This is a genomic window from Paenarthrobacter sp. 4246, from assembly GCF_040546855.1.
Lineage (GTDB): Bacteria > Actinomycetota > Actinomycetes > Actinomycetales > Micrococcaceae > Arthrobacter.
Genome location: NZ_JBEPOP010000002.1, coordinates 287,766 through 344,070, shown reverse-complemented (window position 1 = coordinate 344,070; position 56,305 = coordinate 287,766). Strand labels below are relative to the sequence as shown.

General features: G+C 63.7%; 52 protein-coding genes (2 of these 52 only partly in view). 30 read left to right on the top strand and 22 right to left on the bottom strand.

Features of this window, described 5'->3' with window-relative positions; genetic code table 11:
• From dhaL to ABIE35_RS04310, 6 genes are all read left to right on the top strand, one after another.
• A protein-coding gene (dhaL, locus tag ABIE35_RS04335) for a dihydroxyacetone kinase subunit DhaL (RefSeq protein WP_354512688.1) crosses the window boundary here: on the top strand, positions 1–1,495 show its 3' portion. The gene continues 266 nt to the left of window position 1, outside the view; only the last 1,495 of its 1,761 coding nucleotides appear in the window; its start codon lies beyond the left edge, outside the window; it ends in the stop codon at positions 1,493–1,495.
• Positions 1,492–1,974, top strand: coding sequence for a ribose-5-phosphate isomerase (locus ABIE35_RS04330; protein ID WP_089593994.1), 483 nt, complete (start codon positions 1,492–1,494; stop codon positions 1,972–1,974). The genes dhaL and ABIE35_RS04330 overlap by 4 nt, the downstream gene beginning before the upstream one ends.
• 2 nt (positions 1,975–1,976) lie before the next feature.
• A complete protein-coding gene (locus ABIE35_RS04325) occupies positions 1,977–2,966 on the top strand; it encodes a 3-hydroxyacyl-CoA dehydrogenase family protein (protein WP_354512686.1) in 990 nt (329 codons plus the stop codon).
• Positions 2,967–2,988: 22 nt separating this feature from the next.
• A complete protein-coding gene (locus tag ABIE35_RS04320; protein WP_024819908.1) occupies positions 2,989–3,753 on the top strand; it encodes an SDR family NAD(P)-dependent oxidoreductase in 765 nt (254 codons plus the stop codon).
• A gap of 163 nt (positions 3,754–3,916) precedes the next feature.
• Positions 3,917–5,266: an MFS transporter gene (locus ABIE35_RS04315; RefSeq protein ID WP_354512684.1), complete on the top strand. Its 1,350-nt coding sequence runs from the start codon at positions 3,917–3,919 to the stop codon at positions 5,264–5,266.
• Between the two features lie 3 nt (positions 5,267–5,269).
• The gene (locus ABIE35_RS04310) at positions 5,270–6,079 is read left to right on the top strand and encodes a triose-phosphate isomerase family protein (protein ID WP_502921357.1); all 810 of its coding nucleotides are present in this window, start codon (positions 5,270–5,272) and stop codon (positions 6,077–6,079) included.
• Here the strand turns inward: ABIE35_RS04310 and ABIE35_RS04305 are convergent.
• Positions 6,076–9,636 carry a TM0106 family RecB-like putative nuclease gene (locus ABIE35_RS04305; protein WP_354513022.1) on the bottom strand — a complete coding sequence of 1,187 codons (3,561 nt, stop codon included), beginning with the start codon at positions 9,634–9,636 and terminating at the stop codon, positions 6,076–6,078. The genes ABIE35_RS04310 and ABIE35_RS04305 overlap by 4 nt on opposite strands.
• Before the next feature lie 111 nt (positions 9,637–9,747).
• On the opposite strand from ABIE35_RS04305, the gene ABIE35_RS04300 reads away from it, so the two are divergent.
• Entirely contained in the window at positions 9,748–10,200 is a 453-nt protein-coding gene (locus tag ABIE35_RS04300; RefSeq protein WP_354512682.1) for a nucleoside deaminase, read from the top strand.
• Between the two features lie 32 nt (positions 10,201–10,232).
• On the opposite strand, the gene ABIE35_RS04295 is transcribed toward ABIE35_RS04300, so the two are convergent.
• Complete coding sequence (locus ABIE35_RS04295) at positions 10,233–12,425, bottom strand: hypothetical protein (RefSeq protein WP_354512680.1); 2,193 nt, start codon at positions 12,423–12,425, stop codon at positions 10,233–10,235.
• Positions 12,426–12,760: 335 nt separating this feature from the next.
• Between ABIE35_RS04295 and ABIE35_RS04290 the strand changes: the two genes are divergently transcribed.
• Positions 12,761–13,195: a CBS domain-containing protein gene (locus ABIE35_RS04290; RefSeq protein WP_354512678.1), complete on the top strand. Its 435-nt coding sequence runs from the start codon at positions 12,761–12,763 to the stop codon at positions 13,193–13,195.
• A gap of 53 nt (positions 13,196–13,248) precedes the next feature.
• Here ABIE35_RS04290 and ABIE35_RS04285 read toward each other — a convergent pair whose 3' ends face one another.
• A complete protein-coding gene (locus tag ABIE35_RS04285; protein ID WP_354512676.1) occupies positions 13,249–13,545 on the bottom strand; it encodes a hypothetical protein in 297 nt (98 codons plus the stop codon).
• An 88-nt stretch (positions 13,546–13,633) separates the two neighbouring features.
• On the opposite strand from ABIE35_RS04285, the gene ABIE35_RS04280 reads away from it, so the two are divergent.
• Complete coding sequence (locus tag ABIE35_RS04280) at positions 13,634–16,090, top strand: Tex family protein (RefSeq protein WP_354512674.1); 2,457 nt, start codon at positions 13,634–13,636, stop codon at positions 16,088–16,090.
• A gap of 26 nt (positions 16,091–16,116) precedes the next feature.
• Here ABIE35_RS04280 and ABIE35_RS04275 read toward each other — a convergent pair whose 3' ends face one another.
• The 3 genes from ABIE35_RS04275 to ABIE35_RS04265 all read right to left on the bottom strand — a co-directional run bounded on the left by ABIE35_RS04275 (position 16,117) and on the right by ABIE35_RS04265 (position 18,571).
• Complete coding sequence (locus ABIE35_RS04275; RefSeq protein WP_354512672.1) at positions 16,117–17,148, bottom strand: alpha/beta hydrolase; 1,032 nt, start codon at positions 17,146–17,148, stop codon at positions 16,117–16,119.
• On the bottom strand, positions 17,145–17,537 hold the full coding sequence (locus ABIE35_RS04270; RefSeq protein WP_354512670.1) for a DUF1622 domain-containing protein: 393 nt from the start codon (positions 17,535–17,537) through the stop codon (positions 17,145–17,147). The genes ABIE35_RS04275 and ABIE35_RS04270 overlap by 4 nt, the downstream gene beginning before the upstream one ends.
• Positions 17,538–17,656: 119 nt before the next feature.
• Positions 17,657–18,571: an MSMEG_6728 family protein gene (locus tag ABIE35_RS04265; RefSeq protein WP_354512668.1), complete on the bottom strand. Its 915-nt coding sequence runs from the start codon at positions 18,569–18,571 to the stop codon at positions 17,657–17,659.
• A gap of 83 nt (positions 18,572–18,654) precedes the next feature.
• Here ABIE35_RS04265 and ABIE35_RS04260 point away from each other — a divergent pair, with 83 nt between their 5' ends.
• The 3 genes from ABIE35_RS04260 (at position 18,655) to ABIE35_RS04250 (ending at position 21,138) form a co-directional block, all read left to right on the top strand.
• Entirely contained in the window at positions 18,655–19,686 is a 1,032-nt protein-coding gene (locus ABIE35_RS04260) for an adenosine deaminase (protein WP_354512666.1), read from the top strand.
• Positions 19,687–19,843: 157 nt separating this feature from the next.
• Positions 19,844–20,758, top strand: coding sequence for a pullulanase X25 domain-containing protein (locus tag ABIE35_RS04255; RefSeq protein WP_354512664.1), 915 nt, complete (start codon positions 19,844–19,846; stop codon positions 20,756–20,758).
• A 95-nt stretch (positions 20,759–20,853) separates the two neighbouring features.
• Positions 20,854–21,138, top strand: coding sequence for an acylphosphatase (locus tag ABIE35_RS04250; RefSeq protein WP_354512662.1), 285 nt, complete (start codon positions 20,854–20,856; stop codon positions 21,136–21,138).
• A gap of 58 nt (positions 21,139–21,196) precedes the next feature.
• Here ABIE35_RS04250 and ABIE35_RS04245 read toward each other — a convergent pair whose 3' ends face one another.
• Both ABIE35_RS04245 and ABIE35_RS04240 read right to left on the bottom strand, forming a co-directional pair.
• Positions 21,197–22,081, bottom strand: coding sequence for a ribokinase (locus ABIE35_RS04245; protein WP_354512660.1), 885 nt, complete (start codon positions 22,079–22,081; stop codon positions 21,197–21,199).
• A gap of 47 nt (positions 22,082–22,128) precedes the next feature.
• The gene (locus ABIE35_RS04240) at positions 22,129–22,902 is read right to left on the bottom strand and encodes a GntR family transcriptional regulator (protein ID WP_354512659.1); all 774 of its coding nucleotides are present in this window, start codon (positions 22,900–22,902) and stop codon (positions 22,129–22,131) included.
• Between the two features lie 135 nt (positions 22,903–23,037).
• On the opposite strand from ABIE35_RS04240, the gene ABIE35_RS04235 reads away from it, so the two are divergent.
• Both ABIE35_RS04235 and ABIE35_RS04230 read left to right on the top strand, forming a co-directional pair.
• A complete protein-coding gene (locus ABIE35_RS04235; protein ID WP_354512657.1) occupies positions 23,038–24,492 on the top strand; it encodes an MFS transporter in 1,455 nt (484 codons plus the stop codon).
• A gap of 91 nt (positions 24,493–24,583) precedes the next feature.
• Positions 24,584–25,576, top strand: coding sequence for a nucleoside hydrolase (locus ABIE35_RS04230; RefSeq protein WP_354512655.1), 993 nt, complete (start codon positions 24,584–24,586; stop codon positions 25,574–25,576).
• 70 nt (positions 25,577–25,646) lie between these two features.
• Here ABIE35_RS04230 and ABIE35_RS04225 read toward each other — a convergent pair whose 3' ends face one another.
• A complete protein-coding gene (locus ABIE35_RS04225; protein ID WP_354512653.1) occupies positions 25,647–26,399 on the bottom strand; it encodes an ArsR/SmtB family transcription factor in 753 nt (250 codons plus the stop codon).
• Positions 26,400–26,804: 405 nt separating this feature from the next.
• Between ABIE35_RS04225 and ABIE35_RS04220 the strand changes: the two genes are divergently transcribed.
• The 5 genes from ABIE35_RS04220 to ABIE35_RS04200 are packed head-to-tail and all read left to right on the top strand — an operon-like array spanning position 26,805 to position 33,175.
• Positions 26,805–28,880, top strand: coding sequence for a beta-galactosidase (locus ABIE35_RS04220; protein WP_354512651.1), 2,076 nt, complete (start codon positions 26,805–26,807; stop codon positions 28,878–28,880).
• On the top strand, positions 28,880–29,860 hold the full coding sequence (locus tag ABIE35_RS04215; RefSeq protein WP_354512649.1) for an ABC transporter permease: 981 nt from the start codon (positions 28,880–28,882) through the stop codon (positions 29,858–29,860). The genes ABIE35_RS04220 and ABIE35_RS04215 overlap by 1 nt, the downstream gene beginning before the upstream one ends.
• A gap of 56 nt (positions 29,861–29,916) precedes the next feature.
• Positions 29,917–30,786: a carbohydrate ABC transporter permease gene (locus ABIE35_RS04210; protein ID WP_089597228.1), complete on the top strand. Its 870-nt coding sequence runs from the start codon at positions 29,917–29,919 to the stop codon at positions 30,784–30,786.
• 5 nt (positions 30,787–30,791) lie between these two features.
• Positions 30,792–32,456, top strand: a complete 1,665-nt coding sequence (locus tag ABIE35_RS04205; RefSeq protein ID WP_354512647.1) for an ABC transporter substrate-binding protein — start codon at positions 30,792–30,794, stop codon at positions 32,454–32,456.
• An 8-nt stretch (positions 32,457–32,464) separates the two neighbouring features.
• Positions 32,465–33,175 (top strand): DUF624 domain-containing protein, encoded by a 711-nt coding sequence (locus ABIE35_RS04200; protein WP_354512645.1) that lies wholly within the window; start codon positions 32,465–32,467, stop codon positions 33,173–33,175.
• On the opposite strand, the gene ABIE35_RS04195 is transcribed toward ABIE35_RS04200, so the two are convergent.
• The 4 genes from ABIE35_RS04195 to ABIE35_RS04180 all read right to left on the bottom strand — a co-directional run bounded on the left by ABIE35_RS04195 (position 33,172) and on the right by ABIE35_RS04180 (position 37,843).
• Positions 33,172–34,509 (bottom strand): amidohydrolase family protein, encoded by a 1,338-nt coding sequence (locus ABIE35_RS04195; RefSeq protein ID WP_354512643.1) that lies wholly within the window; start codon positions 34,507–34,509, stop codon positions 33,172–33,174. The two genes, ABIE35_RS04200 and ABIE35_RS04195, sit on opposite strands and share 4 nt — an antisense overlap.
• A 321-nt stretch (positions 34,510–34,830) precedes the next feature.
• The gene (locus ABIE35_RS04190) at positions 34,831–36,876 is read right to left on the bottom strand and encodes an HNH endonuclease signature motif containing protein (RefSeq protein WP_354512641.1); all 2,046 of its coding nucleotides are present in this window, start codon (positions 36,874–36,876) and stop codon (positions 34,831–34,833) included.
• A gap of 44 nt (positions 36,877–36,920) precedes the next feature.
• The gene (locus ABIE35_RS04185) at positions 36,921–37,415 is read right to left on the bottom strand and encodes a DinB family protein (RefSeq protein ID WP_354512639.1); all 495 of its coding nucleotides are present in this window, start codon (positions 37,413–37,415) and stop codon (positions 36,921–36,923) included.
• The gene (locus ABIE35_RS04180) at positions 37,412–37,843 is read right to left on the bottom strand and encodes a VOC family protein (protein WP_354512637.1); all 432 of its coding nucleotides are present in this window, start codon (positions 37,841–37,843) and stop codon (positions 37,412–37,414) included. Before ABIE35_RS04180 ends, ABIE35_RS04185 begins: the two co-directional genes overlap by 4 nt.
• 95 nt (positions 37,844–37,938) lie before the next feature.
• Here ABIE35_RS04180 and ABIE35_RS04175 point away from each other — a divergent pair, with 95 nt between their 5' ends.
• Both ABIE35_RS04175 and ABIE35_RS04170 read left to right on the top strand, forming a co-directional pair.
• Positions 37,939–38,628 carry a hypothetical protein gene (locus ABIE35_RS04175; protein ID WP_280627228.1) on the top strand — a complete coding sequence of 230 codons (690 nt, stop codon included), beginning with the start codon at positions 37,939–37,941 and terminating at the stop codon, positions 38,626–38,628.
• Positions 38,625–39,113, top strand: coding sequence for an SDR family NAD(P)-dependent oxidoreductase (locus tag ABIE35_RS04170; protein WP_354512634.1), 489 nt, complete (start codon positions 38,625–38,627; stop codon positions 39,111–39,113). The genes ABIE35_RS04175 and ABIE35_RS04170 overlap by 4 nt, the downstream gene beginning before the upstream one ends.
• A 123-nt stretch (positions 39,114–39,236) precedes the next feature.
• On the opposite strand, the gene ABIE35_RS04165 is transcribed toward ABIE35_RS04170, so the two are convergent.
• Positions 39,237–39,737, bottom strand: coding sequence for a GNAT family N-acetyltransferase (locus ABIE35_RS04165; protein ID WP_354512632.1), 501 nt, complete (start codon positions 39,735–39,737; stop codon positions 39,237–39,239).
• A gap of 50 nt (positions 39,738–39,787) precedes the next feature.
• Positions 39,788–42,145: a glycoside hydrolase family 3 N-terminal domain-containing protein gene (locus ABIE35_RS04160; protein ID WP_354512630.1), complete on the bottom strand. Its 2,358-nt coding sequence runs from the start codon at positions 42,143–42,145 to the stop codon at positions 39,788–39,790.
• Between the two features lie 204 nt (positions 42,146–42,349).
• Here ABIE35_RS04160 and ABIE35_RS04155 point away from each other — a divergent pair, with 204 nt between their 5' ends.
• Genes ABIE35_RS04155 through ABIE35_RS04140 form a run of 4 tightly spaced genes read left to right on the top strand, consistent with a single transcriptional unit; the run spans position 42,350 to position 46,270 of the window.
• Positions 42,350–43,456 (top strand): Gfo/Idh/MocA family protein, encoded by a 1,107-nt coding sequence (locus ABIE35_RS04155; RefSeq protein WP_354512628.1) that lies wholly within the window; start codon positions 42,350–42,352, stop codon positions 43,454–43,456.
• A 25-nt stretch (positions 43,457–43,481) separates the two neighbouring features.
• The gene (locus ABIE35_RS04150) at positions 43,482–44,474 is read left to right on the top strand and encodes a DUF6807 domain-containing protein (protein ID WP_354512627.1); all 993 of its coding nucleotides are present in this window, start codon (positions 43,482–43,484) and stop codon (positions 44,472–44,474) included.
• Entirely contained in the window at positions 44,461–45,222 is a 762-nt protein-coding gene (locus ABIE35_RS04145) for a cupin domain-containing protein (protein WP_502921356.1), read from the top strand. The genes ABIE35_RS04150 and ABIE35_RS04145 overlap by 14 nt, the downstream gene beginning before the upstream one ends.
• Positions 45,223–45,247: 25 nt before the next feature.
• Positions 45,248–46,270: a LacI family DNA-binding transcriptional regulator gene (locus ABIE35_RS04140; RefSeq protein ID WP_354512625.1), complete on the top strand. Its 1,023-nt coding sequence runs from the start codon at positions 45,248–45,250 to the stop codon at positions 46,268–46,270.
• A 35-nt stretch (positions 46,271–46,305) separates the two neighbouring features.
• Here the strand turns inward: ABIE35_RS04140 and ABIE35_RS04135 are convergent, their stop codons facing one another.
• Positions 46,306–46,710 (bottom strand): hypothetical protein, encoded by a 405-nt coding sequence (locus ABIE35_RS04135; RefSeq protein WP_354512623.1) that lies wholly within the window; start codon positions 46,708–46,710, stop codon positions 46,306–46,308.
• 268 nt (positions 46,711–46,978) lie between these two features.
• Here ABIE35_RS04135 and ABIE35_RS04130 point away from each other — a divergent pair, with 268 nt between their 5' ends.
• The gene (locus tag ABIE35_RS04130) at positions 46,979–47,716 is read left to right on the top strand and encodes an ANTAR domain-containing response regulator (RefSeq protein WP_354512622.1); all 738 of its coding nucleotides are present in this window, start codon (positions 46,979–46,981) and stop codon (positions 47,714–47,716) included.
• On the opposite strand, the gene ABIE35_RS04125 is transcribed toward ABIE35_RS04130, so the two are convergent.
• Genes ABIE35_RS04125 through phnD form a run of 5 tightly spaced genes read right to left on the bottom strand, consistent with a single transcriptional unit; the run spans position 47,717 to position 51,650 of the window.
• Positions 47,717–48,343, bottom strand: coding sequence for a TetR/AcrR family transcriptional regulator (locus tag ABIE35_RS04125; RefSeq protein ID WP_354512620.1), 627 nt, complete (start codon positions 48,341–48,343; stop codon positions 47,717–47,719).
• Positions 48,336–49,103, bottom strand: a complete 768-nt coding sequence (locus ABIE35_RS04120; RefSeq protein ID WP_354512618.1) for a tyrosine-protein phosphatase — start codon at positions 49,101–49,103, stop codon at positions 48,336–48,338. The genes ABIE35_RS04125 and ABIE35_RS04120 overlap by 8 nt, the downstream gene beginning before the upstream one ends.
• A gap of 9 nt (positions 49,104–49,112) precedes the next feature.
• The gene (phnE, locus tag ABIE35_RS04115; protein WP_354512616.1) at positions 49,113–49,976 is read right to left on the bottom strand and encodes a phosphonate ABC transporter, permease protein PhnE; all 864 of its coding nucleotides are present in this window, start codon (positions 49,974–49,976) and stop codon (positions 49,113–49,115) included.
• The gene (gene phnC, locus ABIE35_RS04110; protein ID WP_354512615.1) at positions 49,945–50,754 is read right to left on the bottom strand and encodes a phosphonate ABC transporter ATP-binding protein; all 810 of its coding nucleotides are present in this window, start codon (positions 50,752–50,754) and stop codon (positions 49,945–49,947) included. The genes phnE and phnC overlap by 32 nt, the downstream gene beginning before the upstream one ends.
• A complete protein-coding gene (phnD, locus tag ABIE35_RS04105; protein WP_354512613.1) occupies positions 50,751–51,650 on the bottom strand; it encodes a phosphate/phosphite/phosphonate ABC transporter substrate-binding protein in 900 nt (299 codons plus the stop codon). Before phnD ends, phnC begins: the two co-directional genes overlap by 4 nt.
• Positions 51,651–51,830: 180 nt before the next feature.
• Here phnD and ABIE35_RS04100 point away from each other — a divergent pair, with 180 nt between their 5' ends.
• Positions 51,831–53,195, top strand: a complete 1,365-nt coding sequence (locus tag ABIE35_RS04100) for an MFS transporter (protein WP_354512611.1) — start codon at positions 51,831–51,833, stop codon at positions 53,193–53,195.
• Here the strand turns inward: ABIE35_RS04100 and ABIE35_RS04095 are convergent.
• Positions 53,192–53,647, bottom strand: coding sequence for an anthrone oxygenase family protein (locus ABIE35_RS04095; RefSeq protein ID WP_354512609.1), 456 nt, complete (start codon positions 53,645–53,647; stop codon positions 53,192–53,194). The two genes, ABIE35_RS04100 and ABIE35_RS04095, sit on opposite strands and share 4 nt — an antisense overlap.
• Before the next feature lie 80 nt (positions 53,648–53,727).
• Here ABIE35_RS04095 and ABIE35_RS04090 point away from each other — a divergent pair, with 80 nt between their 5' ends.
• From ABIE35_RS04090 to ABIE35_RS04080, 3 genes are all read left to right on the top strand, one after another.
• On the top strand, positions 53,728–54,735 hold the full coding sequence (locus ABIE35_RS04090) for an AraC family transcriptional regulator (protein ID WP_354512608.1): 1,008 nt from the start codon (positions 53,728–53,730) through the stop codon (positions 54,733–54,735).
• 51 nt (positions 54,736–54,786) lie between these two features.
• Positions 54,787–55,242, top strand: coding sequence for an SRPBCC domain-containing protein (locus ABIE35_RS04085; protein ID WP_354512606.1), 456 nt, complete (start codon positions 54,787–54,789; stop codon positions 55,240–55,242).
• Positions 55,243–55,326: 84 nt separating this feature from the next.
• A protein-coding gene (locus ABIE35_RS04080; protein WP_354512604.1) for an NADP-dependent oxidoreductase crosses the window boundary here: on the top strand, positions 55,327–56,305 show its 5' portion. The gene runs 17 nt beyond the window's last position; 979 of the gene's 996 nt are visible here — the first part of the coding sequence; it begins with the start codon at positions 55,327–55,329; the stop codon falls past the right edge of the window.

The following is a 56,305-nucleotide window of genomic DNA, read 5'->3' as shown; positions in this document are numbered from 1 at the left end:
CAAGGCTGCCAACGCCGGCGGTGGAGTCCTGCTCAGCTACGGCAACTACGCAGGGGACGTCCTGCACTTCGGCCAGGCGCAGCTCCGCCTCAACGCCGAGGGCATCGAAACGCGGACGGTCACCGTCACTGACGACATCGCCAGCGCGCCGCTTGACCAGCTCGAGAAGCGCAGGGGCATTGCCGGCGACCTCACCGTCTTCAAGATTGCCGGCGCCGCCGCCGAAGCGGGACTGGACCTTGACGGCGTCGAGCGCTTGGCCATCAAGACCAACTACCGTACCCGTTCGCTGGGCGTGGCCTTTGACGGCTGCACGCTGCCCGGCGCTGCGGACCCGCTGTTCCACGTCCCTGCCGGACAGATGTCGTTGGGGCTGGGAATCCATGGCGAGCCCGGCATCTCCGAGCACCCTATGCCCACAGCATCCGAGCTGGCCGATCTCCTGGTCACCAAGCTGCTCGCGGACAAGCCCGACGACGCCGGGGACCGGGTTGTCGCTATCGTCAACGGCCTGGGCACGGTGAAGTATGACGAACTTTTCCTCTTGTTCGGCAAGATAGAGCAGTTGCTCACGGCCGCGGGGCTCACCGTAATCGAACCCGAGTGCGGCGAGCTGGTGACCAGCCTGGACATGTCCGGACTGTCGCTGACATTGCTGTGGCTGGACGAAGAACTTGAGCAGTTCTGGGCCGCACCCGCGGACACTCCCGCCTTCCGCAAGGGCAGCATGGCGCCCCGCGCACCCCGTGCTGGTATCACAGCCGTCGACGCCGAAACCGCCGACGTCGAACAGCCCACCGCCGCTGCGGCTGACCTCGGGCAGTTGGCTGTCGCCGTGCTCGCCCAAGTGAGGGACGTCGTCGTCGAGCATGAAGAGGAGCTCGGCAAGCTGGACGCGATTGCGGGCGACGGTGATCACGGCATCGGCATGCGCCGCGGCGTTGATGCTGCGGCGTCGGCAGGCGAAGCTGCGGCTGGTTCGTCCGCGGCGCGGATCCTGACAGCGGCCGGAGAGGCCTGGAGCGAGCGGGCCGGCGGCACGTCCGGAGCCCTGTGGGGATCGGCGGTCATCGCCGCCGGGTTGTCGCTCGGGAACCGCGAAACGTACACATCGGAGGATGCCGGCGCCGTTGTACAGGCTTTCGTCAGCGCCATCACCGAACTCGGCAAGGCCGAGCCTGGGGACAAGACCATGGTGGACGCGCTCCTGCCCTTCCGGGACGCCTTCCTGACAGAGCTCGACGGCGGGGCTCCCGTTGACCGGGCCCTGGCAGCTGGCGCTGCGGCGGCCGAGTCCGCTGCCGCGAAGACCGCGGACCTGCGTCCGCTCAAGGGCCGTGCCCGTCCACTCGCGGAAAAGAGCCTCGGCCATCCCGATCCAGGGGCGGTCTCCTTCGGACTGATTACCTCGAGGATCTCGCAATTCATCGATTCACAACTGGCCACGGCTGCCCCCACGGGACAGCGGTCGGACGGGAACGGAGCCCAAGCATGAGCAACACCGAAGGCTGGCGCATCGTCGTCGGCAATGACGAAGCCGGAGTCGAATACAAACAGGCACTCCTGGCTTTGCTGGAAGCCGATCCCCGCGTGGCGACAGTGACGGACGTCGGCGTTGGTTTCAACGACTCCACCGCATACCCGCACGTCGCCGTTGATGCCGCCCGCAAAGTGGCCGAAGGCGAAGCCGACCGCGCATTGTTGATCTGCGGTACGGGCCTCGGCGTGGCCATTGCGGCCAACAAGGTCCCCGGTATCCGCGCGGTCACCGCCCACGACAGCTACTCCGTGGAAAGGTCCGTCCTGAGCAACAACGCACAGGTCCTCACGCTCGGCCAGCGGGTGATTGGCTTGGAACTGGCCAAAAAGCTCGTAGGGGAGTGGCTGGGCCACCGCTTCGACCACACCTCATCCTCCGCCGCCAAGGTGGACGCCATCTGCTCGTACGAGCCCGACTACACGAAGGCAGTCTGATCATGACTACTCCCGAGACAACCGAAGCTACAGCCGGCAACGCAGCCCGGAAGATCGCCGTCGTCGGCTCCGGCTACATGGGCGGCGGCATCGCCCAGGTTTTGGCACTCGGCGGAGCGCGTGTGGCGCTGGCCGATGTCTCTGCCGAGATCGCGCAGAAGAACTACGACCGCCTGCTGGTGGAATCGGACCAGTTCATCGCCGACGGGCTCTTCCCGGCAGGGTCCACGGAGATCCTCAAGCAGAACCTGTGGGCCGCCAAAGACATCGAAGAGGCCGTTGCGGACGCCGATTTCATTGAAGAGTGCGTTCCCGAGGTCCTGGATATCAAGCATCAAACCCTCGCCCGCATCAGTGCTGCGGCCCGCCCGGACGCCCTGATCGGTTCCAACACCTCCACGATTTCCATTGGCGCTCTGGCAGAGGCCGTCACCAACCCGGAGCGGTTCCTGGGTGTGCATTTCTCCAACCCGTCACCGTTCATTCCCGGCGTCGAGATCATCCCTCACGCCGGCACGGACGCCGCAACGGTTGCCGCGTCCCGCGAGCTGGTCCACGCGGCCGGTAAGCAGACCGCCGTCGTCAAGGACGTCACCGGCTTCGTGCTGAACCGCCTGCAATACGCGCTGTTCCACGAAGCCGCGCAGTTGGTGGAGCAGGGCATTGCAACAGCGGACGACGTCGACACGCTGGTGCGTACGACGTTCGGCTTCCGTCTGCCCTTCTTCGGTCCGTTCGCCATCGCCGATATGGCCGGCTTGGACGTATACAACTTCTGCTACAAGTCGCTGCAGACCGGCTTCCCGGAACGCTTCGCGACGCCGAAGATCCTCTCGGACCTGGTGGACGCAGGCAAGCTGGGCACCAAGACCGGCGCCGGGTTCCTCAACGTTCCCGCCGAGCGCACTCCGGAACTCATCGCTTACCGCAACAAGGCCTACGTCGCCATGCAGAAGCTCATTGAAGAGCTCGGCCCGGCCCCCATCAACTAACCCTTCCTTCAGGAGAAAACACATGACTTTCCCCGCAGAACGCACCGCAATCGTCACCGGCGCCGTCTCCGAACGCGGCATTGGCCGTGCCACCGTCAACTACCTGGCCGCCCAAGGCTGGAACATCGGCATCATCGACCTGGACGACGCCGCCTGCAAGATCGCAGCCAAGGAAATCGCCGCAGAATACGGTGTCCAGGCCCATGGAGTTGGCGCCAACGTGGCCAGCGAAGCCGAGGTCCGTGCCGCGATCGACGAACTCGAAAACGAACTGCCACAGATCGTCGCTTTGGCCAACGTTGCCGGTGTCAGCTCGCCCGTCGGTTACCTGGAACTGGAACCCGCTGAGTGGGACCGCGTGCTGAACATCAACCTCAACGGCGTCCACTACGCCACCCGACGTGTGGCCGAGTCCATGGTCAAGAACCGCATTGGCCGGATCGTGAACATCTCCTCGGTCTCCGCCCAGCGCGGTGGCGGCACGTTCTCGAAAACCCCGTACTCAGTAGCCAAGGCCGGCGTCATCGGCTTGACCCGCGCTACCGCCCGTGAACTGGGCGAGTACGACATCACCGTCAACGCCATTTCTCCCGGCCCCATCGACACCGACATCATGGGCGGCACCCTGAGCCAGGAACGCAAGGACGAACTCACCAAGGACCTTGTGGTGAACCGCGTGGGCTCCACCCGCGACATCGCAGCCGCTATCGCCTTCCTCATCAGCGAGGACTCCGGATACATCTCCGGGCAGACGCTGAATGTGGACGGCGGACTGTACATGCACTAGGCCCCCATGCGGACCTGGACACGAGAACGCAAGATCTACCTTGCCGTGGGCATCCTTGCCTGCGCAGTGGGCATGGTGCTCATCTTTTTCCCGCGCTGACCGCGGCTGTGCGCGGCTGACCGCGCTGCACTAGTCATTTCCTGTCACTCAAAGAGGAGTTTCAATGTCTGTTGCCACCAATTCCACCAAGGAGTTGCTGGATACGCCGGTCCTCAAATCGGCAATCTCCAAAGCATCACGCCGGCTCATGCCAATGCTCGTCATCCTCTACGTGGTGGCATTCCTGGACCGCACCAACGTTGGCTTCGCCGAAGCCGCGCTGGAAGTGGACAGGGGCATCACCGCAGGGGCTTACGCACTGGGTGCCGGTATCTTCTTCATCGGCTACGCCCTGTTCGAGATCCCCAGCAACCTCCTGCTCACCAAGTTCGGGGCCAAAGTGTGGCTCGCCCGCATCGCGATTACATGGGGCATCGTCTCGGCGTGCTTCGCCTTCGTGCAGGGTGAGACGTCCTTCATCATTCTCCGGTTCCTGTTGGGAGTCACAGAGGCCGGACTGTTCCCGGGCGTCATCATGTTCCTCGCCGCCTGGTTCCCCAACAAAGTCCGCGTGAAGATGTTCGCCATCTTCTACCTGGCCCAGCCGTTCTCCCAGATGATGGGCGCACCCCTGTCCGGCTGGCTCATCAACATCGGCGACCAGGTTCCAGGCGTTGCCGGCTGGCAGGTGATGTTCTTCGTTGAGGGCATGCTCGCCGTCCTGGCCGGTATTGCCGCCTACTTCTTCCTCATCAACAGTCCCCAGGACGCCAAGTTCCTGACCAAGGAGGAGAAACGGGCCCTGTCCGATGTCATGGCGCTCGAGGACACGGTCAAGGAAGAAACCGGTCCCCGCGGCGTCCTGGCATCCATGCGGAACGGCCGGGTCTGGTACTTCACGGTCATTTACTTCTGCCTGCAGGTGGCGGTCTACGGCGTGACGTTCTACCTGCCGCAGCAGGTGGCGCAGCTGACCGGCCAAAAGGTGGGCATCGCCGTCGGACTCCTGGCAGCCATCCCGTGGTTCTTCGGCATCTTCGCCTGCTACTTCATCGGAAAAGCCGCGAACACCGTAGCGCGTCGTCGTCGCTGGGGCACTGCACTGTTCATCTCCACGGGCCTCTGCATCTTCGGTTCGGCCTGGGCCGGCGCCAACCAGATGCCCGCCGTGGGCATCATCTTCATCACCTTGGCGGTGTGCAGCTTCCTGTCCACAGGCCCCATCTGTTGGTCATATCCGACGGCGTTCCTCACCGGAACTGCCGCGGCTGCCGGTATCGGGCTGATCAACTCCCTCGGAAATCTGGGTGGATTCGTCGCACCGATCCTGCGCACCACGGTCAACCAGGTCACGGCTTCCGACACAGGCACCATGGGCGTCTATGCGCTGGGTGTCCTGCCGTTCGTCGCTGCACTGCTGATGTTCGGCACCAAGCGCTTCAGCAACAAGGCCGACGAACTGCTGGAGAAATAGAGCGTGAACCTGCCTGCTTTCCCTTCTGCTGGGGACTCTGCGACGGACGCTGCGTTGGACACTGTGTTCATTGGCGTCAGCACCAAGATGTACATGGGCTACGCGCATTCCCTGACGTGGTTGGAGCAGCTAGTGGCAGAAGTGGACGCCCGTCCGGCCCTCACGGCCGGGCGGGTGGTCCCGTTTGTGATCCCGTCCTTTCCGGTGTTGCCCGAAGCAGCGCGGATGGTGCAGGGCACATCCTTGGTGCTCGGCGCGCAGAACTGTGGTTGGTCTGACGGACCGTGGACAGGTGAGGTTTCTCCCTCGATGCTTTCGGAGCTCGGGGTGGGGTTGGTGGAAATCGGTCATGCTGAGCGGCGACGCTACTTTGCCGAGGACGAGGCGATGATCGCGCTCAAGGTCAGTGCCGCCGTCGACTCCGGACTGACGCCGCTGCTATGCGTGGGGGAGCGCGAAGCCAGCGATCCGGAGGCAGCGGCGGACACGGTGTTCCGGCAAATCCAGGAAGCCGTGTCGGGGGACTGGTCCGTTGCCTCTCAGCTGGTCATCGCGTACGAACCCGTGTGGGCGATTGGTGCTCCTGAACCTGCCTCGGCCCAGTATGTTTCGCGGGTAGCGGCTGCGCTGAGGGAATCGCTTGGCCACCACGGACTGGCAGGTATGCCCATCATCTACGGCGGGTCAGCCAAGCCTGGGGTGCTGCCACAGATGGACGGGGTATCGGGCCTCTTCCTTGGCCGCTTCGCCCACGACGCCAGCAACTTTGGACAGGTCCTCGACGAAGCGCTGGAAATCTCCAACCGACGTTAGAGGCCGGCTCGTTGGCAGAGGGCCACGAAACCCCCCAGGTTCTCCAGCCCTTCCGGATGCGTCGGCAGGTAGTTGGTCAGTTCGGGCGAACGTACGACGACGGCACGCCACTGACCACGCGACACCGCCACGTTGATCCGGTTCCGGGACAGCAGGAACTCCATTCCGCGGGGAACTTCGCCGGCGGCTGATGCGGCCATGGATAAAATGACCACCGGGGCTTCCTGGCCTTGGAATTTGTCCACGGTACCTACCCGCACTTTCCCGAGGCCGGCAGATCGGAGCTCATGTTTGATGAGCTGGACCTGGGCGTTGTACGCCGCTACCACCAGGATGTCGGTTTCCTCGAGGGACCGGCGTTCCGGGGAGTCCGAAGGGTCCAGCCACTTCAGGCCGAGGTGAGCCTTGACTTGCCGGACAACCTCAACAGCTTCTTCTGGTGAGGCGGTGGAGTTGGCGGTGTGCGTGACGTACACACAGGAAATTCCGGGGCTTGCCCCTTCCATTTCACGCATGGTTGCGGCAGGAGCGGCCTCGAGCCGGTTGTCGTAGGACAGTTCTGACACTGCGCTGCACAGCGCCGGATGCATGCGCCATGACAACGCCAGGAAGTAGCCAAGGTGGGACGGCAAGGTGTTGTAGCCATCCGACAACCAACCCAGGGCTGATTCGTCAACGGGCTCCGGATGCTTGCCTTGAGTGACCTGGGGAAGCTGCTGTGGGTCACCGAGGAGCAGGAGCCGCTGGGCAGCCCGGCTGACAGCCATGGTGTTGGCCAGCGAGAACTGTCCCGCTTCGTCGATGACCAGGAGGTCGAGCGATCCGGCGGGAACTTCCTTGCCCACCATGGTCCACGCGGTGCCTCCGATCAGGGCGCCACCCGGCTGGGTCAAGAGCTCTTCCACGTCGCCTTTGGCACAGTTGCTCCATGGCACAGGATCGTTGTGCTTGACGTCCTTGGCCACCAGGCGGGGATCGATGCCCGCCTTTTCCACGGCAGCGCAGAGCATGTTTTCCACCACGGCGTGGGATTGCGCCACGACGCCGACTTTCCACCCGTCGGCCACCAGCCTGGCCAGCACGTGGGCGCCAACATAGGTCTTCCCGCTGCCGGGAGGACCCTGGACGGCCAGGTAGGAATGGTCCAGGTCCTTGACCGCCGCTGTGATGGCATCGATATAGCCATCGGGGCCGGAGGGAACTGCTGGAAGGTTGGCGAGGGTACTCAGCCGCGGTGGCTGTCGGCGGACCAGGTCCAAGGCAGGATCCTTGGGCCAGGAAGGCAACGCCGCTCGGAGCTTGGTGGCCAACGCGGCCAATGCAGCCCTTTGCCCGGCTGTCTGAATCGGGCTGTCGGGGGTCAGTGCCATGGGGGTCTGGACGAACTCGGTGGAGTCTTTGCGAAGCTTCTCGACGATGGTGACGGACTCGAAGTCACCTTCTTCGCCGACCTCGATGACCTCCGTCCCGCCCCAACCGGCACGGCCCAGCACTGGGGATTCCTTGGCAGCCAGAGCGTCCGGCAACGGAGACCCGTACATTCTGAAGTACTTCCTGCCTGGATCCAATCCCGCGCCATCACCGGACCGGCCCAGCATTTTCACGATCCGGGCAGGGTTGCTGCGAGGCGTTGGTTTCGCCCAGTCCTGCAGCAACTCCGTGTGGTCCACTACAAATTGGTCGCGGGACTCGTCCCACTGCGAGGTCGGCTTCTCCAGACGGTCGAAGTGTTCCCACCAGTGCTGTTTGTCCTCGCGGCGATGGTACCCGACGCTGGCAGCGACGATGCCGATGGCCCGGGAATCCGGCGTTGCCTGTTGCTCCACGGGCAGACCGGCCACATAGTCGAACAGCGCCTTCTCTTCGGGCGGTGCCTCGTACTTCTCCGGCTCGGTGTCGGACGGTGGTTGCTCCTGCACAGGGCCGCCGGGAACGATGGACCGCTCCGCGGCACGGGCGAGCAGCCAGTTGCGCAGTTCCAGTGTCGACAAGCAGTCGTACTCGTTGTAGTCCCTGATCCCCTCGAGAATGTCGGCAGCTTGCCCGCGATCCCCATTGTCGCGGGCAGTGCAGTAGTCCGCGTAGGCCACCACGGAAGCTCCGGCGTCGGTGACGTCCCCGGAGCGCAGGTGCTGGCCCATGTACAGGGGCTCCAGTTTCTTGATGCTGTAAGAGTTCGCGGAGACACGGATGCTGTGCCGGACGGTGTCGTAGAGGTCCACCAGGACGCCTTGGCGCAGGAGGTCGTCGACGGCGGTTTCGCCCACCACATGCGTCAGGGAGAGATTCCTCAATGCCGTCTTTTCGTAGGCGGCGTAGTGGTAGATGTGCATGCCCGGATATTGCGCCCGGCGCTTATCCACGTAGTGGAGGAAGTCCACAAACGCCTGGCCTTCCTCCATCCGTGAATGGGCCCAGAAAGGCCGGAACACAGGCTCCGCCCCGGGCTCCACGGGGTTCTCGACGACCCCGATCAGATACTCGAGCCCCCATTTGCCTGTCGCAGGGTCCTGCCACAAGGGATCTCCTTCGAAGTCGAAAAAGATGTCGCCCGGGTCCGGTGCCGGGAGCCTTCCAAGCGTGTTGTCCGGCAGCACCTTGTAGCCAACGGCTGTGGCTTCACCGGATTTGTCCGTGTAGTTGACGATGCCGTCCGGGGTGCCTGTTCCCGTCTGAAGTTGGGCTTGTTCGCGCAACCTGAGAAGCGTGGAATCGCCGGCGGCCGGCATTGCTGCCAACTGGTCAATGGTAGTGATTCCAGCCTCAAGCAGCTTCTTGCGACGGCTGATGCGCATGCCCGCGACCATGAGGAGATCGCGGTGCAGTTGGACTTGTTCGGCGCAATAGTCGCAGCGGCCGCAGGCTGAATACCTGGAGTCACCCCATTCCACCGGACCAGCCTCCGAAATGTGGGCAGCTGTCATGCCAAGGAAGCGTTCACGCCGTTCCTTGAAGACAGGGAGGATCTGCGCGAGGGGGTGGTCGCTGTGGACTCCGTTGCCCAGCACCAAGGTGACTGTGGGGTCCGGCGTGATTCCTGCTTTGAGCAGTTGGTCTCCATAAGCCGCGAGCTGCAGGAGGGCTGTGACCTTGGCATGGCGTGCCAGCTTGGTGTCGAACACCGCATAAAGCCCGCCGGGCTGCTTCACCAGGAAATCGGAACGCCCGTGGAACTCACCGTCGAAGAAAGCGGCTTGAAACACCACATCCGCTCCGGAGCGCAGGGCATCGATGGATTCCGCGTGCTTGGCCGAAAGTGTGGCGCGGTCCATCACCGTGGCGGGGACGACGTCGTAAACGCCCCTCCCGGTGGCCGCATCCCAGGGTCCGAACTTGGCGATGAACTCATCCAGCACCCGATGCTCGTGAACATCGCCCAGGGCGGCGGTACGTTCCAGCATGGCGTCTGCCGCGAAGTCCGGCTTGCGCGAACGGCCAAGTTTTTCGTCGAGTTTGCGGAGCAGTTGGTACTCGCAGGTTGCTGCAATGACGAGGTCGCTGGCAGAGAAGACCAGGTCCTGCGGGGCGCCCGCCATCTCCGGATCGAGAAAGAACACAGCGACCCACCTTCCTTCCATGCCGGTTGAAATCCTTGTAGCCAAGCTATCAGCGGGCACCGACAAAATAACTTCCGGCAAAACAGCGTCGGGCCACTCTAGACTGCACCCATGACCGATTCAGCCCCCACCGTGGACCCAGCTTTCGAAGCCGCCTACCAGGCCGCACAAAAGAGCCTCAGCGAGGGCGGCATTCCTATTGGGGCAGCCTTGGCCCGCAACGGCGTGGTGGTCGCCAGCGGGCACAACGAACGCGTCCAGCACGGCGACCCGATTGCGCATGGAGAGATGTCTGCGCTCCGGGCGGCTGGACGTCAAAAGACCTACCGCGACACCACGCTCTACACCACCCTGGCGCCCTGCGCGATGTGCACGGGGACCATCATCCAGTTCAAGATCCCGCGCGTTGTAGTGGGCGAAGCGGAGACGTTCCCCGGCGAATTCGACCTCTTGCGTTCACGTGGCGTTGAGGTGGTGGTCCTGGACGATCCCCGTTGCGTGGACATGATGCGCACGTTTCAGGGCGAGCACCCTGAACTGTGGGCAGAGGACATCGCGGAGTAACCGTCACCGGCTAAAGAGGGTCCATATAGCAGCTAGCCATCCGACGACTTTTTGGCAGGTTTCCTCGGAGCCGCCCGGCGGGAACGGGCCGCCGGAGTTGAGGGAATCAGTTCCCTGACCTGGGCCAGCACTGTGGAGTTGGCGCCCCGGGTGCCCAGATCCTTTGCGAGGGTTTCCACCTCGGACTTCGCGGCGGCGCTGTTGTCCGCCTTCGCGTGGAGTTCCGTGCGCAATTCCACCAGGCCGCGGTAGGCAAGGTTGCTCGCCGCACCGGCATGCTGTTGATAGCCGGCGAGGCCGGCATCGGTCAGCGCCAGCGCCCGCTGGGGATCAGCGCTATGGTGCTTGACCATCTTTTCATCCTTGCGCCGATAGAAGTCATCACCCACAGACTGCGCGACGGCGGTGGCCGCCTTGACGCCCAAAGGCTCACCGCCAAAGCGTTCGGCGGCCTCGGTCAGGGCATTCAACCCCCTCTCCAAATAGGGCGACATGGACCCTTCGAACGCCAAGGTCAGGCCTACTTCCCGGGTGAAGAACTCGGGAGCGAAGCGGTCCTCTTCCCTGGTGACGGGGAAACCAACGCGCAGCGGCAACGTGTTGGACGCCTGCACGATGCCGTCCGTGGAATAGATGGCGCGAACCAGATACTGCCCGGGCTCGTCGAAAGCGAAGCCCTCCACCCCGTAAGCGAGCTGGACCAGCTGGCTGAAGCGATCGCTGCCGTCGTCGTCGCCCACCGGCGCGGGTGCCAGCGTGACCATTTCCGGGAGGCCGTAGAAGCAGACCACCGATTCGTGCAGGATCACGGTTCCGTTGGGCTTTTGCACGTAAACAGTGGTGTTGCCGAAGCGGGGATCAAGCCGGCCATCCACCATGACCGGCACGTCAGTGGTGTTCCGCAACCGGAACTCGATGGACACAGGTTCCATGTAGTCGAAGTGGTCTTTTGCGGAGAGCGTCAGTTCCACGTCGCTGCCCGGACCGGAAACCGTCATGGCGCCCGCAGGGGATTCCAGGTGCCCTCCGGAGGCCCATGGATCGCCGCCCATGATCACGGAGGCGCGGTCTCCGTGGCGCATGTGGAGGAGCTCGTCGTCGTCAAAGCGGAAGCGGAAGTTGCCCCAGAAGGAGTCAGGACCGTTGCGCTGATCGTATTTCCAGTCGTAGTTCATCCAGGACAGTGAGTCCGGGCGGGCCTTGTCCCAGGCATGCAGGAAATTGAACGCGTGCCCCGCCTCGTGGACCCAGGTGTAGAGGAAGTGCCGCATGGCCCACACCTGATCCTGGGTGACCGGATTGGAGACGAGGTTGGTGAACCAGGAGTGATTACGGAACACCGCAAAACCCTGGCGATCGGGTCCGCGACCCGCGCCGCCGAAGCCCGCAGCGGCGTCGAACATAATGCCACCCACGCCTGCGGTGTCAAAGATGCCGGCTTGGATGCCCCACATGTTCCATGCCGGCCAGCCGGAGTTGTACTTGCCGAACGAGGTTTCCATGGCGTCGTGGAGTTCGCCGACGTTCCAGGAAGCGAAGCCCGCGGCGGTGTCGTCGATGACTGTGTGAACCGGATCGATGGTGACAGCGATTCCGGCGTCCGCATATGAGGACTCGATGGTGATGGTCCGATTGGGCAGGTCTGCGGGACGGCTGGTGTGGGCGTGGCTGTTGTAGACGGGGACCTTGGGCTCAATGTCCACGGACGAGCAGTAGTCCAACTCCAGGTTCATGTCGCGGAAGGCTTCCGAACGGTAGGAGCACGCATAGGGCTGGCCGAGGATCCCGCCGGACGTGAACATGGCAACAGCCCCGGTAACAGCACCGTCGTGGGACCACGAGACCACTATGTCCACTGTGGTGGCAGGGTGGGTTCCTTTCCAATAGCGGACGGTCCCGACGATGTGCACGTCGGTATCTGTGAATGTCACAAGGGGCGTGTCCACAATCCAGGACTCCACATACGTCTTCACCAACTGGTTGACACCGGCGACCTTCACGAAGCGGGTGCTGTATAGATCGCCGCTGACCTTGTTCATGACCGGAGACTCGACCCCATTGCGGGCGTCAATGTCCAAGCGCAGGTCCAGGGCGCTTCCGATGGGGCCGGCATTGCTTTGGAAACCTTCATAGCGTCCGCTGACCGCGCTGGGTCGGCGGCAACCCCGAAGATCGGAAGCGGGGGCAGGGGTGTAGTAGGTGCTGGGGACGTTGGGGGTGTCCATGGGGGATCTTTCTCGCGCTGAAGCAGTCAAATATGCGATCGCCCACGCGCTCGGCGCAGGGGCGGCATGACGGTCCAGGGCGGGGCGGGTGCGCTTGATGAGGCTCAGATGAGTCGAAATGGCCGATGCCCAGAAGCCGTGTGTAACCCACACTGAGGATACTCCAGCGAATGGACTATATCCAGAGAAACAAGGCCATTTTTTGGTCTCCAGAGGCTCCCAATGATCTGGTCAGCGGTACCCACCGGGCGTAGGCTGGCATCATCGGCGCTCGGAGCCGAAGGACTCATGCCGAAGGCCCCGCGTCGATCACCCCAATCGATGAAGGAGGACCCATGAGTGCCGTACGTGAATTCATGACCACGAATGCGCAGTGCATCGCCGAGGATAAAACTCTCCAGGAAGCCGCCATGCTGATGAGGGATCTGGACTGCGGTTCACTTCCCATCTGCGGCAGCGACGGCAAGCTCACCGGCTTCATCACCGACCGCGACATTGTGGTCAAGTGTTTGGCCGAAGGAAAGGATGCCCGCGAAGTCCTTGCCCGCGAGCTCGCCACCGGCAAGCCGTACTGGGTGGACGCCGATGCCAACGTGGACGAGGCCGTGACCATGATGGAGGAACGCCAAGTGCGCCGGCTGCCCGTCATCAGCGATCACAAGTTGGTGGGCATCATCAGCCAAGGCGATATCGCCCGCAACCACTACGCGGAACAGCGCCTCGGCGAGATGGTGGAGCACATCTCCGCCAAGGAGCACATGGCCAACTGAGCCAGTCCCATCGGTTCCGCAGTATCCAAATCCAGCCGCCGCGAGGCCCTCCCTCAGAGGAAGGCCTCGCGGCCCGTTCCTTCGCGCAACACGAGTTCGCCCTCTTCGATGGAGACGATCAGGCTCTTGGGCTTTCCCACGAGCTTCTTTGTTGCGCTGAGTTGTCTACTGCTGACTTCCACACCCACCGTGGCACCCTTGGCGGGAAGTTCCACCGTGACTTCGTCCGCCATCCCCAGCAGCAGCTTGGTGGAGATGCCGTGCTCGGACACGGCCTCCTTGCCGTTGACGGTGACAGTCACGTCATCGGCATCAAACCCGTCCTGAAGGATGATGAGCAGTTCCTGCATGGTCCAACTACAGCACTAACGGAGTCCCCGGGATAGGCCTTCCCGCTACCTGTCGTGGGAAACTGTCGGCCACGTGAGGCAAACTGTCATGGTGACTTCAAATCTCCAACACCAGTCAGCTGATACCGCCATCCACGCCCAGATCGCCGCTGAACTCGGCGTCAAGGCCTGGCAAGTCAAGGCCGCGGTGGAACTGCTCGACGCCGGATCCACCGTCCCCTTCATCGCCCGCTACCGCAAGGAAGTCACCGGGACGCTCGATGACACCCAGCTCCGCGACCTTGAGGAACGCCTCAGGTACCTGCGTGAGCTGGAAGAACGGCGTAAATCCGTCCTCGAGGCGATTGCCGACCAAGGCAAGCTGACCCCGGAACTGGAAGCCGCCGTCGTGGGCGCTGATACCAAGGCGCGCCTTGAGGACATCTACCTGCCGTTCAAATCCAAGCGCCGCACCAAGGCCCAGATCGCCCGCGAAGCCGGGTTGGAACCGCTGGCCGATGTCCTGCTCGCCAATCCCCAGCTTGACCCCACAACCGAGGCCGCCAAGTACCTGAACGCCGAGCACTCCATCGACGACGCCACCGCAGCGCTCGCAGGAGCCCGGGCCATCCTGGTGGAGCGCGTGGGGCAGGATGCCGATCTCGCCGAAGATCTGCGGGAACGCCTCTGGAAGCAAGGACGCATGGTGTCCCGCGTGAAGAAGGGCATGGAGGCCGAGGGGCAGAAGTTCAAGGACTACTTCGAGTTCACGCAGGTGCCCTCCGGCATGCCGTCGCACCGCGTGCTGGCGCTGTTGCGTGGTGAAAAGGACGGCGTCCTGGAGTTGGATCTCGCCGAGGCAGACCCAGCCGACGACGACGCCCTGGCCGCCGCCCGCGGTAAGTACGAGAACGCTGTGGCCAAGTGCCTCGGAGTCGCCAACCAGGGGCGGCCCGCCGATACCTGGCTGATGCAAACCGCTCAGCTCGCCTGGCGGGGACGCATCCTGGACCGGCTGACCACTGATCTTCGCGGACGCATGTTTGCCGACGCGGAAGATGAAGCTGTTCGCGTTTTCGCCGCCAACCTGCGCGACGTCCTGCTGGCCGCTCCTGCCGGGAACAGGGCCACGCTTGGCTTGGACCCGGGGCTCCGGACCGGTGTGAAAGTGGCCGTGGTGGATGGAACGGGCAAAGTGGTCACCACGGACACCATTTACCCTCACGCACCTGCGAAGAAGTGGGACGAAGCCCTGGCCACGCTTGGCCGGCTCGCCAAGCAGTACAACGTGGAACTCGTCGCGATCGGCAACGGCACGGCCTCCCGCGAGACGGACAAGTTGGCTACCGAGCTGATCAAATCGCTCGAAGCCGCCGGTTCCCACGGGATCCAGAAGCTGGTGGTGTCCGAAGCCGGAGCCTCCGTGTATTCGGCGTCTGCCTTGGCCGCTTCCGAACTTCCGGGCATGGACGTATCGCTTCGCGGTGCCGTGTCCATTGCCCGCCGCCTTCAAGATCCCTTGGCAGAACTGGTCAAGATCGAGCCGAAGTCCATCGGCGTAGGCCAGTACCAGCACGATGTCACGGCAGCGAAGCTCGACCGGTCGCTGGATGCCGTGGTGGAAGACTGCGTGAACGCTGTTGGAGTTGACGTGAACACGGCGTCGCCAGCGCTGCTGAGCCGTGTGGCCGGAGTCGGTCCCTTGCTGAGCGAGAACATCGTGGCTTACCGGAACGAGAATGGCCCGTTCGCCAAACGCAGCGACCTGAAGAAAGTGCCGCGGTTGGGGGCCAAGGCCTTCGAACAATGCGCCGGCTTCCTCCGGATCACCGGGGGAGCGGAGCCGCTGGATGCCTCCAGCGTCCACCCCGAGGCTTACTCCGTGGCCCGCAAGATCCTGGTGGCAGCGGGTGGCGGACCTGCGACGGCCTTGGATCCGCAGGCGTTCGTGGACGGCACCTTCGGCCTGCCCACGGTCAAGGACATCATGTCAGAGCTTGAGAAGCCGGGCCGCGATCCGCGTCCCGCGTTCAAGGCGGCCTCGTTCTCCGAGGGCATCGAGAAGATCTCGGACCTCAAACCCGGCATGATTCTTGAAGGCACGGTCACCAATGTGGCTGCCTTTGGCGCGTTCGTGGACGTCGGAGTGCACCAGGACGGCTTGGTCCACGTCTCGGCGCTGTCCAACAAGTTCGTCTCGGATCCGCGGGAGATCGTGAAATCCGGCCAGGTGGTACGGGTCAAGGTGCTGGAGGCCGATCCCGAACGCAAGCGCATTTCCCTGACCTTGAGGCTCGACGACGAACCCGGTGCTGCTGCTGGACGCGGCTCCGGCGGGCGTGCTTCGGGCGGGCAAGGTGATCGTGGTCAGCGCGAACGTGCCGGTGGTCAACGCGGCAGCGGCCAGCCGGGCCAGCGTTCCGGCCAGCCAGGCCAGGGGGCACCGCGGCAGGGTCAGGGTGATCGTCGTCAGGGTGGCGCGCGGCAAAGCAAGCCCCAACAGTCTCCGGAGCCCGCGAACACGGCCATGGCTGAAGCACTGCGACGGGCCGGACTCGGGAAGTAGCAGGACTCGGGAAGTTACTGCGGGCCCTACAAGCCTGCGGTCCTGGCTTCCCACACCTCTGCGTCCGAAGGCTGAAGTGCCATAGGCAGCCAGCGCCCGATGCGTTCGAATGCCTGTCGCCTGATCGGTTCGGGCGACAGGAAGATGTCGTGGAATGCATTCGGTAGCCGGCTCACCGTGACGGTGTCCGCCAAGGACAGCGAGCGGTGGGCCACGGCGTCAACGTTGAGGGCCACATCGGCGGTGAGCGCATCAGCGGACCACTTTGGCTGCAGATAGCTCTTGTCCGAGAGCAGCACGAGCACGGGAACCTCGATACCCAATCCCGCTGCGACGGTGGCTTGGCCGCGGAAGACGGCGTCGAGGAAGGCTGGAGTAACCGGGAAGCCCCGGTCGGGCCGCCACTCGAGGTTGTAGTCCCACTCGCCATCGAGGGTGGCTGACACGGCTCGGGTGTAGATCCCAGGATCTACCGGCGGCAAGGGCGCCAAGGGGTGGAGTCGGGCGTGGAGCCCCACCAAGGGAGCGATCGCCCGCCGGCCGAGCTCAGTCGCTTGGAATTCCAGCCAGGGACTGTTGAGGATCAACGCCGACGCCATTCGAGGATGACGGGCAGCCCACAGGCTGAGGGTGAGCCCGCCAGTGGAGTGGCCCAAGAGAATGAGAGGCCGATCCCGCCCAGGGTCACCTGAGCGTCCCATTGCTGACAGTGCTGCTGCGATGTCGGCGTCGTAGTCGGCCAGGTTGGTGACGAGTCCCGGCACCATGCCCGGGCTCAGGCTGCGGCCGTAGTTGTGCAGGTCCAGGGCATAGAAGCGTGCGCCGGCCCGGTGCCAGAACTCAGCGACGTGGCGTTGAAAGAAGTAGTCGGACCAGCCGTGGACGTAGAGGACGTCGGCGTCGATTCCGGTGTTGACGGGAGCTCCGCCCAAGGTCCAAGGCCACTCCGGTTCGGCTCCGAGGTACCGCACCACGGTGGCGACAGCGCCGCCGTCGAGGTTGAGTGTTTGCTGCTCGAAGCCTTCGCCAAGAATGTCCGATTTCCACGGCTGCGTCATGACTCTGATCGTAGCGGCTCGCCAGCTTCGGCGTCCTTTTCCTTCTGCCACGGCCAGCGGCCAGTGATTTCCAGTTCCAGGGAGAAGCTCAGGAAGGTCCGGATCAGCACGATGATTGCGAGGACGCCCACGCTCTCAAAGGTGGGAGTGACGGCGACGGTCCGGATAATGTCGGCGGCCACCAGGAGTTCGAGCCCCAGCAGGATGGACCTGCCCAGCAGTTGCCGGTAGGAGCGGTACGGAGAGAAGGGAGCCAGGCCCCGGGCCCGTTTGGGCTTATAGCCGCGCAGGGCCATCGGAACAGAAACCAAGGCTCCGATCACCATGACCGCTACCCCAGCGAAGTCCATGTACCGGCCGACTGCTTCGATGATGTGCTGGAAATCCATGGCCCTCCCCGGTTAGGTGCGTGCCTCCACCGTCTCACACAGCAACCAACGACGGCGGCAGCCGGGTTCCGTAAAAGCAGAACCTGGCTGCCGTCGTCGTGCGATGTTGCAGGCTGCCGCTACAGCGCGGGGGCCGGGACGGGGAAGAAGACCCGGGGATCCTGCAGGAGCGCGGGGTAGTCGAAGTCGGAGCGCTTGATCACGTTGGTGACCTCGAAGTTGCGGGCGAAGCGGCCGTCCACCGTGATGGGCCGGCCCTGGATCAAGCCAACAGCGAACGTCTGGCCATCATCGAACGGAACGGCAAGCTCGGTCTTGCCGGGCAAGGTGTTGAAGGCCTGCTCCTGTGCCTGGCGCTTCCGCGTGGGCTTCTTCTCGCGCGGCGCCACCGGGCGCTTCTTGGGGCCGCCTACCTGCCGGCGGGACTTCTCCTCCGCGTACACAAACTGGTACTCGTCAGGGTCTGCAACAGGCGTGGACTTGGCTTTGCCGTGCGGCGGCATACTGACCGTGGTGAGCTGCTCCGGGCGGAGGTCTTCCACGTTGGAGCGCAGGATCAGGAGTCGGTCCTCTTCCGGATCCTCCGGGTGGAACTCGTGCTTGGGCTCAGGCCACACGTATTCCAACTTTTCCTCGATGCCGGGGAAAATCTGCGCATAGTACTTGGGGTCTTTACCCAGCAGCTTGGAGCGGTGGCTGAGGTGCAGGTCCTCGTGTCCGAGCCACGGCGGCATGACAATCCGGGAGGCGTAGTCCGGGTGGGCAGCCTGCGGGGCGAACTCGGCGATGTTCGCGCGCGTGTTGTCCGGGTGCCCGCGGTCCATCCATTCGTCTGCCATGGCCAGGCCGTACATGGTGAGGGCAGGGACGTGGCCCATCCACATGCGGACGGCGGGGTGCTGCTGCCAACCGTACTCCGGGATCACCAAAGCGCGGAGGACCTGGAGTGCTTCGACGCGCTGCTTGCCGAGCCTTGAGGTGTCGAGCGCCTTGGCACTCTCACGGAAATCGGCGAAGGGGAGGAAAGTCTGCATTCTTTCAGTTTGAGGGTGCCGGGCGTGAGAACCAAGTTGAGTGCTCCGGGACACGTGCCTTTGTTGGGGCCTAGAGTTGCAGGGTGGAAACTTTTGACGAGAAAACTGTCACCACGGCGCCCCCGGTTGCCGAACTGCACCTGCACATCGAAGGGACTCTCCAGCCAGAGTTGATCTTTGCCCTGGCCGAACGAAACGGCATCGAGTTGCCGTACCAAGACATCGAGGAACTGCGCGAAAAGTACGAGTTCACGGATCTGCAGTCCTTCCTGGACCTCTACTACGCCAACATGGCCGTCCTGCAGACCGAGCAGGACTTCACCGACATGACGCGTGCCTACCTGAAGCGGGCAGCCGCCGGGGGAGTGCGCCACGCGGAAATCATGATGGACCCCCAAGCCCACGTCTCCCGCGGTGTGGCACTGGAAACCTGCGTCAATGGTGTGGCCAACGCCCTGGCCACCTCCGAAGAAGACTTTGGTGTTTCCACCCTCCTCATCGCCGCTTTCCTGCGGGACATGTCCGAGGACTCTGCCTTGGACGTCCTGGACCAGCTCCTTGCCATGCATGCACCGATTGCGGGCATCGGCCTGGACTCCGCAGAGGTGGGCAATCCGCCGTCGAAATTTGAGCGCCTCTACCAGCGCGCCGGCGAGGCCGGGCTGCGCAGGATCGCCCACGCGGGCGAGGAAGGCCCGGCCAGCTACATCACCGAGGCGTTGGATGTGCTCCACGTGGAGCGGATTGATCATGGCATCCGCTGCATGGAAGACACAGACGTGGTCCAACGCCTGGTGGCGGAGCAAGTGCCGCTGACTGTGTGCCCACTCTCCAACGTCAGGCTCCGCGCAGTGGACAAGCTGGCTGACCACCCTTTGCCCGAAATGCTCGCCATCGGCCTGAACGTTTCCGTGAACTCCGACGACCCCGCCTACTTCGGCGGCTACGTGGACGACAACTTTGAGCAACTGGCCAAGGTCCTGGAATTCTCCGTGCCGGAACAGGCCACGTTGGCGGCCAACTCCATCCGTTCTTCGTTTGCCAGTGACGCCCGGAAGTCGGTGCTGCTGGACGAGGTCACCGAGTGGGTGAAGGCTTCGGTTCCCCACGCATAAACGGCCCACGGGACCAGTCAGCCGATACCCGTAGATCACTTGCGGCGTCCCGGATGTCACACTCGGTCACGACACACGGTGTTTACCTTCTGCAGTCGCGGGAATTAACAATTCATTGGCAAACTGCAAGAAAGTAATTACCCGTTGAAGGAGAAGCATGGGCGCGAACACCGCCGAGAACACCAACCTTCGTCTGAAGGCCGTACTGGACATCCTCGCTGAAAGCGTGTGGTCCCAGACAACCCTCAATGCCGGCGAGGTCCTGGCCGAAGCGATCGTCCGCGTACCTTTCAATGATCACGAGGCTGAACTTCTCAGTGGCGGCATCCCCCGCGGCCACAAGACCCTCACTTCGGCATCGGCCAAGCTGGTGAAGGCCGGCTGGCTGGTCAAGGGCCGTTCCGGCTGGACCATTCCGGAGGACGGCTTGCGTGCCACCGTGGCTTTCCCGGATGCGGCCGCTTTCGGTGCAGCGCTCGACGCCGGCACCCCGGTTCCAGCCGACGTTCCCGTTCCGACTGCCCCGCCTGCGACGGCCCCGCCTGCGAAGACGGCCGCCAAGAAGGCTGCAGCCACCAAACGGGCTGCGGCTCCGAGGAAAGCGGCTGCTCCGAAGGTCGCGGCTACCGACGTAGCGGAGCCGAAGGTTGCTGCCGCGAAGGTGTCGGCACCCAAGGCCAAGGCCGCCACAGCCACCAAGGCGCCGGCTGCCAAGAAGGCCACCCGCAAGGCACCGGCCAAAGCAGCGGCGACTCCCGCCGTCGAAACCGTTCCGCAGCCAGACGCGGTGGCGGTTGCCGGAGACTTCAACAAGATCCTGGGAGCTCCCGAGGACTGGGCCCCGCAGTACGACGAAGCCCAGATGGAGTTCAACCCGCTGGTCCAGGTGTGGACCATCACGGCTGAACTGCCCGCCGGTTTCTACACGTACAAGATCGCGCTCAACCGTTCATGGGACGAGAACTACGGTGCGTTCGGCGCCCGCGATGGCGCCAACCACGAGTTGAACCACGACGGCGGCCCGGTCACCATCACATACAGCCATGAGACCCGGGACATCGTGGTCGGCTAAGTATTTTTGCCGGTTCGAAACCTGCCCTTGTTCGCTCTCCTCCTCGTTGAACGATGATTGGGACGGACAGGGGCAGGTTTGGTTAAGGTGGTTCCATGACTGACGAAGCCCAGCGCGTCACGGCCCGCATCACCGGCGTTGTCCAGGGGGTCGGGTTCCGCTACTGGACTGCCCGGAAAGCCGACGAATTCATGCTGAAGGGAACGGTCCGCAACAACCACGATGGGTCTGTGCATTTGGTTGCCGAGGGAACTGCCTCCGATGTTGAGCACCTCGTGACTTGGCTCCACTCCTCGCGCGCCCCGGGCCAAGTGGCGGACGTTGAGTTCCAGGTTTCCGACGCAACAGGGGAGTTCCACGACTTCCGGATTATCGACTAGCGAGTCAGCCGATGCTACGCCCCGGAGACGCGGTGGTGAGGCCTGACCCTCCGGCGTATCAGGCGGGCTGGGCAGCAGAGGCCGTAGCCTCGATGTAGTGTTCCAGCGGCTTCAGTGCGGGCTGCGAGGAAGCATCCCGGACTGCGTCCGCGCCAACGGCGTTGGCCACTGCCAGGGCGTGCGAATACTCCAGTCCGGACTGGAGTGCCAGGACCAGCGCCGCGCAGAACGCATCCCCGGCGCCGATGGTGTTGGCAATATCAGCGACGCGCACGGCAGGGGCTTCGGCCACCCGTTCGCCGTCGACGAAGATGGCCGAGCCGTCGCCACCGTAGGTGACGGCAACCAAGGGAGCACTGCGAAGGGCGGGAATCAGCTCATACTCCGTCTCGTTCACGATCACCAGGTCGCAGCGTTCCAGGAGTTCGGGAATGATCGGCGCGGCCGGGGCCGCGTTCAGGACGAAGAAACCCGTTGCGCGCCGGGCGGCCTCCAACACCACGTCCTGGTCCACTTCGAGCTGGCAGAGGACAGCCTCATCGGCACCGAAGATCACACCTTCCAAGGACACAGAACCGTTGGCGCCGGGGCACACCACAATCTGGTTCTCGCCCTCGCTGTCCACCAGCACCAGCGCAGTTCCCGTAGCTTCTTCCACGCGGGCGATGTCCTGGACGTCGACGCCGGCACCCGCCATCGCGCTGATGAGGCCGAGGCCCGCGTCATCCTGGCCTACTGCCCCCACCATGCGGGACATGCCTGCGAGCCGGGCCGCCGCAACGGCTTGGTTGGCGCCCTTGCCGCCGGGCTGCTGGCGGAGGACGCCACTTCCTACGGTTTCACCTGGGGAGGGGAGCCGGCCGGCGGTGGCGGTGATGTCGAGGTTGATGCTGCCCACCACGGTGAGGGGTGAGGGCGCAGCAATCTGAGGGGACGTGCTCATGGAAGGTCCTTTGCGGGTGAAAGTCGGTTCAGGAAATCAGGGGAGAGTCAGGAGGACTGGATGACGGAGAGGTGGCCGGCCTTGGCAGCCACCAGGCATTTGGCGAGGTAGAAGGCGTTGCCGTTCCGCCTCACGTATTGGGTGAGGACCAGTACGGGGTCCGACGGTCGGAGGCCCAGCAGTTTTGCGCGGCTGGGACCGGCGGTGCTGAGGCTGATTTCGCATTCGCCCGGCCCAAGGGAAGCTCCGGGAAGACCGCCGAGGACTTCCAGGAGCGTTGATGCGGACAGTGTGGGAGCCTCTGCCGCTTCGGCCAGGGCCTGGGCTTCGGGGATTCCCAGGGCCACGTTTTCCTGGAGGTGGGCAACGGGTTCGCCGTTCCGGATGAGCACGCTTTCCCAGAACCACACGTCTTCATCAGGCTGCACGCCGATGCCAGGAGCCACGAATTCCGACGCGGGCTGCTTGATCGCCGCGACCCTTTTGACCTGGATGTCCTGGTCGGGTCCGCCAAGGAGTTGGTCGAACGGGCGGATGTGTTCGATGCCGATGCGGGGCAGCGAGTCGGCTACGAAACGGCCAACTCCGCGACGTGCCCGGGTAAGGCCGTCTTCTTCGAGCAACATCAGCGCTTCCCGGATCACGGTGCGGCTGACGTCCATCATGGTGCCCAGCTCGGTCTCGGTGGGGAGCAGCGAGCCGGGCGGCAGGATCTTGGTCCGGATGGCTTCGGCGATGCGGGAGTAAGCCGCGACGCGCAAAGGCTGCCCGGGTTGGGCGGCGATGGGCCGGGACAGGAACTGGACGGCGTTGTCGGTCAAGGGTGCCTCACTTGAGATGGGTTACCGACACTGTACCGGATGAATGTGACAAGTTGCACAAGCTCGTAATACATGCTTGTATAACAACTCACATCTCGTGGCGCCGCCCAGCGCCCTCGGACAAAGGAGTTTGATGTGAACATCCCCACCGCCACAGGCCAGCAGACTGCAGACCCGCAGGCCCCAGCATCAACGCAGGCACCAGCAGCAGCCACGGACGAAGGCCGCTTCCACGGAAAGGCCGCCGCGCTGCTGATCACAACACTGGTCCTGGCAGTGCTGGCATTCCAGCTGAACGCCAGCATGATCACCCCGGCGCTCCCGCACATCGGCTCCTTCTTCGGCGAAACGCCCGAAGCCGTGGCACAGGTCCAGTCGATGTTCTTCCTGGCCGGCGCCATTGCCGGTCCGGTCATCGGGCGCTGGAGCGACTTCATCGGCCGGCGCAATGCCCTCCTGCTGGTGCTGGCGATCATGGGCGCAGGGACGGTGCTGTGTATTTTCGCACCCACTCTGCCGCTGCTGGTCACGGGCCGCTTCATGCAGGGTGTCTCAAGCGCCATCTTTGCGCTGTCCTACATCGTCCTCAATGAGTACCTGCCGGCACGGCTCTTCGGCACCTCCATCGGCATCATCGCGGCCATCAACGGCGGCGTTGGCGGCGTGGATGGCTACTTCGGCGGACTCATGGCCGAGACCCTTGGCTTCCAGTCGATTTTCGTCGCCGTCCTGGTGCTGGCCGCGATCGCCGTCGTCTGCGTCATCAAAGTGGTCCCGGGCGGCAAGTCCGCGGCCGCTCCGGGCCGGATGGACTGGTGGGGCGCAGGTTCGTTGTCCGTTTTCCTGGTGTTCATCACGTACTTTGTCTCCACGGGTTCTTCAGCTGGCTGGACCTCGCCTGCCGCCCTCGGCCTGTTGGCCGGCAGCATCGCTTCCTTTGCCGCGTTCTGGCTCATCGAAAAGAAGCGCGAAACTCCGCTGGTTGCAGTCCACCACCTCCGCTCACGGCAGGTCTGGCCCGTCATCGCCACCACCGTGCTGACCCTTGCCGGAATCTTCGCCATCATCAACTTCACCGTGGTGTTGCTTAGCCAGGACAAGGAGAACGGCTTCGGCTTGTCGGCATCGGTCGCTGCCCTGCTCTTCCTCACCCCGGCAGCACTGATCGGCGTCTTCGCCGCACCCCTCGCCGGTTGGATCGCCGACCGCCGCGGTTGGATCAAGACCGTCCGCGTCGGCACGGCAACCAGCCTCGCCTGCGCGATCGTCGCAGCACTGTTCTCGCATAACCAAGTGGCCGTCCTGATTGCCATCGCCGCCTTGGGCATCTTCTATAACGGCTTCTTCCTCACCGCTATCAACGGCTTGTCCGTGCTGCTCTCTCCCAAGGAAGCACCGGCCGCCTTGCCGGGCATCAACGGTGCCTCGTTCGGCATCGGCGCAAGCCTCGGCGTCGTGATTGTTGCCCCGTTTGCAGGGCTTGGCACCGCTGCTGGATACTCCACAGCCCTCTGGATCTCAGTGTCCATCACCGCCCTGGCCTTCATCGTCAGCCTCTTCATCGCGGCCCCCAAGGGCGAAAAGATCTAACGCACGACGCCGGTGCGCGGCTTAGCTTCCCACGCACCAGAGTCCCCCCGCACAACAAGCAGACCGCTCCATCCTGAAACGAGAGACCATCATGACCCAGTCCGCACCCTTCTTCCTTGACTGTGATACCGGCATCGACGACGCCCTCGCCCTCGCCTACCTCCTGGCCTCCCCGCGGGCGGAACTGGTAGGAATCGGCACGGTCAGTGGCAACGTCAGTGCAGCAGGCGGCGCCCGGAACACCTTGGACCTGCTGAACCTGGCCGGCCACCCGGACATTCCGGTGGCTGTCGGTGCGCACGATCCACAGGTGGGTACGTTCCACGGCGGTGCCCCACATGTCCACGGCGACAACGGCATCGGCGGAGTGGACCTGGCCCAGTCTGACCGCCAACCAGTGAAGTCCACCGCTGCGGAATTGTTGGTGCAGTTGGCCCACCAGTACGCGGGGGAGTTGCGCTTGGTGGCCATCGGCCCGCTGACCAACATCGCCGAGGCGCTGCGCCTGGAACCCAAGTTGCCCGAGCTCATTGCCGAGGTCACCATCATGGGCGGCGCAGCACTGGCCCCCGGGAACATTACGCCGGTAGCCGAGGCCAACATCGCCAACGACCCCGAGGCCGCCGCCGAGGTCCTCGCCGCCGACTGGAATGTCACCCTGGTACCCCTGGATGTCACCATGACCAACGTCCTGGAGGAAAACCACCGCCAGGAGTTGCTGGCCACTGAGCACCGGGTCTCGCAGGCGCTGGGTGAAATGCTGGGCTACTACTTCGGCTTCTACATCGACATCTTCGGCCGGGCATGCTCGGCGATGCACGATCCCCTCGCCGCGGCCATCGCCGTCAGGGGAGTGGAATTGACCCTGGCTCCCACCGTTCGCGTCCAGGTGGACACTACTGACGGACCCGGTCGCGGCCAGACTGTGTGCGATCTCCGTGGACAGTACGCCGGCTTCCCGGAGCAGCGCGGGGCCCGCTGCCGGGTAGTGATGGAAATTGGCGAAGACTTCGCACCGCATCTGCTCGGAACCCTGCAGGCGGCCTGGCTCTCTGAAGAGCAGGAGACTGTGCCCGTCGCCTGACAGGCGGGAGGCTGAGGTATCGACGACGACGGCGGCAGCGGCCCGCCGTCGTCGTCCGCGTTTAAGCCGGCTACGTGTACATAAGTGAGCCGGGCGTGGTGAGCTTTTCGCCGGTTTCCAGCCAGGTCTTGAGGCCGGAGAGGATCATGGGCCAGCCGCCGTAGAGTTGGTCGTTGGCGCCTTCGCGGAGTTGATCGTGCGTCACCGTGAGGTGGCATGAATCGCCCACCGGCTCGATTTCCCAAGTGATCCGTGATGTTCCCTCGGCCTTCACGTCGTCGCCCCACAGCGCACGCATGGTCTGGACGAGGCGGCGCGGGGGATCGACTTCGATGTTCTCGCCCTCGCCGAGCGGTGCGTCCGCTTTGACGTTATGCATCTCGAAGCGGCCGCCCGGTGTCCAGTCCGCAGTGAACGTGTTTCCGAACTGGTACTTGCTGCGGATGTCGCTGTCGGTGATGGCTTCCCAGAGCCGTTCCGGAGTGGTCTTGATGTAAATCTCGAAGATCTTTTCCATGGGACTTTCCAATCTGGATTTGAGGTCGCTGAGGGCAGCGGCCCATGGTTCTGCGTATTTACTCACCCAACGATCGTGGATGAGGCGGATGGGTACCGGGTTCAGGAAGTGCAGTTTTTCGCGACCCCGACGGCGGGTAGCCACCAATCCCGCATCTTCGAGCAGCTTGAGGTGCTTTGCTATGCCGAAGCGGGTCATCTCGAACCGGGCTCCCAAGGCGGACGCGGACTGGCCATCCTCGCGGAAGAGTTCGTCCAGTAATTCCCTGCGGGTGGGGTCTGCCAGGGCCTTGAACACGATGTCCATGGCCTCAGAATAGGTGACCATATGGTCACGTGTCAACGATTTTTAGGCTGGGATGCCGAGATCGTGGGCGCGCTGCGGGTCAGCCGATCCTTTCCGGCGATCCCGCAGGTTCCCGCGCTCCCGCTGAGATCAAAAACTTCGCAGTCTCCAAAACGGTGTTCCGATAGTTTCCATTCAACCTCGGAAACTTCGCCGTTTCAGCAAGCATCTACACCCGCTACGAGTGCGATCTGCTGCTCCGAAACCCCCTCAATTCGGCGGCAGTGTCTGGATTTCTGGCTGCCCTGGTTACTCGCGGGTTTCCGATACTGACCTGTTGTTATTGCGTAAACTTTACGATAGTTTCTCCCTGTGATGTGCGTCGCACTGCGATGTGGGGCGACGAAGGCCGAGTGAAGGACAACGATGACCATCCACCCTGAGGACTTGCGGACAGCCGAGGCGCGGCTGCAGCAACTGCACCAACGAATAGGCGGCATAGCCTACGGCGGGGACTACAACCCCGAGCAATGGCCGCGCGACGTGTGGCTCGAAGACGCCAAACTCATGCAGCAAGCCGGGGTAAACCTGGTGACCTTGGCGGTCTTCTCCTGGAGCCGGCTGGAAACCAGTGACAACGTCTTCGACTTTGGCTGGCTGGACGACGTCATGGACCTGATGCACTCGCACGGCATCGGCGTGGACCTGGCAACACCGGACGCCGTGCCGCCGGCCTGGCTCGTGGAGCAGCACCCGGACATCATGCCGGAGCGCCCGGACGGCACCATTTTTGGCTTCGGCTCCAGGCAGCACTTCGATGTTTCCCACCCGGTGTACCGCGCCAAGTCACTGGCCCTCGCAGAAAAAATGGGGGAGCGCTACGCCAGCCATCCTGCGTTGCGGATGTGGCACGTCGGCAACGAGTACGGGCCTGTGTCCTATGGTCCGTGGGCTGAGAAGGCGTTCCGGGAATGGCTGCAACAGAAGTATTCGTCCCTGGATGAGCTCAACGAAGCCTGGAGCACCACCGTCTGGGGCCAGCTCTACTCTGACTGGCACCAGGTCCGCGTCCCCGCCCAACCCCGCACCTGGTCCAACCCGTCACGCCGGCTGGACTTCCACCGCTTCACCTCGGACAGCATGCTGGAACATTTCAAGGCCGAGCGCGACGTCCTTCGCCGCCACAGCCCGGACCTGCCGATCCTCACCAACTTCATGCGCTTCTACAAGATCAACGACTACTGGGCCTGGGCAGCCGAAGAAGACGCTGCTGCACTGGACATCTACCCTGATCCGCGCGAAGACGACGCCCACATCGCTGCTGCGTTGAACTTCGACCTCATGCGTTCGCTGCGCCAGGGCCAGCCATGGATGGTGATGGAGCAAGCCACCGGCGCGGTCAGCCAATGGGCCGTCAACGTCTCCAAGCTTCCCGGCAAGATGCGCCTCGGCTCCTACCAGGCCATAGCCCAGGGTGCCGATTCGATCCTGTTCTTCCAGTGGCGCCAGGCCAAGGGCGGAACCGAGCGCTACCACTCGGCCATGGTGAACCATGCCGGCCCAAACACCCGGATCTTCAGGGAAGTGCGCGAGCTCGGCCAGGAACTGAAGTCCCTCGGCGACCTGACGGGCACACGGTCCACGGCCAAGGTGGCCATCGTGTTCGACTGGGACTGCTGGTGGGCGCTGGAACTCGGCAACTCGCCGAGGTCGGACCTGAACTACGCGCAGGAAGTCCTGCGGTTCTACCGGCCCTTGTTCGAGGCCAACGTCACCGTGGATTTCGTCAACGCCAACAGCGACCTTTCCGAATACAGCCTGGTGATCATGCCGGCGTCCTACCTCCTCACCGACTCAGCTGCTTCCCGGTGGGAAAACTACGTGGCCGACGGTGGACGGCTGGTGGTCTCCTACCTTTCGGGCATCGTGGACCAGGACAACACCATCCGGCTGGGCGGCTACCCGGGCGCGTTGAGGAACGTGCTGGGAGCTTGGAGCGAGGAAATGCACCCACTCGCCGGAGAGGGTGAGCAAGTAAAGCTCTCAACGCCCGACGGCGGCACCTCCTCGGCGAGCTACTGGACCGAACATCTGCATGCCGAAACGGCGGACGTGCTGGCCAGCTACTCTTCGGGCCGGCTGGCGGGCGCTCCGGCTGTCACCCGCAACGCTTTCGGTTCAGGCACGGCGCTGTATTTGTCGGCACGGGTTGACGACGGATTGTTGAACCAGCTCCTCGACGACGAGCTCCGCACGGCCGGAGTGGAACCGGAACTGAAGGCACCTGCGGGAGTCCAGGTCCGGCGTCGTACCGGCACCAAAGCTGACGGCAACAACAAAAGCTTCCTCATGGTGCTCAACCACAACGATGCGCCCTCCAGCGTGGACGTGCTCGACGGCGGCACGGACCGCCTCAGCGGACGCGCGGTGGCGGGGCTGGTTGAGCTCCCTGCCAACGGTGTCCTGATTCTGGACCAAACTGCAGGACGGGCGGCGGACTGATGGCACTACGACTGGATGTTCCGCCCAAGGCGGTCACGGGCCCCGAACCGGGCTCGGCAAAGAAGCGGCGCAACAAGCCCGGAAGCTGGAAGCTGGCACTCAAACGCGACTGGCGCCTGTACACGCTGCTGGCACTGCCCCTGTTGTATCTCCTGATCTTCAGATACCTGCCCATGGCCGGCAATGTGATCGCTTTCCGCCAGTTCCAGCCCGGAGGCAGCATTTTCGGCGAGAAGTGGTTGGGGTTCAAATACATCACCTTGTTCATCAACGATCCCAGCTTCTGGCAGGCCTTCCAGAACACCATCATCCTTGGCGTCCTGACCCTGGTGTTCTGCTTCCCGATGCCCATTATCTTCGCGCTCATGCTCAACGAGTTGAGGTCGCAGAAGTTCAAGAAGTTCGTCCAGACCGTGGCCTACCTGCCGCACTTCATGTCCGTGGTGATCATCGCAGGCATGATCCTGCAGAACTTCTCCATGACCGGCACCGTGAACCAAATAGCGGAGTCGTTGTTCGGAACCACCGTGAACTTCACGCAGGACCCGGGCTGGTTCAGGCCCATGTACATCAGCTCCGAAGTCTGGCAGACCATGGGCTGGGGCGCCATCCTCTACCTTGCCGCACTGACGCGCGTGGACGAATCGCTCTATGAAGCGGCCAGGATCGACGGTGCCAACCGTTGGCAACAGACCTGGCACGTGACTCTCCCGGCCATCAGGCCAACCATCATCACCCTGCTGATCCTGAACATCGGCACGTTCATGGCGGTGGGCTTCGAGAAGATCCTCCTCATCTACAACCCGCTCAACTACGCAACCTCAGACGTCATCTCCACCTACCTGTACCGGGTGGGCCTGGAATCCAGCAACTTCAGCTACGCGGCCGCCATCGGAATGTTCGAATCCGTCATCGGCCTCACGCTGATCCTCTCAGCGAACGCGATCTCAAAGCGACTCGCAGGAACGAGCCTGTGGTGAACAAGACAGCTACTGCCATCAAGGGCGGCGCCGCCCAGGGCGTCCTGGTGAAGGACATGAAAGTCTCACGCGCCATGCGGATCTTCCGGGCCTTCAACCTGGTGTTCCTGCTGCTGGTGGTGTTCCTTACGGTGTACCCGTTCCTGAACATCATCGCGCAATCGTTCTCCAGCGAAGGGTTCATCAACGCGGGGCAGGTCAACCTGTTCCCCATGGGCTTCAATACCGAGACGTACAAGCTGATACTGGCCGATTCCACCTTCTGGAACAACTACGGCAACACCGTGCTGTACACCGTGGTGGCAACGGCCATCTCCATGGTCCTCACCACCTCCTTCGCCTACGCCATCGCCAAGAAGGACCTCAAAGGACGCAGCGTCTTCATAGGCCTGGCCGTGTTCACCATGTTCTTCAACGGCGGGTTGATTCCCAATTACGTGCTCATCAGTTCCCTGGGCATGCGGGACTCCATCTGGGCCGTGGTGCTGCCGAACGCCATCAGCGTGTTCAACCTGCTCATCATGAAGTCCTTCTTCGAGAACATGCCCCGCGAACTGGAGGAAGCGGCGTCGATTGACGGGCTCACCCAGTACGGGGTGCTGTTCCGGGTGGTACTGCCGCTCAGCAAGGCGATCGTGGCCACCATGATCCTGTTCTATGCGGTAGCCAACTGGAATTCGTGGTTCCAAGCCTTCCTCTACCTCGACAACCCGGACCTCTTCCCGGTCACCATCTACCTGCGCAACATGATCGCCGGAGTCACCACAGCGGGCTCAGCCGGCGGAACAGCGGAGAACGTCGGCCAGATCGCCGCCAACATCCAATCGGTCACCATCGTCCTGACCGTCATCCCCATCCTTTGCGTCTACCCCTTCGTGCAGAAGTACTTCTTCTCGGGCGTCATGCTCGGTTCCGTCAAGGAATAACCCTTATGAAAGGACATCCAATGATCCACAAACCTGAGCTCCGCAGACCAGAATTCCGTAGGCGCGATTTTCTTGGACTCGCCTCCGTTGTCACCATCGGACTCATGCTGACCAGTTGCGACGCCGAAACCACCGAAAAGGTGGACACGTCCAAGTCCCGCAACGGTGCGATGGACAGCTTCAAAGTTGGGGACACGTTCAAGGCGACGGTACCGCTCACGTTCACGTTCCTGTTCTCCGACCAGCCAACCTACCCGTACAAGAAGGACTGGCTGCTGTTCACCAAAATGGCCAGCGACAACAATGTCACCCTGGAACCCACCATCGTGCCCAACAGCGACTACGAACAGAAACGCAGCCTCCTCATCAGCTCTGGCAGCGCGCCGGAGATCATCGCCAAGACCTATCCAGGACAGGAAGCAGCGTTCGTTTCCGCCGGTGCCGTCCTGCCCGTCAGCGACTACGTGGACCTGATGCCGCATTTCCAGGAGAAGGTGAAGAAGTGGAAGCTCGAGCCCGAGATTGAAGGACTGACCCAGGAAGACGGCAAGTACTACGTCCTGCCCGGTTTGCATGAGGAACTCTGGCCCGACTACTCCCTGTGCTTCCGCAAGGATGTACTGAAGAAGGAAGGCCTCTCCGAGCCCACTACCTGGGACGAATTCCGTGACGTGCTGCGCTCGCTGAAGAAGGCCTACCCGGACGTGGTGCCCTACTCCGACCGGTTCAAGGGTGACAGTGTCCTGAACATCGCAAGTGCAGCCTTCGGGACAGTGGCCGGATGGGGACTGGTGGACGGCCTGCAGTTCGACGAAGACAAGAAGGAGTTCAGCTTCGCCGCCGGTTCAGATAAGTTCAAAGACCTGGTGACGTACTTCAACTCCCTGGTGTCCGAGGGCCTGATGGACCCCGAAAGCTTCACCCAGACCGACGACTCCGCCATCCAGAAGTTCGTGTCCGGCAAGTCGTTCGTCATCAGTGCCAACTCGCAGAACGTCATCACCTACCGCACCTCCATGGAGCAGTCCCTGGGCAAGGGCAACTTTGAGATCGGCAAGATCACGGTTCCCGGTGGTCCGGCCGGAGACATCATCGGTGGAACCCGGTTGGAGAACGGCATCATGCTGAACTCGTCGGTGAAGGACAAAGACAGCTTCGTGGCGCTCATCCAGTACATCGACTGGTTATTTTACAGCGACGCCGGCCAGGAGTTCAGCAAATGGGGCGTGGAAGGGACCACCTTCACCAAGTCCGGCGGTAAGCGCCAGCTCGCATCCGACATCAACTTCCAAGGCCTCAATCCCGCCGGTACCAAGGATCTCCGGGTGGAGTACGGATTCTCCGGCGGCAACTTCGCCTACGGAGGCGCCACGGAACTGCTGCAGTCCACGTTCAACGACGAGGAGCTGGCGTTCCAGGAAGCCATGAAGGCCAAGAAGCCGCGCCCCGTGCCCCCGCCCGTACCGTTCAACGACATTGACCGGGAGCAGGCCACCCTTGCACTCACCCCGCTCAAGGACCACGTCAAGCAGAACACCCTCAAGTTCATCACCGGGCAGCGCGCTCTCGGCGAGTTCGACGCCTACGTGAAGGAACTCGACAGCAAGGGTCAGACGAAATACGTGGAGTTGGCTAACAAGGCGTACAAAGCGTACGCGGACAAGAAGTAGCTCTTCTGATGGCTGCGAAGGAGGCACAGTATGGGACCGGCCCGCTGTTCAGGGCGGCGGGCATGGTGTACGGCGTCATGGTGGGTGGGGCTTTGCTGGTGCTGGCCAATGCGCTGGTAGTGCTCATGCCGTTGCTGGCTGGACTCGTGGGTCCTGTGGCGTTGTTGGGCTTCGTCCTGGTTGGACCGTCACTTGTGGCTTGCTGCTATGCCTTCAACCGGCTTCTCGCCGGTGAGGACACGGGGGTGTTCCACGATTTAGTGAAGTCCTATCGGGGCAATTTTGGACAGGCCTTGGTGGTCTGGCTGCCCTACGCCGCCCTCCTTGCAGTCATCGTCGCGAACCTCTCCAGCCTGCCGGGCAGCAACCCTGGAACGGTTGCTGCCCGGATCGGGCTGGTGGGGCTCGGCCTTCTGGTGAGCACGGCTGCCCTGCACGCGATGTTGTTGCTTGCCCGCTTCAATTTCCGCACCGTGGACATCTACCGCTTGTCCATCTACAGCATTGGTGCCCGGAAGCGGGTAGCGCTCGGGAACGTGGGGATCCTCTTCATTGCTGGTTTCGTGTTGATTTCCACCAGTGTCTGGCTGATGCTGTTTGCCGCTGGCCTGCTGGTCTACCTGCTGTGCATGAACTCCCGGCCGCTGCTGGCGTTCGTGGAGGAAAAGTTCACCGTTTCAGTGGCCGCCAGCGCAGCAGGTTCCGCCCCGGTGGGCTAGAGGTTTGTCCGGACCACTGCACCTTGGGCGATCACTGTGCTGACCTTCTCCAGGGCCGAGCCATCGGTCAGGGGATCCGAATCCACCACCACAACATCCGCCACGGAACCGCGAACCAGGCGACCGACGTTATCGCCTCGGCCCAGCAAACGTGCCGCATTGGTGGTGGCTGCCTGCAATGCTTCCAAGGGGGTCAGCCCGGCTTCCGCGAGCAAGCGAGCCTCTGTGCCGATCGGCGTCACGTCCGTTCCGAAGGAATCGGTGCCGGCCACAATCGTGACTCCAGCGTCCTTGGCTGCGCGCACCGCGGACTGAAGGATGGGTGTGTATTCCGTTCCGCGTGCGGCCAGGATCGGGTTGGTGGAGCGGGCCATGCTGGTGATGGCGTCCATGGTGGGTGTGAAGAAGGTGCCGCGCCGGGCCATCTCCTGAATGGTCTTTTCCGTCATGAAGACACCATGCTCGATGCTGCGCACCCCCGCTCGGACGGCGCCATCGATTCCTTCGGCGCTGTAGGCATGGCAGAGGACTCCGGCTCCCTTGGCTGCCTTGACGATCGCACCGATCTGGTCCACGTTGTAGACCAACTCGCGGGGATCCTGCTCGGGAAGGCCAGCCCGCGGGTTGGCACGGGTTTTGATGACCTCGGCGCCGCGCTTGAGGTTGATGCGGGTCAGGTACGCGAGGTCCTGCGGCTCCTTAACCCCGCCACTCAGCGTTGCCAAAGGTGCCAAATCCGGATCAGCCAGGAGGGAATCTCCCTGATCGGGTGAGATAAACAGTCCCGCCGGGGTCATCCTGGGCGAGAGGCCGGGAGCCCACGACGGCAGCGCGGCGAGAGCAATGTCCTGGTAGAAAGTGCTCGAACCGCTCCGTACGCTGGTGGCTCCGCCTTGCAGGAGAGCCCGGGCATCGGCCAGTGCGTTGGCGTGGACGTGGGCATCGACGAGGCCTGGAAGGACCCATTTACCCGAGGCGTTGAGCCTCCGGGCACGGTTCGCGACGGCGGAAACAGCCTTGCGCGTTTCGTCCCGGGTACCGACGGCCGTGACCTTGCCGCCGTCGAGCACCACCACCCCATCTGCCACAGCATCGCCGGTCTTTGGGTCTACCACTGTTCCGCCCTCAATAATGAGCGCCTGGGTGGTCAACGGACGTCCGGGGTAGTTCGGACCCGACTGCGTATTGTCCGCAAGGGCGGCTGGCGCTGATGCCAGCTGCGCGGCGATGCCGGCCACGGAGATCCCGGCCAGTGCTGCAGCTCCGGCGAGGATGCCGCGGCGAGGCAGCTCACCCTGGGGCTTGGGTGCTGAGGTGTGATCGTGAAGGCACATTGTTGGACTCCTGGGGAACGAGCTGCTGGGCCGCTACTTGAACGCGGGTGAGCATTTGGTATTCCAGAATGCCTCAGGTTTGCGGAGTGATGCAAGCGACAATTGTAAGTTACCGGGGTGATTCGCCTGCTTGGTATGCCAAGAAGGAGGATGGGCCGCGGGTGTGGGGATCCTCTCATTGCGTTCCGATCCCGGAAATTCCGACCCCAAAGTTCACTCTCACCCAAGCCCGCGGCGCATCCGGCGCACGCCGTTATACGGACAGTCTGGGGCGCCGCCCGTCGCCGTTTGTGGGCGTGTTGATGTTCTGCCACCGCTTTTCTATGTTCTGTGGGGTGTGTGGTGGTGGTTGCGTCGGGGTGTTTGGTGTGGGTCGATGTGGGGTGGGGGGATGAACCAGGGGACGCCGGTTTTCATGTCGATGCGCCATTGTTCTTTGTGGATGAGGTGGTGGTGGTGGTTGCAGAGCAGGGTGCCGTTGTCTGTTGAGGTGGTGCCGCCGTGGGACCAGTAGGTGGTGTGGTGGGCTTCGCACCAGGGTGCGGGCATGGTGCAGTCGGGGAAGGCGCAGCCTTGGTCGCGGGCGGTGATGGCTTTGCGGATGTGGGGTGGGAAGATCCGGGTGGTGCGGCCGATGTCCAGGACGCGGGAGTCGCTGCCGAGCAGGACGGGGAGGATCTCGGCGTCGCAGGCGATTTTGCGGATGGTGTTCGGGTGGATCGGTCCGGTGAAGGTCGCGGTGCCAGTCCCTGTCGCTGTTGCGTTGCCGGTCCCAGTGACTGTCCCTGTCGCGGTGCCGGTGCCGGCCCCGGTTCTGGTGCCGTGCTGGTTGTGGTGTTGGTGGTTTTGGATTTGTTGGAGGAGCTCTTGGTAGCCGATGGTGACGGTGAGTTGGGGTGGGAGGCCGCCGTTGGCGGGTAGTTTCCCGGTGCGCATGGCGAGGCTGCAGGCGCTGGTGAGGCCGTTGAGGAGTTTCTGTGGCCGGCTGCGCCGGTCCAGGTCCGGACCGGCGGGGACCGCCTGATCGGTATCGGCATCGGCATCGGTGTCGGCGTCGGTTCCGGTGGTGGTGAGGCGTGGGTTGGTGGCGACGTTCATGGCGGTGGTGAGGATTTCGTATTGTTCGTCGGTGGCGAAGATTTCGAGGTGGTGGAGTCCGTGGCGGCGTCGGCGGCGGAGGAACACGCCTTGGAGTTGGCGGAGGATTTCTTCGGTGGGTTCGGGGCCGTCGTGGTCGATGACGTCGGTCCAGCGTTTGGCCATTTTGGTGACGAAGTCCGGGTCGGTTTCGACTGCGGTGGTGGTGAGGGCGTGTTCCATCCGGGTGAGGGTGTCCTCGTCGGTGAGGTGCCGGACTGTGTCCAGGGCGGCGCTGATGATGGTCGCCGACCGGGAGGGCACCAGCCCGGTTCCGACCGCGTTGGCGAGTATTTCGCGGCGGGCCGGGATGTCCTGCCCGGCGATGCCTGTCTGGGGGAGGATGTCGGGGGCCAGGGCGAGCCGGCGCTTGGCCTCGCCGATGCCGATCCGCAACCGTGCCCGCAGGAACTGGGCCGCGTTCCGGTACCCGTCATCCAGAACGCTGGCCTTGGCGTCCGATGCCCAACGTGCTGATCCTGTTTCACCATCGGTCGCCGCAGCGGTGGCGGTTCCCGTCCTACCGAGGGAAGCTCCGCTCTGCGAAGCCGCGCTCTTCGAAGCTGCAGCGGTGTCGGTGCCTGGCTCCGGTTCCGTCCAGCCGGTCCGCCATTGCGGTGCTGCTGCCGAGGACCCCGGACCGGCCTGTAGTGCTTCGTTCCGGGTCCGTTCAACAGCCTGCGCCGCAACAACCTGCAAGTACTCCACCGACCGGGCGATCTCCTCGACCTTGCCGGCAAAATCAGCAGCCTCATAAAACCCCAAAAGAGGAACTTTGTCGACAGCGGACAGGCGTGCGGAGTCCAGAAGTGACGCGCTGTGGTTAAGAAGCGCCGCCAGGTCGGACCCGGCAGCCAAAAGGTCAGGCTCGCCAGCTGCCTTGGGATCAGGGCGCTGGGTGTCGAAAGGTTGGACTGGCTGAGCAGACTCTGAGGCATGGCCGGTCTGGGCATTCCGCTGTGCTTCAGGGTCCGGTCTTGTGCTTTGGGCCGCATCGTGGGCCAGGGCGGGGCCCGTGAGCGATGAAGCCGGAGCGGACTTGGCCTTGCTGTTGAGCAGCCCAGCACCGTGGAAGCCGCCGCTCCAGGTGACGGGCGCCGTCGAATCCTTGAACCCGGCCCTTAGCAAGTCCGGCATGCTCAAGAAACGCCGTGACCGGACAGCGGCAAGGGCAGCGACAGCAGGGGACGATTCCGCCCTCAGTGCTCTCGACTGCCCTGTTTCTTCCATAAAAACATCCTGTCAGGGGGGTCCGACATTATTAGGGCGCCCGGCTACCGGGTGATCTGCTCCCGCAAAATATCCGCATGCCCGCAATGCTGGGCGAGTTCACGGAGCATATGAAGGTACACCCAGCGGAGGGGGAGCGGGCCGCGGCGGTTCCCTAGCACAAGGTCGTCGAGGCCCAATTGGGCCGCTGCCTGCCTGGATGCCGAGCAAGCCTCGGCATAGGCGCTTCGGATGCTGGCAATGGTGTCCTTATCGTTCAGGATGAACGACTCATCCGGCGTCGCGGGGATGCCGATCTCGGCCCGGGACCTGCACGTGATGGCTTCGTCGAACCACACTTTTTCGACGAAGGTGGCGTGCTTCACCAGGCCCAGGAGTGTGGTGCGCGAGGCGACCAGCCGGCGTCGTGCTTGTTCCTCAGTAAGTCCATCGAGGCACTCGGTGAGGGCCCTGCGATGCTCGTCCAGAAACGTATCGAACTGGGTCCGGGCGTCCTGGTTGATGACATCCTCAGTGGAGGTGTGCGGGAGGGCGCTCATCCGAAAACCACCGTGCCGTCGTTGTTGATTTTCCAGCCAGGGTTATGGGCGATCTCCCAGACGATGCCGTTCGGATCTTTGACGTGGCCATGGAAGATGCCACCGAAAGCGCCCGCCTGTGCCGGCTTCACTACCGAAGCGCCCGCGGCAACCAGAGCTTCGATGGTTCGGGCAACTTCCTTCGGGCTGCCGACGTTGTGCGAAAGCGTCACTCCGCTGACACCTGCCGTAGGAGCGTTAGCGCCGAGGTCCTGGTCGAACTTTTCGGCGTCGAACAGGCCGAGCATCAGTCCCGGCGCAATCTGGAAGAAGAGGATCTCGCCGGGAACGTCCATGGTCGGATCCCAGCCGAGCCCGTCCTTGTAGAAGGCGCGCGCGGCGTCGAGATCCTTGGTGGCGAACGTGAGGAAGTGCAATCGCTGGTCCATAGGGGAAGCCTAGCGGGAGGGTACGACGTCGTCCCGGTACAGCCAATCCGCCCTGCCTGTTGAGCCCCGGTCCGGGCCGGTGGGAGGATGGAGCAGTGGAACCCCTCTTCGACTTCCTTGGCAGTTACTGGTGGCTCATTTTCCCTATCGGCGGCATGGCTGGTGGCTGGGCGAGGTCGTGGTCGAAAGCCAGCGAGGAACGGCACCGCCGCAAGGTGGAATTGCTGAAGTTGAAGAACCAGTTGGCGGTGCACGAGGAGGCCAACCAGGCCGAGGTAGTCTCGCTGATTGACGCGCATGATTCGGTGAATCACAGGTGGCTTGATTACGAGCTTGACGTCGGCAACCTCATCGACTTCCCCCTCATGACCGACGTGCGCGAGCCGCTCACCGTCGCGTTCCTGCGCGCCAAGAAAGAGGCCGACGGCTTACGGCCCGCCACCCCTGAAGAGATTTCGACGCCGGCCCGGCTGGCTGAGTACCGCGCGGCAGTGCACAGCTATGAACTCGCTTTTGATGTTGCCGAGCGGGAGGCCCGGCGCATCAAGGACGGCAACTTCAGCGGCCCCGAACGGCAACGGCTGGCGACTGCGCGGAAACTCCTGCGCATCGCGGAAGACACCGCAGCCACCCCCGCTGAACGGCAGACGGCCTACAAGCGTGCCCGCAAGGAACTCGATGGACTGATCGTCCTCCCGGAGGCTACGGTTGCTGCGCTGGAAAGCAAGATCATCAGCATGTTGGATTCCCGCAAGGACCCGGACACGGACGTTCGTTTCGCGTGAGTCCCGGGAAGAGACTCGCCGTCATCACCGGGGCTGGCCGCGGCTTGGGGAAGTCCCTGGTGGAGGAATTCTCCGACGCCGGTTGGGCGGTTGTCGCGATCACCCGGACACCCACCGGGTGGGCCGACCGACAACATGTCACCGCAGTCACCCACGATGTCCGGCACCAGCCATCCGACGAGCTGATGTCAGCCATTGGGGGCAGATCCGTTGACGTACTCATCAACAATGCTGCTCAGGGGGCTCAGCACGCCGAACTCGGTGACATTGCAGCGGAAGGCGTTCTCAACGCCGTCGACGTCAATGTCGCCGGCCAGGTGCGGTGCTGGGCGGTTCACCCGGGGAAGTTGGCCACGGAGATGGGGCAGGCTGACGCCTCCAAGGATCCACGGGTCGCGGCCCGGGAGCTGAGGGAACTGGTTGATTCCGGCGACCGCATGTCGCCGCGTTTCGTCTCCCTCGGAGCGGCCGACCTCGCTTGGTAGGGCCGCCCCCACATCAGGCTGTGCCGTCCCCACCTTCTTTGAGCCCGGATAGGCCGTTATGCAACCCACATCGACTGATTTTGGACCTTCCTGCAGCCAAAGTGGGTGGGGATGGCACGCGAACTAGCCCAGCTCCACGCCCATCACGGTCCGAACAGCCGGCCCGCCGGTGTCGTCCTCAAGGGCCCGCATCCCGAGATGCTCGGCGACCCGGCGTGAAGCCGCATTGTTCGGATGGATGATGGCCACGAGCAGACCAACCCCCACCACGTCCCGCGCGAAATCCAGGCACGCCAAGGCCGCTTCCGTCCCATATCCGCGCCCCTGAAGGTCCGAGCGGATGTGATACCCGACCTCGAGTTCGGACCGCCCGTTGACCTGTTGCCAGGTCAGTCCGCAGTCGCCAACAAAATCGCCGTCGTGCGTTTCCACGATCCACAATCCGTACCCGTGGCGCGCGTAGTTCGCCTGGTTCCATTCGATCCAGACAGCCGCTTCGTCACGGGTTTTGGGAGCGGGATAGTAGGTCATCACGTCCGGATCACCCAGCATCAAGCTCATCGCATCGAGATCAGCCCCCGTCATCTCACGGAAGCGCAGCCGGGCCGTCTGGTGGGGGAGCATGTCCGCAGCCTACCTTCAGCAGAGCAAGCCAGGAGGACAAGAGCACCCTGTCAGGCCAAATGCCGCACCTTTACCGGCGTCAGCATCTCCCGCTCAAAGCCTGCCACGCGCCTCGGCCCGTGCAGGATCAGCTCATGCGTGTGGGCATCAGCGGTGCTGGACGTTGAGACGTGCAGCTTCACCAAACCCGGCGTCACCACTCGCTGAAGGTCCAGGCCGGTAAAGGAGGTCCGGTCGGCGTGAACCACAAAATCCACGACGGCGGACGCGCCGGCTTCCAGCTCGACGCGCGAGTAGCCGATCAACTCGCGGACGGGGCGAACCACTTCGCCCACCGGATCCTCGAGGTACAGCTGCACAACTTCGGCGCCACCCCGAGAGCCGGTGTTCGTGACAGTGCAGCTGACGGTGACCGAGTCCGACGTCGACATGGTGGGCGCGCTGCACTGGTGCCGCGTCAACTCGAAAGTTGTGTAGGACAGGCCATGCCCGAAACCGAACAGCGGCGAGGGGTCCAGCGCGCTGACTCCGCTGGGGCCGGCGAGCTTGGAATGCAGGTACGTTCCGGGCTGGCCGCCGGGGGAGCGCGGCACGGATACGGGCAGTTTTCCGGACGGATTGACGACGCCGGTGAGCACGTCCCAGAGCGCCTCGCCAGCTTCTTCGCCCGGGAAGAAGCCCTGGACGATCGCGTCGGCACGCTCCACGAAGTCACCCAGGGCGTAGGGTCGCCCGCTGAGGACCACCACCACGGCGCGTGTCCCGGAGGCAGCACACGCGGTCAAGATACGGTCCAGCATGAGGTGCTGGTCGCCGGGAAGGCGGAGGTCGGCGGCGTCGTTTCCTTCGCCTGAAGTGCCCCGGCCGAACAGCCCAGCATTGTCGCCAACCACCACAACGCACGTGTCCACTGAGGATGCCACATGGCAGGCTTCGGCGATCTGCTCGTCGGTGGCGGCCTCGCAGTTTCCGGTGACCGACGTGGCCACTGACTCGAACCGTCCGGAGGCAACCCCTGCTACGGAGGGAACCGATATGCCCATCGGCACGTCGGGATGCGAGGCTCCAACATGCGCGTCAAAGGAGTAGCAGCCCAGCATTGCGAAGGGATCGTCGGCCAAGGGCCCCACAACACCCAGCGAACCCACCGGACTGAGCGGCAGCGCCGGAGCGCCGTCGAACACGCGGTTGCTCAGCAGCACCAAGGACTGAGCCGCCAACTGCCGCGCCAGTGAACGGTTCGGAGCAGGATCCAGTTCAATCTGCCCGTACGCAGCCTCAGAGAGCACGGCCGGGACGGGGGAGAAGTCCGGCGACAACAACCCAACCTCCGCCTTCTGCCTCAAGACGCGGCGCAGGGCGTCGTCCACCACGGATTCGTCCAAAGCACCCTCGCGGATGCGACGCAACAGCGGCTCGCCGAAGCAATTCACGGTAGGCAGTTCAACGTCGACGCCGGCACTCAGTGCCAGCACTGCAGCGTCACCGGAATCTGCGGCTACTCCGTGAGTGACGTCCAGGAACGCGACGCCGAAGTAGTCGGCCACCACTGTCCCGGTGAAACCCCATTCCTCACGAAGCAGCCCGGTCAGAAGGGCGCGGTTCGCGGCGGCCGGTACGCCGTCGACGTCGGTATAGGCGTGCATCACGGAGCGGGGACCGCCGTGGCGGATCGCCATTTCAAACGGCGGCAGCATGACGTCGGCGAGTTCGCGGGGGCCGATGGAGACGGGCGCGTGGTTGCGGCCGGCCTGGGAGGCTGAGTAGCCCACGAAGTGTTTGAGGGTGGCGACGATGCCGGTCGTTTCCAGGCCTTGCACATACGCGGTGGCCACCGTGCCCACCAAATACGGGTCTTCGCCGATGGTCTCTTCCACGCGCCCCCAGCGGAGATCGCGCACCACGTCCAACACGGGGGCCAGGCCCTGATGGACGCCCAAGGACCGCATGCTCGTGCCGATCAGGGTTGCCATCTCCCGCACCAGGGGCGGGTTGAAGGTGGCACCCCACGCGAGCGGAACGGGGAATGCCGTGGCCTTCCACGCCGCCAGACCGGCCAAGCATTCCTCGTGAACCTGCGCCGGGATGCCGAAGCGGGAAGCGGCCATGATCTGCTCCTGCGCGGCCGCCAGTCGGCGCGCGCCCTCGGCCGGTTCCACCGGAACTGTGCCGTACATGCGCGTGATCTGGCCGAGTCCGTCGGCGATGATGTCATCCCAGGAGCGGGTGTCTCCCGCCATCTGGCTTTGCAGCGGAGCAACGGAATCGCCGTCGGTGGAGGCGTTGACCCACACTCCCGCCAGCTGGGCGAGCTTTTCCTCCAGCGTCATTTCGCGGATGAGGTGCTCTACGACGTCCGACGCGGGAACGCGGGCAGGTGATTGCTGATCGGCGGCGCCGGTACTCACAGGCTTCTCCTTGGATATTGCAGATGATTTTTAGAAACTATCAGAAATATCTAATTACTTTCCATTGCTCAAACCCTTGACTTCATCTCTGCAATCTCCATAGCGTTGAGGCACTGAAGCGTAAGTAGCTCGTCTGGAGGGCCATGCTTACCGTGCAGGCAAATAAGAAACTTTCGGAAATGAATTCAAGGCAATCGGAGAACTATGCACACGTACCGAGTGGCAATCGTTGGCACTGGCGGCATCGCGGCAGTCCATGCGTCCAACCTGGCCCGCACCGATCACCGGGCGGAGTTGGTGGCCGCGTGCGACGTTGACGAGGCCCGCCTGCATGCCTTCGCTGATGACCATGGCATTGCCGGCCGCTACCAGAGCCTCACCGAGCTCCTGGCAGAGTCGAAACCGGACATCGTGCACCTCTGCACGCCGCCCATGATGCACATCGACCAAGCTATTGAGTGCCTCGAAGCCGGTGTCCATGTCCTGTCCGAGAAGCCGCCGGCGCTCAGCTTGGCCGACTTCGATCGACTAAACGACGCACAAACACAGAGCGGGGCCCAGTTTTCGTGCGTCTTCCAACACCGCTTCGGTGACGCCTCGGCTGCGGCCCGGGCCCTGATCGGCGGCAGCGATTTTGGCCGGCCGCTGGTGGCCCGCTGCGACACCCTCTGGTATCGCCCGGACGAGTACTTTGACCTCCCCTGGCGCGGCACCTGGCAGGCCGAAGGCGGCGGACCCACCATGGGCCACGGCATCCACCAGTTCGATCTTCTTCTCCACCTGCTCGGCCCGTGGGAGGAAGTCAACGCCATCGCCTCCCGGCAAGCCCGGGCCACATCCACCGAAGACTTCTCGGCTGCGCTGGTCCGGTTTGAGAACGGCGCCGCCGCCACTGTCATCAACTCCCTGCTCTCGCCGAGGGAAACTTCTGACATCCGCGTCGACTGCGAGTTCGCCACCATCGAACTCAGCCACCTCTACGGCTACGGCACCAAGGACTGGACCATCACCGCGGCACCCGGACACGAAGACGCAGTTTCCTCGGCGTGGAAAGAGCAGCCGTTGGAGCGGGGCAGCGGACACGCCGCCCAGTTCCTGGCGATGTATGACGCGCTCGACGCCGGATTGCCGCTCCCAGCCGACGCGGACTCTGCGCGGCAAACACTGGAGTTCGCTGCCGCGATCTACGCTTCGGCGTTTACCGGCCAACCCGTCCGGCGCGGGGACATCGTCCCCGGCCACGCTTTCTACGAGGGCATGGACGGTGAAGGCTGCGGCACCCGCGTCCTGGCCTCCACAGCCCGCGCCTGAACCCATACCTGACCGGAGATCCCCCATGACCACCACAGCCCAGACCACTCCAGCCCTGACGGACACCATCAGCTACACCGATGACGGCAGTTCCCTGACGTTCACCGTCGGGGACCAGCAGATCGCCACCTACACGTACCGTCCCGTGGACGACCAGTATGAGAGCCCCCGCCCCTTCTTCCACCCACTCACCACGTTGGAGGGGGACGAGGTCACCATTTCCAGGCCGTGGGATCACGTGTGGCACAAGGGATTGTCATGGGCGTTGCCGAACGTGGGTGACCACAACTTCTGGGGCGGAGCCACCTACACCCGCGAGACCGGTTACTCGAACCTGGACAACAACGGGGCCATGAACCACGAGGCCTTCACCAGCATCGAAGACGACCGCACCTCCATCACGGCAGCGGAATCGCTGCTGTGGACTCCCCAACCGGACGAATCCCAGGCAGCGCAGGCGTCCGTGTCCGGGCAGGCCGGCGCACCCCTCATCAGGGAGCAGCGCCGTTTTGCCATCCAACTGCTCCCAACGGGAAACGCCTGGGTTCTCCTCTTCGAAACGGAAATGAGCAACGTCTCCGGCGCCGAGATCGGCATCGGCAGCCCCACCACCGAGGGCCGCGACAACGCGGGGTATGGCGGCTTGTTCTGGCGCGGACCCCGATCCTTCACCGGCGGCGAGTTCCGGTCCGAAAATGGGACCGGTGCGGACGAATTCATGGGCACCCGCTCACCGTGGATTGCCTTCACCGGCCAGCACGATGTCACTTGCCGGAAGTCCAGCATCCTGTTCGTGGAGGACCAAACCAACCCGGGTGCATCCAACCAATGGTTCGCCCGCTCGTCCATGTTCGCCTGCCTCGGTTCGGCACCGTTCTTCAGCGAAGTGGTCCCGCTCAAGGAGGGCCAGCCGCTGACCTACCGCTACGCCGTCGTGATTGCTGACGGGGCGCTGGAAGACCAAAAGGCCGCTGCGCTTGCTGGCGCTGCCAAAGCTGCACTGGATGCCTGGGCCTGAGATGTGCACTTCGTTTCCGGGGGCCACGGCGGTTTCCGAGGTCAGTATTTACGATTGGCCCGGACTGGATGGCGCGGCCGGAGGCTCCCCGCATCTGCACACTGCGTCCACTGAGGCGTACGTGGTGCAGCAGGGTCTAGGTCGCCTGGAGACGCTGGATTCCCGCGGGTTCACCTCCACGCCGCTGGCGCCCGGGACGGTGGTCTGGTTTACGCCGGGCACGGTGCATCGCGCCGTCAACGACTCCGGCGATCTCAAGGTGCTGGTGGTGATGCAGAATGCCGGGCTGCCCGAGAATGGTGACGCAGTGATGACCTTCCCGCGCGAGCATCTGGTGGATCACGATACTTACGCGCGCGCTGCGTCACTGCCGTCGAAGAACGCCGACGGCGGTGACGCGGCTGCGGAGGCGGCCGCGCGTCGGCGTCGTGACTTGGCGTTGGAGGGTTATCTGGAGCTGAAGGCGGCAGTCCAACAAACCGGGGCTTCCGCGCTCGCCGACTTTCACGCTGCCGCAGCGCGGTTGGTGAACGGCAAAACCGGGACGTGGCGCGGGTACCTCACCGACGGCGCAGAGAGGCAGGCCAGCGTGACCGGGCAGCAGTTGCTGTCCCTCGAGGCCATGGAAAGTTTCTACATGCAGGGCGCGAGGACTACGATGGGCGAACGGAAAACCCGCAGGATCTACGGCATGTGCGGCCGGATCCAAGCGTGGGAACTTTCCGAAACTGTCATCGCCGGGACGTGATTTCCGGCCGGGAAGGTGGGGGACCATGGTTACCAAGCAGGACTCGGGACGGGCGACGATCAGTGAGATCGCCCGGGAGGCCGGAGTGTCCGTGCCCACTGTTTCCAAGGTCCTCAACGGCCATGCCCACGTCGCGGCGGCCACCCGCGCAAGGGTTGAAGAAATCATCGCCAAGCGCGACTACGCCCGACGACCCGCCAAGCGCAGCAAGAAGGCAGGGCTCATCGACCTCGTGTTCCCGGGTATGGGCTCTGAATGGGCGTGCGAGATCATCGAAGGCGTGGAGCGCGTCGCCCAGGAAGCCGGCTACGGCACCGTGGTCAGCAGCCTGTCGCTGGACGGGTCCAGGATCCGCCCGTGGCTGGCAAACCTTGCGGAGCGAAAGTCCGACGGCGTGCTGCTTGCAGTGTACGAACTGGACGCGAAGCAGATCCAGCGCATCAAGTCGCTCGGCATTCCGGTGATCCTGATCGACCCCGTGGGGCAACCGGGTCCGGATCTCATGACCGTGGGTGCGGCAAACTGGGACGGTGCGTTCTCGGCCACCGAACATTTGCTGAAGCTCGGCCACACAAGGATTGGCATGATCGGCGGCCGTGAGGATCTGCAGTGCAGCAGTGCCCGCGAGGACGGGTATCTGGCGGCGCTGCGTCGTGGCGGCGTGGACGTTGACCCATCATTGATGGTGCCGGGCGATTTCTCCACTGAGTCCGGGGCTCGGGGGACTGAGGCTTTGCTTTCCCTGGCCGAGAAGCCTACGGCGATCTTCACCGGCAACGACGCCCAGGCCCTTGGCGCCTACCGGGCCGCGCGCTCGGCCGGCCTGCGCATTCCCGAGGATCTCTCCATCATCGGCTTCGACGACATCCCCGCCGCGGAATGGATCGAACCCGGCCTCACCACCATCCGCCAGCCCGTTGTCCAGATGGCCGAAACCGCCATGCGCGCGCTCCTCCGGCACCTGGAGGGCGACGAGGAATTGCCGCAGCGGATCGAGCTTGGCACGGAGCTGGTAGTGAGGGGCTCGACGGCGGCGCCGGTCGCCTAGGGCCCAAACCGCTATTGCCGGTCAGATCGTGGTTCTTAGCCCCGGCCCATGCTCGTCGACGGGTCGCCGCCGCCCTCAGAGGGGTCTGCGCGGAGGTCGTCGGGGTCGCTGCTGGGCAGTCCTGCAGGGCCTGCCACGTCGCCTCCGGCTTCCGGGGTGTTCCCGTCCTCCTGCTGAGCTCCGGCGTCGTCCCGCTGGTCGCTGAAGTCCCGTCCGCCGTCGGGCGCTCCGTCCGCGCGATGGCGAGCCGCTCCACCGTTGCCGCTTGGCACCTCCGAGTCCATGGCGTTGGACCCTTCGCTGATGGACGAGTGGACCTGGATGTCGTCGTCCTTCTTACCGGGCTCCGGGACTTGTTGGTCATTCACTGGCTTGGATGTGCCAGCGAGGTCTTCCATCGCGTTTTCAGTGGCCTTGCGGATGCTGTCTTCGACGCCCATGAGATGACTCCTTTGCTTGAACGGCCCGTATACCAGGCCAGCTTGCATAGTAAGCCTACTTACTTATTTGGTGATGTGAAACCCGTTCAGGGCTTGACAAATTGCCTCTTCCGGGTTGCGTAACCGCAGGTCAAATCCTTTCGCGCCCAACTTTGTACCGCTGATCGTTGGGCGATAAGGTATTGCCAGACCGTTTTGCAGAGGGCGGCAATTTACGCTCCTTTGCTGTCTGCTGGGGACGCATTTCAGTCAGTAGGAACGCTTTCATATGGTTAACCCCCGCCCCGAGCAGGAAGCTCTGCAAAACGGATATTTTCTGGATCTGGTTCTGGGCAGCGAAGATGTCGAGGCCTTCCTCACGGATCTCGCAGCCTTCTCGGCAGAGAGTCTCTCGCATTCCGATGGTCCCGTTTTTTGCGGCATCACGGTCCTGCGCAGGAAGAAGTCAGCCACTGCGGCCAGCAGTGATGACCGCGCCCGTGTCATGGATGAACTTCAAAATGACTTTGAGGGCCCCTGTCTCACCGCCATGGACAAGTTGACGCCTGTCCTGGTCCCGGATCTCCTCTGTGAGCACCGCTGGCCGGAATATGTCCAGGCTGCGTCAAATCAAGGACTGCGGTCCGTTCTTAGCGTTCCGCTGTTGGTGGAGGGCGACACCCGGGCCGCCCTGAACCTGTACTCCGAGCGGACCAACGCTTTCAGCGAGTCCGATATTGAACATGCCGAGGTCTTCGCGTCGCATGCTGCCAAATCCCTGCGCCTGGCCTTGAAGATCGCACAACTCAGCGACGCCCGGAACGATCTCGCGGCCGCCATGGAGTCCCGAACGGTCATCGACCTGGCTGTCGGCGCGATCATGGCGCAGAACAAATGCAGCCAGGAAGAGGCCTTCACCATCCTTCGCACGGCTTCGAGCAACCGCAACATCAAGCTGCGGCACCTGGCCAAATCGATCATCGCGGCTGTGTCGTCCGGGAAGATTACGACGCATTTCGAAGAGTAGCTACCGCCTGAGTGCGCCTTCCCACACCATCTTCACGGCGTTCCGCACGCGTTCCTTCGTTTCAGCGATGGACGCGGCATCGGACCCCGGCGGGCGCACCACGAACTGGTAGTAGTACAGCCCGTTGATGAGGTCGATCATCGCCTCAACATCCACGTCCTGTGCCAGCTCGCCGGCGGAGATTCCGCGGCGAATTTCCGCAGCGATGGGTTCACGCCGGCGTGACACATGCCGGTTCCAGGACAGCGCGCGGAGTTCATCGTTCTCCAAGCCCATGGCCACGCGCTTCTTCACCAGCGCGCCCACGCGGCCCTCGACGTCGATCGCTGCTTCTTCGTACGAGGCGAGGATCGTTTCCAGCGTGGTGTCCTTTCGCCGGAAGCCGATGCTGGACCGGACGCTGTCCAGGGCGGCGGCGATCAGTTCCTCGCGGCTGCTCCAGCGCCGGTACAGTGCCGCCCGGCTCACGCCTGAGCGCTCGGTAATCGCCGAGACTGTCACGTCACGAGTGTCCCGTTCCAGCAACAGCTCCACCGTGGCGGACAGGACCGTGGACTCCAATGCGGTGTCGCGCGGCCTGCCGGGCCGCCGCTCAACGACGGCCGCGACAGCCCCGGAATCAGGCATCCTCAACCACCAGGCGCTCACGGAGCTGTGCGATGGTGGCGTCGGAAAGCCCGGCCCGCCGGACAGGCTCCAGCACACTTCCATGCCGTTCAATCAGCAGAGTCTGCATCGCCTCCATCGACTCCGCGTGGGCGCCCATCATGGCGCCCATGCCCTTGATGGCTTCCTCGTCCAGGACCCGGTCCGGCATGAGCCCACCCATGATCGCCCGGAGTCGGGGGAACAGCTGCGGCAGGCGGGTGGCCGTCACGGCGTAGTCGGCGGAGATGGTTTCCGGAGTAGCGCCCAAGGCTGACAGTACGACGGCGGCGAACACTCCCGTACGATCCTTGCCGGCCGCGCAATGGAAGACGGTGGCGCCGTCGGCCATGGCGACCAGGGTCACGCCGAGGGCGAGCTGCCGGGCCTGGGTCTCGAGCAGGTTGGCGTACCAAGCGCCCACATGTGCAGGAGTAGTGGCAGCGGTCATCATGTCGTGACTGATGTCCTCCGGCGATGAAACCGACGCCGTCAACGCAAGGTGGTGGTAGCTCACGCCCGGTACAGTCAGCGGGCCCCGCCCGGTAAAGAGTGCCTCCTCCGGTGAGCGAAGATCGATCACCGACGTGACGCCGTCGTCGACCATTTGCTGGGCGAAAGCCGCCGGCATCACTGACACATCATCGCTGCGCAGCAGCACGCCGGGACGGGTGATACCGCCGGAAACGGGCAGGCCGCCAAGGTCGCGCAGGTTGACGGGAGAGAGATCCAAAGTTTCCACAAGATTGTCCTAGCTGAGCTTGGCGCGGATGAAGGCGCTGACCCGGTCGATGATGGTGACCAGCACGACGATGCTGATGATGATGGCGCAAAGGTGTCCGTAATCGTACATGCGCATGGCGGTAGTCAGCTCCAATCCGATGCCGCCTGCACCCACCAAGCCTAGGATGGTGGCGCCGCGGACGTTGCCTTCGAAGAGGAGCAGCGTGTAGCTCACCAGCAGGGGCGCAGCTTGGGGCAGGACGGCGTAGCTGATGATCTGGCGCTTGTTGGCGCCCACGGCGGTCAGTGCTTCCACCGGCCCTGGTTGCACGGATTCCATGGCTTCGGCGTACACCTTGCCGATGGATCCTACCGAGCCCAGCACGATCGCGAGGATGCCCGCGAACGGGCCCAACCCAACAGCCGAGACGAACATCAGCGCGAAGATGAGCTCCGGGACGGATCGCAGCACGTTCAGCACAGCCCGGCAGGAGGCGTAGACCCAGCGCGGGGCGATGTTGCTGGCCGCGCCGAAGCTCAACAGCAGCGATGCAAGGGCACCGAGGACTGTGCCCACCAAAGCCATCTGCAGGGTCTCGACGAGAAGCTTGATGATGATGCCGAACTTGTCGAATGTCGGCGGGAAGAGGCGGCCTAGGAAGTTGCCCATGTTGGGGATGCCGCTGAGGAGTTTATCGGGGTTGAACCCGGCGCCCATTCCGGCCCAGACCAGCACGACGGCGACGATCACCCAGAGCGCGGCTCCGCGCGGTGTGGGGAGACCGAAGGGACGGGACAGGCGGAGCCGGTCGGCCTCGGGGAGGCTGGTATTGATGGTCTTGGATGCATCTGCGGGGGCTTCAGTTTTCGAGGAGCTCAGTGTCTGTTCCATAAATCTGGTGCACCTCCTTTTCGGTGATGGTGGTGGCGGGACCGGCGAAGACGAGCTCGCCCGAGTGCAGGCCAAGGACGCGGTCTGCGTAGCGGCGGGCGAGGCCCACGACGTGCAGGCTGACGATCACGGGGATCTGCTCCTCGCGGGCGATGTCGCGGAGCAGCCCAAGGATGGTGCCGGCGAGCCGCGGGTCCAGGGAAGCGACCGGTTCGTCGGCGAGGATCAGGCGCGGCTGTTGCATCAAGGCGCGGGCAATCGCGACGCGCTGCTGCTCACCGCCGCTCAGGCTCCGGCACGGCTGCTTGGCCTTGTGCGCCAGGCCCACGCGGTCCAACAGTTCCAACGCCATGGTCCGCTGCGCCCTGTTGAACGTGCCCAGCATGTTCAACGGCCCTGCCGAGTGCAGTCCGCCGGTCAGCACGTTGGTGAGGGCGGTCAGCCGCGGTACCAGATTGAAGTGCTGGAAGACATATCCGACGTCGGATCGCAGCTCCCGCAGGCCGGTGGCATTCAGTTGGGCTACTGAGCGGCCGGCTACTTCCAGCGCGTCAGCAGTGAAGGGTGCGATGCCAGTGAGGGTTTTCATGAGCGTCGATTTGCCAGAGCCGGAGTGACCCAGCAGCGCTACGACTTCGCCGGGATAGACGTCCAGATCGATGCCTGCCAGCGCTACCTGCTCGCCGTACTGGACCCGTAAGCGACGTGCGCGGACGGTGGGTGTCCCGGCGGGGGCGAGTTCCGCCGTCGTGCTTTCTGTTGGTGACATGAGGCTCATCGGAGGTCCTGAAGGTCCACGCCGATGGACTCGGCCACGTCTACGAGGGGTGCGTACGTGCTGAACTCCGGGTCTTTGGCGGGCTCGCCGGTGATGCCGAAGGTCTTGGACACCTTCTCGTTGCCGACCATCAGCGCAGGGAGCTTGGCTTTGAGGGCTTCTCGGGCCTCGTTGTCCAGGTCCTTGCGCACCACGATGGAGATGCCGACCGGGATGGGATCGGACTTGGCAATGATGGTGGTCTCTTCCTCCTTGATGAGGCCCTTTTGGACGAAGGTGGGGTAGAGCTGGCGGGCGGTGCAGGCGACGTCCACGTTGCCGTTGGCCAGTGCCAGGATTGCCGAGTCGTGGGAGCCGGCGAACGTGCTCTTGTAGTCGGTCCCGTCCGTGAGGCCGGCCTTGGCCAGGAGTGATTTGGGCATGAAGTAGCCGGTGGTTGAGCCGGGGTCGATGAAGGCAACCTGCTTGCCCTTCACCTCGGCCGCGGACTGGATGCCGCTGTCCTTCCGGGCCAGGCAGAAGCTGGCAGGTTCGGTGCTGGCGGGCCAGACCAGGAGCGGATCCACGCTGTCGGTCTTGTAGGCGAGAGCTGCGGAGAACTGGCTGAGGACTGCGACGTCAACGGATCCGTTGCGGACGGCTTCGACGACGCCGAGGTAGTCGGCCGGCTGGAGGTTGGTGACCGTGCGACCGGACGCATCGCCAACCATGGTGGCGAGGTCGGCCATGATGGCTTGCTCGTCGGGATCGTCGGTCCCTGGGGGAGTGGCGAAGACAATCTCGGTCTTGCTCTTGTTGTCTCCGGCCGCGTTGGCGTCTCCGGAACAGCCAGCGAGGGCGCCGATGGCCAACAGGCCGATGAACGAAGTTGCGATGATGCCTGCACGAGCGTGCATGGTGGTGCCTTCCGTCATGTGTTGGGGTGACGGAATTACGAAACCAGCAGTATCTGAATCGGAATTACGAGACTGCCGTACTTGAAATGGCGGGGAGGTTAACTGTTTGCGCTCTCCTTGAAAGTCCGCCCTGTGGCCCCGTTTCGTGACCCGAGGCAACCATGGAGCAGACTTAGGCGGGTGACCGTCAACAAACCCCGCCCCGGCCTCGCGATCGCTGCGCTGAGTCTCGGGACGGCGCTGAATCCGCTGAACTCGTCCATGATCGCCGTCGCACTGGTGGTCTTGAGGGAACATTTCGAGCTCGACGTCGCCACGGTCACCTGGGTGATCACCTCGTTCTACCTCGCGTCCGCCGCAGGTCAGCCGCTCATGGGCCGGCTCGCCGACCGCTTCGGCCCGCGCCGCCTGTTCATGTTCGGCATGGCGTTGGTGGCGGTCACCTGCGCCATCGCACCGTTCCTCCCCAACTTCGCGCTGGTCTGCGTTGCCCGCGCACTCATGGCTGTGGGGACCGCGACGGCGTACCCGTCCGCCGTCGTGATGGTCACCGAACTGAGCCGGCTGGCTAACCTGCCGTCCACGCGGCCGTTGGGCCGCATCCAGATGGCGAACACCTCGGCCGCTGCCGTCGGACCAGTAGTGGGTGGGCTGTTGGTGAGCCTGGTGGGATGGCAGGCGTTGTTCGCGATCAACGTGCCCATCGCCTTGCTGGCCATGATCGTGGTCTACAAAGTGGCACCCGTTGATTCCGGGCGTGAAACCGGCAAGCTCGGCCAACTGATCCGCGATTCCGACATCCCCGGCATCCTCGCGTTCGTCACCTCCCTGATGCTCGCCATGATGGCCCTGCTCAACGTCATGCCGGGATACCGCTGGTACCTGCTGGGCGCCGCCACCGTGATCGGCGCACTCTTCGCCTGGCGTGAGCTGCGCTTCCAGCCGCCCTTCCTGGACCTTCGCCTGCTCGGCCGAAACCGGCCCCTGCTGCTGGTCTACCTGCTTTTCGTCGTGTTCAGCGGGGTCTACTACTTTGCGTTCTTCGGCCTGCCGCAACTGCTGCAGGAAGCTGGACAGTACGACGCCGGTGTGGTCGGCCTGCTCATGCTGCCCCTAGCTGCGTTGTCGGTGGTGGTGACGCCACTGACGGTGAGGTTCATCGAGCGGTTCGGCGTACGTTCCGTCCTGATCGCCGGAGTCCTGATTCTGACGGTTGCTGCGGGAACGCTCGGCTTCCTGACCATGACGCTGTGGGCTCCGCTGGTGTTCGTGCTGACTGCGTTGATGGGCGTTCCCTATGGCGTGGTGAGCACTGCCTCCAACCAGGGCCTGTACGTGTCAGCCCGTCCCGAAGAAAGGGGAGTGGCCGCCGGAATCTTCCAGACCTGCCGCTACCTCGGAGCCATCACGGCCACCGTGTTGATCGGTGTCCTCTACGGCCCGGGCGTGAACCAGGCGAACTGGGGAATCATGGTCCTGGTGATGTTGGGTCTGAGCGCCGTGGTGCTGGTGCTGGCTGTCATGTGGCGAAAACCCGCTGTTTAGGGATTCAGCGGAATCAGCAGCGCCGCCGCGCCCGCGATGGACAGGGCGGCGCGCAGGTGGTTGGCCGGAACCCAGCCCCGCAGGAACTGGCTCCAATCCTGGCTGGAACCTTGGGCCAAGCGGTTGTTCAGCGGCACATTGATCGCCATGGTGGAGAGGAATCCAGCCAGGCAGGCCGCGGCGCCTGCCACCCGGAGCGGAGGCTGGCTTCCGGGATCGACGACGGCGGCGACCACCACGCCGGCGGAGGCGGCGGCCGAGCCGAAGAACAGGATCATGAATGGCGGGGTTACTGCCCTCCGGTTGATGGAGTTCATGGTGGGGGCCGCTTCACTCGCTGGCCGGTGGCGAAGGGCCGGCATCACGAGGGTGGAGAAAGCGAAGTAGAAGCCGCCCACCAGGGCCGAACCCGTTCCGGCTGCTACGGGAAGCCAGGTGCTAAAAGTTGTCATGCCTCAAGCCTGCCTTCCCCGGCGTGGACGATGAATGGTCAAGGATCCACTTTTCATACGTTTGCGTCTAGGCTGACCGCATGGACCCACTGTCGCAATTCCTCACCGGTCCTCGGGCCCAGGCGGCATTTGCCCTCCGCGTGGTGATGGATCCGCCCTTCGCCATTGACGTCCAGGACCAGGCCGCCCTGACAGTGATCGTGGTGGTGCGCGGAGAAGCGTGGATCACTGCTGACAGCGCTGAACCTCAACTCCTCCGGCAGGGTCAGGCGGCGACAGTCCGAGGGCCGGAACCCTATATCGTGGCTGATGCTCCCGGCAGGGAACCCACGGTAGTCATCGATGCAGAGCAGTCCTGCCGCACCCCCAGCGGCGAAAAGTTGGAGCTCACGTTTTCCCGAGGAGTGCTGACGTGGGGCAACAGTGCCGTTGGCGAAACAGTCCTGCTGATCGGCACGTACCAATCGCCGGCGGCCGTGGGCCAGTTGGTCACGTCAGTGCTGCCCAGGGTGGCGGTCTTTGGGGAAGAAGCCCTCGACGGCGGTCTGTTGGGAATGTTGGAACGCGAACTCACCCATCAACGGCCGGGGCAGGAAAGTGCGCTGGACCGGCTGCTGGATCTCCTCCTGCTGAACCTTGTGCGTGCCTGCGTGGACCGGGGAGACGCGCCCCATGGAACGTGGGCAAAGGCGTCCCGCGAACCAGTGGTTGCGCAGGCTCTCGAACTGCTTCACCAAGAGCCGGCGGCGCCGTGGACCGTAGCCGGGTTGGCGCTTAGGTGCCACGTCTCCAGGGCCAGCATGGCCGCCCGCTTCCGTGCCGCCGTCGGGCAGTCACCCATGGCGTACCTCAGTGCCTGGCGGCTGGCGCTGGCTGCCGACAGGTTGGCCTCCGGCAATGCCACTACTGCAGTCATCGCGGAAGAGGTTGGCTACAGTAATGCGTTCACGTTCAGTGCCGCGTTTTCGCGTGAATATGGCGTCAGCCCGAGTGGATACCGGCGGTCCGCGCAGGCGGCAAACGGCAGAACGGAAGACGCAGCTAAATCATCCGCAGGAACCGGCGCCGGTGAGCGTCGCGAAATGTAGCATCTGAAGGAGACGGCCAATAACCGTGCACTTCGGAGAAAGCGGAACACCATGTCACCCAGTCCCGATGGAATTGCCACCACCGTTAGCAAAACGTTCAGCCGCACCACCCAGGTGTCCACCACCGTCAACGCCAGCCCGGCCACCGTGTGGACGTTGCTGACCACGGCGTCGGATTATCCGCGGTGGAACTCCACCATCGTTTCGGTGGACGGCGACATTAAGCCCGGATCCACCATCCAGCTGGTCTCCACGCTGGATCCCAACCGCACGTTCAAGCTCAAGGTCAAGGAGTTCGAGCCCACCAGCCGGCTGGCCTGGGGTGACGCGATGGGAACCCGCGTGTACACGCTCACGGAAACCAACGGCGGCGGAACCCTGTTCGAGATGAACGAGCGCATCGGCGGGCCGATATTTCCGCTGTTCGCCAGCAAGATCCCGTCGTTCGACGCCAGCTTTGAACAGTTCGCCGCCGACCTGAAAGCTGCCGCCGAGAACACAGACTGACGTCAGAGGCGGGCCCCCTTGACTAAATAACTGAGTGAACTCATAATTGAGTTAAGTCAGTTAATTAGTCATCGGAGAACCCCCGTGAAAGCCTTCGTCCTCAACCAGTACAAGGAACCCCTGCAACAGATTGACGTCCCGGAGCCGGTGCTCGGTGACCACGATGTGCTGGTTGAGGTTCACGCGGCCGGCCTGAACCAGCTGGACGAGAAGATCAGGCAGGGGGAGTTCAAGCAGATCCTCCCGTACAAACTGCCGCAGGTTCTTGGCCATGACGTTGCCGGTGTGGTCCTGCAGGTGGGGCCCCAGGTGCGGTCCTTCTCGCCCGGCGACGAGGTATTCGCGCGCCCCGGCAAGGACAGCATTGGCACCTTCGCGGAGCGTATCGCCGTGGCCGAGGAAGACCTGGCCATCAAACCGGCCACCGTCAGCATGGAGGAAGCGGGCTCACTTCCGCTGGTGGCTTTGACGGCGTGGCAGGCGCTGGTGGAGCGCGGGAACGTTGGCCCCGGCCACAAGGTCTTCATCCATGCCGGTGCCGGGGGAGTGGGCTCCATCGCCATCCAGCTGGCCAAGCACTTGGGCGCAACGGTAGCTACCACGGTCAGCGCCGGGAACAAGGACTTTGCCCGCGAGCTCGGTGCTGATGTGGTGATTGACTACCGCACCGAGGACTTCGTGGAGATCCTTCACGACTACGACCTCGTCCTGGACAGCCTTGGCGGCGAGAACCTGGAGCGGTCCTTGACGGTCTTGAAGAAGGGTGGCAAGGCTATCGGCATCGCGGGTCCGCCGGATGCCGGCTTCGCCCGCCAGCTGGGTGGAAACCCTGTACTGCTGGGTGTGACAACCCTGCTGAGCTCGGGTATTCGCCGCAAGGCCCGCCGCCTTGGCGTCACCTACGAGTTCCTTTTCATGCGCGCCGATGGTGGCCAGCTGAAGGAAATTGCTGCGCTTATCGACGCCGGCCACATCAAGCCTGTGCTGGGACGCGTGGTGCCGTTCGATCAGACAGCCGATGTCCTTGCTTCCCTGGAAAAGGGCGGCGTCCGCGGCAAGACCG

What these genes read in the sequence shown, in the direction of transcription:
- ABIE35_RS04330 (WP_089593994.1), top strand. Translation starts at nt 1,492, where the DNA reads ATGAGCAACACCGAAGGCTGGCGCATCGTCGTCGGCAATGACGAAGCC.
- ABIE35_RS04325 (WP_354512686.1), top strand. Translation starts at nt 1,977, where the DNA reads ATGACTACTCCCGAGACAACCGAAGCTACAGCCGGCAACGCAGCCCGG.
- ABIE35_RS04320 (WP_024819908.1), top strand. Translation starts at nt 2,989, where the DNA reads ATGACTTTCCCCGCAGAACGCACCGCAATCGTCACCGGCGCCGTCTCC.
- ABIE35_RS04315 (WP_354512684.1), top strand. Translation starts at nt 3,917, where the DNA reads ATGTCTGTTGCCACCAATTCCACCAAGGAGTTGCTGGATACGCCGGTC.
- ABIE35_RS04300 (WP_354512682.1), top strand. Translation starts at nt 9,748, where the DNA reads ATGACCGATTCAGCCCCCACCGTGGACCCAGCTTTCGAAGCCGCCTAC.
- ABIE35_RS04295 (WP_354512680.1), bottom strand. Translation starts at nt 12,425, where the DNA reads ATGGACACCCCCAACGTCCCCAGCACCTACTACACCCCTGCCCCCGCT.
- ABIE35_RS04290 (WP_354512678.1), top strand. Translation starts at nt 12,761, where the DNA reads ATGAGTGCCGTACGTGAATTCATGACCACGAATGCGCAGTGCATCGCC.
- ABIE35_RS04285 (WP_354512676.1), bottom strand. Translation starts at nt 13,545, where the DNA reads ATGCAGGAACTGCTCATCATCCTTCAGGACGGGTTTGATGCCGATGAC.
- ABIE35_RS04280 (WP_354512674.1), top strand. Translation starts at nt 13,634, where the DNA reads ATGGTGACTTCAAATCTCCAACACCAGTCAGCTGATACCGCCATCCAC.
- ABIE35_RS04275 (WP_354512672.1), bottom strand. Translation starts at nt 17,148, where the DNA reads ATGACGCAGCCGTGGAAATCGGACATTCTTGGCGAAGGCTTCGAGCAG.
- ABIE35_RS04270 (WP_354512670.1), bottom strand. Translation starts at nt 17,537, where the DNA reads ATGGATTTCCAGCACATCATCGAAGCAGTCGGCCGGTACATGGACTTC.
- ABIE35_RS04265 (WP_354512668.1), bottom strand. Translation starts at nt 18,571, where the DNA reads ATGCAGACTTTCCTCCCCTTCGCCGATTTCCGTGAGAGTGCCAAGGCG.
- ABIE35_RS04255 (WP_354512664.1), top strand. Translation starts at nt 19,844, where the DNA reads ATGGGCGCGAACACCGCCGAGAACACCAACCTTCGTCTGAAGGCCGTA.
- ABIE35_RS04250 (WP_354512662.1), top strand. Translation starts at nt 20,854, where the DNA reads ATGACTGACGAAGCCCAGCGCGTCACGGCCCGCATCACCGGCGTTGTC.
- ABIE35_RS04245 (WP_354512660.1), bottom strand. Translation starts at nt 22,081, where the DNA reads ATGAGCACGTCCCCTCAGATTGCTGCGCCCTCACCCCTCACCGTGGTG.
- ABIE35_RS04230 (WP_354512655.1), top strand. Translation starts at nt 24,584, where the DNA reads ATGACCCAGTCCGCACCCTTCTTCCTTGACTGTGATACCGGCATCGAC.
- ABIE35_RS04225 (WP_354512653.1), bottom strand. Translation starts at nt 26,399, where the DNA reads ATGGACATCGTGTTCAAGGCCCTGGCAGACCCCACCCGCAGGGAATTA.
- ABIE35_RS04220 (WP_354512651.1), top strand. Translation starts at nt 26,805, where the DNA reads ATGACCATCCACCCTGAGGACTTGCGGACAGCCGAGGCGCGGCTGCAG.
- ABIE35_RS04215 (WP_354512649.1), top strand. Translation starts at nt 28,880, where the DNA reads ATGGCACTACGACTGGATGTTCCGCCCAAGGCGGTCACGGGCCCCGAA.
- ABIE35_RS04210 (WP_089597228.1), top strand. Translation starts at nt 29,917, where the DNA reads ATGAAAGTCTCACGCGCCATGCGGATCTTCCGGGCCTTCAACCTGGTG.
- ABIE35_RS04205 (WP_354512647.1), top strand. Translation starts at nt 30,792, where the DNA reads ATGAAAGGACATCCAATGATCCACAAACCTGAGCTCCGCAGACCAGAA.
- ABIE35_RS04200 (WP_354512645.1), top strand. Translation starts at nt 32,465, where the DNA reads ATGGCTGCGAAGGAGGCACAGTATGGGACCGGCCCGCTGTTCAGGGCG.
- ABIE35_RS04195 (WP_354512643.1), bottom strand. Translation starts at nt 34,509, where the DNA reads ATGTGCCTTCACGATCACACCTCAGCACCCAAGCCCCAGGGTGAGCTG.
- ABIE35_RS04190 (WP_354512641.1), bottom strand. Translation starts at nt 36,876, where the DNA reads ATGGAAGAAACAGGGCAGTCGAGAGCACTGAGGGCGGAATCGTCCCCT.
- ABIE35_RS04185 (WP_354512639.1), bottom strand. Translation starts at nt 37,415, where the DNA reads ATGAGCGCCCTCCCGCACACCTCCACTGAGGATGTCATCAACCAGGAC.
- ABIE35_RS04180 (WP_354512637.1), bottom strand. Translation starts at nt 37,843, where the DNA reads ATGGACCAGCGATTGCACTTCCTCACGTTCGCCACCAAGGATCTCGAC.
- ABIE35_RS04165 (WP_354512632.1), bottom strand. Translation starts at nt 39,737, where the DNA reads ATGCTCCCCCACCAGACGGCCCGGCTGCGCTTCCGTGAGATGACGGGG.
- ABIE35_RS04155 (WP_354512628.1), top strand. Translation starts at nt 42,350, where the DNA reads ATGCACACGTACCGAGTGGCAATCGTTGGCACTGGCGGCATCGCGGCA.
- ABIE35_RS04150 (WP_354512627.1), top strand. Translation starts at nt 43,482, where the DNA reads ATGACCACCACAGCCCAGACCACTCCAGCCCTGACGGACACCATCAGC.
- ABIE35_RS04145 (WP_502921356.1), top strand. Translation starts at nt 44,461, where the DNA reads ATGCCTGGGCCTGAGATGTGCACTTCGTTTCCGGGGGCCACGGCGGTT.
- ABIE35_RS04140 (WP_354512625.1), top strand. Translation starts at nt 45,248, where the DNA reads ATGGTTACCAAGCAGGACTCGGGACGGGCGACGATCAGTGAGATCGCC.
- ABIE35_RS04135 (WP_354512623.1), bottom strand. Translation starts at nt 46,710, where the DNA reads ATGGGCGTCGAAGACAGCATCCGCAAGGCCACTGAAAACGCGATGGAA.
- ABIE35_RS04130 (WP_354512622.1), top strand. Translation starts at nt 46,979, where the DNA reads ATGGTTAACCCCCGCCCCGAGCAGGAAGCTCTGCAAAACGGATATTTT.
- ABIE35_RS04125 (WP_354512620.1), bottom strand. Translation starts at nt 48,343, where the DNA reads ATGCCTGATTCCGGGGCTGTCGCGGCCGTCGTTGAGCGGCGGCCCGGC.
- phnE (WP_354512616.1), bottom strand. Translation starts at nt 49,976, where the DNA reads ATGGAACAGACACTGAGCTCCTCGAAAACTGAAGCCCCCGCAGATGCA.
- phnC (WP_354512615.1), bottom strand. Translation starts at nt 50,754, where the DNA reads ATGAGCCTCATGTCACCAACAGAAAGCACGACGGCGGAACTCGCCCCC.
- phnD (WP_354512613.1), bottom strand. Translation starts at nt 51,650, where the DNA reads ATGCACGCTCGTGCAGGCATCATCGCAACTTCGTTCATCGGCCTGTTG.
- ABIE35_RS04095 (WP_354512609.1), bottom strand. Translation starts at nt 53,647, where the DNA reads ATGACAACTTTTAGCACCTGGCTTCCCGTAGCAGCCGGAACGGGTTCG.
- ABIE35_RS04090 (WP_354512608.1), top strand. Translation starts at nt 53,728, where the DNA reads ATGGACCCACTGTCGCAATTCCTCACCGGTCCTCGGGCCCAGGCGGCA.
- ABIE35_RS04085 (WP_354512606.1), top strand. Translation starts at nt 54,787, where the DNA reads ATGTCACCCAGTCCCGATGGAATTGCCACCACCGTTAGCAAAACGTTC.